This is a genomic window from Prauserella sediminis, assembly GCF_014195435.1.
Classification (GTDB): domain Bacteria; phylum Actinomycetota; class Actinomycetes; order Mycobacteriales; family Pseudonocardiaceae; genus Prauserella; species Prauserella salsuginis.
Genome location: NZ_JACIBS010000001.1, coordinates 3,877,506 through 3,934,473, shown reverse-complemented (window position 1 = coordinate 3,934,473; position 56,968 = coordinate 3,877,506). Strand labels below are relative to the sequence as shown.

Sequence of the window (56,968 nt, the reverse complement as noted above, 5' to 3'; positions counted from 1 at the left end):
GCGCATCCCACGGTGTCGCCGAGCCGAGCATGCCCCACAACAGCTGACGGGCGACCGCGACGGAGACCGCCGAGGTGTTGTCGGCGATCTCCGAGGCGAGTTCGGTCGCGGACTCGAGCAGCCGGTCACCGGGGACCACGCGGGAGACGAGTCCGCCCTCGCGGGCTTCTGCCGCGTCGAACACCCGCCCCGTGGCGACCCATTCCATGGCCTGCGAAATGCCGACGATGCGGGGCAGGAACCACGTGGAAGCAGCCTCCGGGACGATGCCCCTGCGGGCGAACACGAACCCGAAACGGGCTTCCTCGGCGGCGATCCGGATGTCCATCGGCAGCGTCATCGTCACGCCGACGCCGACCGCGGGCCCGTTGATGGCACCGATCACGGGTTTACGGCACGCGGCGATGCGCAATGACACCGTGCCGCCGCCATCCCGCGGTACGCCGTCGATCTCGCCGTGTGCGGAACGCCGGTCGGCCCCGTCGCCCGCATCGAAGGTGTCGGCACCGCCGCCGAGGTCGGCGCCGGCACAGAACCCGCGCCCTTCGCCGGTCACGACCACCACGCGTACGTCGTCGTCGGCGTCGGCCCGGTCGAACGCGTCGACGAGCTCGTGAGCCATCGTGGTGGTGAATGCGTTCAACCGTTCCGGACGGTGCAGGGTCACCGTGGCGATCGGTCCTGACACTTCGTAGCGGATCTCGGCGTACTCGCCCATTCCCGTGCCACCGTCCCCTTCGACAGGCTGCAGCGATCGTTGATCATCCGCCAAGCTAGCAGCGCGATTCGGCCCGCCCAAGCCTGCTGCCCACACCGCTGCCGCGCCACAGCTCCCGACGCGCCGGGCGGCAGGGGCCCCGGGTTAGATTCGATGCGATGGATTTCGACAGCGACGCCGAGGCGCCGTCGTGGTTTCGCACCGCGCTGGCCGAGCGGCCCGAACACCGTGACACGACCGTCGACGACGGCAAGGTCCACCTGCGCTGCTGGGGTGCCGAGCACCATCCCGGGGTGGTGCTCGTGCACGGAGGTTCGGCCCATTCCGGCTGGTGGGACCACATCGCGCCGCTGCTCGCCCAGCATCGGCGGGTCGTGGCCGTCGACCTGTCCGGTCACGGTGACAGCGCCGCCAGGGAGTCCTACGACATCACGCTCTGGGCGCGTGAGGTCGTCGCCGCGGCGGACGCCGGAGGGGTCGACAGGCCGTTCCACGTGATCGGGCACAGCATGGGCGGTTGGGTGACCGCGCAAACCGGCGCCGATTTCGCGGACCGGCTCACCGGGCTGACGATCATCGATTCGCCGTTGAACGACCGGCCTCCGGAGAACAGGCGGGCCAGGCCCGTCCGCGTGTATCCGGACCGGGAGACCATTCTCGGCCGGTTCCGGACGCTGCCTCCCCAGGACGTCCTGCTGCCCTACATCCGCAGGCACATCGCCGAGGAATCCGTGCGGGCGGTGGACGAGGGCTGGACGTGGAAGTTCGACCCGACGCTGAAGGCCCCGTACACGCCGTTACGCGGCATCCTCCCCCGGATCGACCGGCCGACGTCGTTCATCCGCACCGAGCACGGTCTCGTCTCGCCGGAGATGGCGCGGGAGATCCGGTCCCTGCTGCGTTGCCGCACCGTGCTCGTCGACCTGCCGGACGCGGGTCATCATCCGATGCTGGACCGGCCGTTGGCCCTCGTCACGGCGCTGCGCACGATCCTGGCGGCGGCCGGCGACTGACCACCGCCGTCCCGCCGCCCACGACGAGGTCGCCGAGCACATCTCGCTGGACCAGTTGACCACGCTGCCGTGGATCGTCACTCACCACGCGCCGACGGCCTTCACCCCGGCCGTCCGCCGGTTGTCGATGATCGGCATCGAGCCCGAGGTGCACGTGGTGACCGAAACGTTTCTGCCTGTCCCGTTCCTGGTCGCAGGAACGCGCCGGATCGCGCTTCTGCGTACCCCGGCGGCGCTCCGGCTCGCCGACGCCGCCGGGGTACGCAGGCTGCCCTGCCAGTGGGACGTCGTGCCCGCTCAAGGAGGCGTTCTGGTGGCATCCGGCCCACCACACCGATCCCGCACACCGCTGGCTCAGAGACCTGCTTCTGGACATCGCACGCGCCGTCGACTGACCGCCCCGAGCCCGGTGACGTCCCTAACCGGTCGACTCGGCGAGCGCTGCCGTTACCACCGGCCATGCCGCGCTGAGAGGGTCGATCACCTCGAAGTGGGCGGCCCCGGGAACCACGACCAGGTTCGCAGCCGGGTTGGTGTCCACATACGACTCGCTGACCGAGACCGGCAGGCGGTCCTCGGCCCCGTGCACGATCGTCACGGGGCTCTCCGGCGCCGGCATCCGCACCGGGTCGAGGTCGGGGCGTTCGTCCGGCGGAGCGCCCAGGAACGCCTCGACCGCACCATCGCCCAGCCCGAGCCGGTGCGCGAGCCCGAGATCCGCCACCGGTGCGAGCGGCACCGTGCCGAGCAGGCCCGCGGGTGGACACGCCGACGCCGCCCACAACGCCAGGTGCCCGCCCGCCGAATGACCCGCCAGGACCGTCTCGCGGACGTCGAGCTGCGCAGGCAGTTCGGCCAGCGCGGAACGGACGTCGGCGACGAGGTCGTCCGGTTTCCCGGGCACGCGGCGGTACTCGACGGACACCACCGGCCAGCCTTCGTCGCGGAGTGCCGCGGCGAGCGGACGCGTGTGTACCCGGTCGTACGTCGGCCTCCAGTACCCGCCGTGAACGAACAACAGCAGCGGATACCGCCGCGTCGCGGGAAACCAGGCGTCCGCGACGTGCTCGGGAGCGTCGCCGTAGCGCAGCGTCCGGTCGGGTTCGGGCGCCGGTCGGGTCAGCACGGCACGGTCCATCACAGTCTCCTCCTGGATACGGTCACGTCGGCACCACCTCCGTCATCGGCCCACCGGCGACCGATCGAGCGCAGGCAGCACCTTGCTGCCGATCAGTTCGATTCCCTGCAACGTATCGAGGCCCTGCGGGGTGCCGAACTCGACACGGCCGACACCGGCCTCGATGAGCCGTTGTGCCTGGGCGGCCACCTGCTCGGGCGTTCCGGAGAAGGCGAACAGGTCGAGCAGCTCGTCCGGAATCAGCGCACCGGCACCGTCGTGGTCGCCGAGAGCCACCCTGGCCTTGATGTCCGCCAATAGTTCCGGCGGCACCTCGATGGTCGGGTCGAACTCGCCGACGACCCCGAGGTACATCGCGACCTCCTTGCGGGCGCGCCGTCGCGCCGCGGCCCCGTCGAGGTCGACGACGGTGACGGCACCGACGACGATGCGCACCGCGCCGGGTTCGCGACCGGCACCCCGCTCGCCCGGTTCGAGCCGCTCGCGCATCACCGGGATCATCGCGGGATTCGCCGTACCCCCGATCTTGACCTCCCGGGCGACCGTGCCCGCCATCGCGACGGTGCGCGGCCCCCAAGCCCCGATCAGCAACGGTGGATCCGGCCGGTGGGTCTCGTATCTCGGTGCGACGCCGGGTTCCAGCCGGAATACCTCCCCCTGGAAACCCGCCCCTTCGCCGGCGAGCAACCGGTACACGAACTCGACGGCCTCGCGCAGATGCGCCAGCGGCCGTGGCTGCGTGACTCCGATGTCGCCGAGCCACGTCCCCCGCGCCAGTCCCAGGTATGCGCGCCCGCCGGAGGCCGAGTCGAGTGCCGCGAGCTGGCCCGCGATCTCGTACGGGTGCATCGTGTACGGGTTCCAACAGGCGGCGCCGAGCCGCGCCCGTTCGGTCACCCGCGCCATCTCCAGCAGCGCGGGCAACGGCGGTTGGAACAACAGGTCGGCGAACACGCTGAGCACGTCGATGCCGTGGGCCTCGGCGGCCGCCGCCAGTCTTGCGTATTCCGGCAGCGACAGGTTGCTCTGCAACCCGAGCCCGATCTCCACGTCGCTCATGTGAGGTCGCCGGAGTTCAGCTCGCACCGGCGCGTCCGGTCGACCCGCATCACGAGGCGTTCCTCCGGATCCGGGCAGGCGACGTGGCAGTCCTGTTCGAGCCAGTCGCCTGCGGGCAGGTCACGCTGCTTCGCAGGCAACAACGGCAGCGCAGCCTGGAGCGCGTACATGCAGAAGTGCTTGCCGTCGGGAACCCGCAGTTCCGCACTGTTGGTCAGCTCGAAGTAGTCGCCCACTTCCATCCCGCACACCGAACGGCCTTCGATCCGTTCGACCGTCACCCGCAGGTCCCACAGGCTCATGTCCGGTTCCGTCATGCCACCCTCTCCGTATCCTCGCTGTCCAACCAGCAGGCGACCGCGTGATCGTCGCCCGTGAGTTCCGGCTCGTCTCCGCAGGCGGCGAACGCCTCCGTGCATCTGGCCCGGAACCGGCATCCGCCGTGCCCCGCACCAGGTCCGTTGATGTCGCCGTTCAGCACGCGGGGCAGTCCGGCGTCCGGGTCCGCGCTGGGAATCGCGTCGATCAGCGCTCGCGTGTACGGGTGTTTCGGCCGCCGCCACACCCGCTCGGTCGGCCCGGTCTCCACCAGCCGGCCGAGGTACATCACCGCGGTCGTATCGGCGAGCCTGCGCACGAGCGCGAGATCGTGGGAGATGAACAACATCCCCACCTCCAACTGCTCGACCAGCTCTGCGAGTACCTCCACCACCTGCGCCTGCGACGACACGTCGAGTGCGGTCACGGGTTCGTCGGCCACCAGCACCCGCGGACGGGCCGCCAGCGCCCTGGCGATCGCGATGCGCTGCAACTGACCGCCCGAGAACTGGTGCGGATAGCGCTCGGCGGCCGCCTCGTCGAGTCCGACCCGGGTGAGCCGGTCGAGCGCATCCCGCCTGCGCTCGGCTCGCGATCCGACCTCCGCCGGAACTCCGTCGAGCAGCTGGCTCAGCACCGTCCGCCGCGGGTTGAGCGACGAGTACGGGTTCTGGAACACCATCTGCAGGCCGATCTCGGCGCGCCGACGTCGTCGCCGTCCCAGCGGGCTCACCGCCTCGCCGTGCAGCCGTACGCCACCACCCGTCGGTGCGGCGAGCCCGGCGGCGACCCGCGCCAACGACGACTTGCCGCACCCCGACTCGCCCACCAGGCCGACGATCTCGCCCGGTCTCACCTCGAGCGACACGCCGTCCACGGCGCGGACGCGGTCGCGGCCTGGCGCGCGGTACTCCACGGCGATGTCGGTCAGCTCCAACAGGCTCATCACGGCACCTCCGCCGGATCGGTGCGCGCGGCCAGCAGCGCGCGGGTGTACGGGTGCTCGGGTGCGCGCAACAGGTCGGCCGTCGGAGCCGACTCGACGACCCGGCCCTGCTGGAACACACACGTGTGCGTGGCGAGCGCCGCGAGCACCCCGAGGTCGTGCGTGATGAACAGGACGCTCAGGTCGAGCTCGGACCGCAGCGAGTCCAGGAGGCCGAGGATCCCCGCCTGCACGGTCACGTCCAACGCCGTGGTCGGCTCGTCGGCGATCAGCAGCTTCGGCCGGGCGGCCAGCGCAGAAGCGATGGCGATGCGCTGTAGCTGACCGCCCGAGAACTGGTGCGGGTACGACCGCAGCGCGCCGCCGGGATCGGGCAGGCGCACCTGCTCCAGCAGTTCGACGGCCCGTGCCTTCGCCTGCTTCCGGGTGAGTCCCAAGTGGACACTCATGTGCTCGGTCAGCTGCCTGCCGATGCTCAGCATCGGGTGCATCGCGGCCGTGGGGTCCTGGAACACCATTGCGATGCCGTGCCCGCGCACGGCGTGCATCGCTTTCCGATCGCGGTGGTCGAGCTCGGCACCGTCGAACCGCAACCGTCCGGACACCTCGGCCCCGGCGGGCAACAGGTCGAGCAACGTCCGCGCGGTCATGCTCTTGCCGGAGCCGCTCTCCCCGGCGATCCCCACGATCTCGCCGCGGCGAACGCTCAGGGAGACGTCTTCGAGGACGGTGACCGGCCCGTCGGGGCCGGGCAGCCGCACCGCGAGGTTCTCCACGGCGAGCAGTTCGTCGGTGGCCGAATCCACGCTCATGTCAGCGTCCTCCCACGAGATTGGGGTCGAACCGGTCGCGGGCGGCGTCGCCCAGAATGTTGCATGCGAGCACCACGGTCAGGATCGCGAGGCCCGGGAACACGCTGACCCACCACATGCTGATGTCGTTGGCACCGAGCGCGACCATCGCGCCCCATTCCGGGGCGGGTGGCCGCGGCCCGAGGCCGAGGAACGACAGGCCGGCGAGTAGCAGCACCGCGTTGCCGAGCTCGAGTGTGGCGAGCACGATCGCCGGGCCCACACTGTTCGGGATCACGTCGCGACGGAGCACCGTCACCGGGCCGACACCGAGCATGCGCGCTGCTGACAGGTAGTTCTCCCCACGGATGCTCAGCACCGCTCCACGGATGACCCGCGCGTACACCGGCCACGACACGATGATGAGCGCCAGCACGGCGTTTCCCGCACTCGGCCCGAACGTGGCCGTGACCGCCATCGCCAGGATGATCTGCGGGAATGCGAACACGAGGTCGGTCAACCGCATGATCACTTCGTCGGCGAGCTTGCCGAGGTACCCGGCGATCAGGCCGAGGACACCGCCCACGGCCAACGCGCCCGCGACGATCGCCAGCGCCAGCGGGATCGACAGTCTCGCCCCGTGCAACACCCGGCTGAGGACGTCACGGCCGAGCTCGTCGGTTCCGAACGGGTGCACCGCGGACGGCGCCGCGTAGATGTCGGCGCTCTGGGCGAGGGGGTCGTAGGGGCTCAACAGCCCCGCCGAAGCGGCCACCGCCAGCCACGCAACGAGCACGACGAGCGCGGTGACGACGACGGGCTGGCGCCAAACGCGGTGCCGCCGCGCGCGGACCCCGGTCCGGGGCAGGGCGGTCGCTGTCATGAGAGACGGATCCTCGGGTCGGCAAGGCCGTAGAGCAGGTCCACGACCAGATTGATCAGGATGTAGGCGGCGGCGACGAACACGGTCACGCCGAGAATCGCGGGCCGGTCGAGCGCACTGGCGCTGGCGTAGGCGTAGTTGCCGACCCCTGGCCAGGCGAAGACGCTCTCGATCAGGACCGTGCCCGCGAGCATCGAGGCGAACGTCAGTCCGGCCATCGTCATGATCTGGACGAGACCGGCGCGCAGCAGGTGCCGGTGGCGCACCGTGCGTGCCGGCAGGCCCTTGGCGTACGCGGCGGTGATGTAGTCCTTCCGCAGCACCTCGAGCAGTGCCGAACGGACGAACCGCACCAGCGTCGCGGTCGTGACGAGCGTCAGCACGAGTACCGGCAGCGCCGCGTGCTGCACCGCGTCCCAAGCCACCATCGGCTCACCGGCGAGGAGCGCGTCGACCGGATACAGACCGGTGACCGTGGGCGGCGGGGAGAACTCCGGGCTCAGCCGTCCCCCTCCCGGCGACAGTCCGAGTACGAAGAAGAACAGGTACAGCACCAGCAGCGACATCCAGAACGGCGGCGTCGACAGGCCGAGCAGCGAGCCGACCCGCACGGCCTGGTCGGCGGCCTTGCCGTGACGCAACGCGGCGAACATGCCGATGGTGATTCCCAACAGCACCGACAGGACGAACGCGGGCACCGCGATCTCGAGGGTCGCGGGCACGTGGTCCAGCAGATCCTCGAGCACCGGCCGTCCGGTGTGCTGCGACATGCCGAAGTCGCCCTGCACCAGATTGCCGAGGTAGGTCAGGTACTGCACGGGGAGTGGCTCGTCCAGGCCCCATCGCTGTTCGAAGGCTGCCACGGCCTCCGGATCGCCCAGCGCCTCGTCGGACAGGTTCGCGGCGACGGGATCTCCCGGTACCGCCTGCACGAGCAGGAAACCGACCAGGGTCGAACCCAGCAACAGGCCGAGGGCGATGACGAGTCGGCGGGCGAGGTAGCGAACGAACGACGGCACCCGCGGTCGCCGCGGTGCACCGGTATCCACAGTGGTCACGGGTTCTCCTCCCGGTTCGGCACGCTCAGCCGGCACGCCGGACCGCGGCCAGGTCGACGATCCAGCCCGCGGGCGTGTAGTCGGCTCCTGCCACCTCGGGGGTGCTGACGACCGTGCCCGAGTTGTTGCCCAGCAGGACGTACGGCGAGTCACGGTGCATCGCGTGCTGCCAGGCCTCGACCGCGGTCACGCGTTCCTCGTCGGTGGTCGCGGCGAGGAAATCCGCCGTCGTCGACCGCACGGCCGCCGAGGCCGTGTCGTCGGTCCAGTTCATGCGCTCGGCGTTGACGCCGCCCGGTGACATCACGCGGACCATCGAGTCCGCCCGCGGGTAGGTCAGCGCCTGCGGTGTCATGCCCATCTGAGCATCGCCTCCCCGGTACTGTTCGAGGAACGCGTTCAGCGGCAGCGGCCGGAGGTTGATGGTGATCCCCGCCTTCGCCGCGTCACCCTGCACCTTGGTAGCGATCGTGCCGAGGTCCACGCCGCGATAGGTGATGGCCGGATAGATGAACTCGATCGCGGGGTCGGTCAGGCCGGCGTCGGCGAGCAGCTGTTTCGCCCGCGGCAGATCCTGTTCGAGCGTGTCCTCCTCGGGCAGCGCTCCCGGGTAGGCGGGGGCGATCAGTCCCCTGGCCGGTCCGCTGCGGCTGCCCAGCAGGTCCGCGAGTCCCCGGTAGTCGAGCGCCGCTCGCACGGCCCGGACGAACGCGGGCCGCGACCCGACCGGCGACACCTCCGGATCCGTGTTGACGAACGAGAAGTACGCCGTGTCGGGTTTCTGCGACACCGACAGCGAGGGCGGCAACCCGTCGAGCAGGGTTCCGGCGATGTCGAGCGCGATCTCCGGGCTCGACGAGCGGGTGAGGGTAAGTTTCTGGTTCTGCGCCTCCATGTTGCGCACGACGACGCGCGGATAGGCGGGCGCGTCGCCCCAGTAGTTGTCGTTGGCCGTCAGCACCAGCTGCTCGCCGGGTTCGTTCCGCTCGAGCACGTAGGGGCCACTGCCCGCGGTCGTCCTGTCCAGATAGGACTGGGCGCGATCCTCACTCGCCGCGTCGCGCCCCGAGGTGCCGCCGTGGTCGGTGACGACGTCCGCGTTGAGGATCGACGCCGCGGGCATCGCCAGCAGCACGGGAACGTTGGGATTCGGCTCGTCCGCGGTGACGACGACCGTGTTCCGGTCCGGGGCCGCCACGTCGAGTCCTTCGAAGTAGGCGGCCGTGCTGCCCTTGAGGTTCACGAGCCGCTCGAGCGAGAACTCGACGTCGTCGGCCGTGACCGACGAGCCGTCGGAGAACGTCGCCTCGTCGCGCAGGGTGAACGTGAAACGCGTGGCATCGGAGGAGACCTCGTAGGACTCAGCCAGACCGGGTTTCGGCTCGGTCACGTCGCCGCCCTCGAAAGTCAGCAGCGACTCGTAGAGCGCGTGCACGGCCAGATACCCGGTCTGTTCGTACACCCTGCCCGGGTCGAGTGTCTTGTACACAAAGGACGTGTCCACGACCAGCGTGTTGTCCCTCGCCGCCGAGCCGGCTCTGCCTGCCGTGCACGCGCTGAGCACGCACGCGAGAACCGACACGAGGGAGACGGCCACGACCGAGCGGCGGTGGGCGGGGACTCGGAACCGACGGGGCATGTTTTCCTCCGTGACGTTCGCCGAGGAGACACCGGAGTCAAACCCGCACACCCAGGTATAGTCAAGACATACGAGTGTTTAGCTTAAGTAAACCGCAGGGGAAACGGCTTCGGTCCGATCCGTATCCGGCATCATGCGGACCACGCACCGGCGAAAGGACGATCGACACGTGCTCGGCAATCGGATTCGGGATCTGCGCAAGGAGAACGACCTGACATTGCGCCAACTGGCGGCACGCATCGAGGTCTCCCCCGGGCTGCTGAGCCAGATCGAGAACGGCACCACCGATCCGAGCCTGACCACGATCCGCAAGCTCGCCGCCGCGTTCGGCACGTCGCTCGCGGAGATGTTCTCCGACGACGCGCCGCCCGTGCACATCACACGGCCGGGCGACCGGCCGCAGCTGCGCCGTTCCGGAGGACACCTGCTCTACGACCGGCTCACGCCCGGACGCGGCGACCTCGAAGTCCTGATCGGCCGGCTCGCGCCCGGCGAGGCGACGTCCGACGAGCCGTGGAGCCACGCGTCCACCGAATGCACGCTCGTCACCGACGGAACCCTCACCGTCGAGCTCGGGGACGACACCTACACACTGGACACCGGCGAGAGCGTCACGTTCGACTCCCGAACGCCCCACCGCTACGTCAACGCCGGGGACCGGTCCGCCGAGTTCGTCGTGTCGGTCACGCCGCCCAACCCGTGACACCAACCCCGCGACGGCCCGGCCGGCGCTGCGCGCTCCGGTCCGTGAGCCGGGGCGACCCGAAGCGCCACCCGGGCCGCCACCGTCAGGCCATCGGCCGCGGCGACGCAACCGACCGGGTCCGGTCGTCCCGGACGACCTCACCGCCCTTCAACACCAGGGACAGGGAACGGAACGCCGCGGTGTCGGCGAGCGGATCCTCGTCGAGCACGAGCAGATCGGCGTATTTTCCGGCGGTGATCGAGCCGAGATCGTCGTCGACTCCGAGCCAGCGAGCGGGGCCGATCGTGGCCGATCGCAAGGCCTCCCGCGCGCCGAGCCCGCCCGTGGCCATGTACTCCAGCTCCCGTACCGCCGCGCTCGTGCCCTCGAACCGCCAGAACGGTGGCATGTCACTGCCCAGCAGCACGTCGACCCCGGCCTCCAGCGCCCACTCGTAGCTCTGCATGTGCCGCTCGCCCGCTCCCAGCGAACGCTGCTGCATCCACTCCGGGACACCGAGCTCGTCGAAGAACTCCTTGCACCGCGTCACGACCAGCGTCGGCACGTAGGAGCAGCCCTTCTCCGCCATCAGCCCGGCCAGTTCCCGCGTCAGCTCGTAGCCGTGTTCGACGCAGTCCAGCCCGAGCTCCACCGCCTCGGTGATCACCGGCCAGGGACCGGCGTGGGCCGTCACCTTCCGCCCCCACTCGTGCGCGGTGGTGATGACGGCGGCCAGTTCGTCGGTGGTCACCTGGCGCGTATCGATCTTCTCGTGCCTGCCCGAGATCCCGCCGGAGATCATCACCTTGATCAGGTCCGCACCAGCCTTCACCTGCGACCGCACACCCCGGCGGAACTCGGTCGCGCCGTCGCATTCCAACGCACCCGACGACCCGTGACCGTGGCCTCCCGTGCACGTGACGGCCCGTCCCGCGGTGAAGATCCGCGGCCCCGGGACGAATCCGGAGTCGACGGCGGTCCGCAGGGCGAAGTCGGCGTGGTCCTTCTCCCCCACGCACCGCACCGACGTCACTCCGCTGTGCAGCGTGCGCCGTGCTCCGTCGGCCATGTACAGCGCGAGATCGTGCGGTCCCATCCGATTGACGCGTGCCCCGAGTTCGCCCGGCAGCGACAGCGAGAAATGCGTGTGCATGTTGATCAGGCCTGGCGTGACGTACGAACCCGCCAGCTCCACCTCGACGCAGCCCGCGGCGCGCGCCCGCGAAACCAGGTCGGGGTCCGTGCCGACCTCCCGGATCCGCTCCCCTTCGATCCACACGGCGGCGTCGGTGAGCGGTCCGTCGGCCAGCGGGTCCACGACTGTGCAGTCACGTAGCAGGTATCCGGTCTCGGTGGCGGCCATGGGCGACTCCTTGTCGGTTCGGTCGGTGCGATCGGCACGATTCGGTGGGCATGGTCGGGACTGTCGGTACGGACGGGACACGCGGCGCCGTGAGCGTCAGTCGCCTCTCCACACGGGACGTCCGTCGACCGCGACGAGGGTGGGCCGGAGCGACGGCCACTCCGTCGCGTCACGGGCGAGGGGATTCTCGGGCCACACGGCGAAGTCGGCGACGGCGCCCGGCCTGAGCGTCCCGACGTCCGAACGTCCGATGTAGTGCCCGGCCTCCCGGGTGTAGAGCGACAGGGCCTGCCACGGCGTGAGGGCCTCGTCGGCGCCGAGATCGGAGCCGTCCCATGCGCGGCGGGTGACGGCGATCGCGGCGCCCGTGAGCGGATCGCACGGGTGTGTGTCGGATCCGCCCGCGAAGCGTGCGCCGCGGCGCGCCATCGCACCGAACGGCACGGCCCGGTCGGCCAGCTCGCCCCACACGGCGCGCATCTCCCTGGCGTAGGTGTAGGCCAGTGGGGGCTGGACGGACAGGCCGATGCCGAGTTCGGAGCAGTCGTCGACCTCGGCGTCGTCGATGAGAAACGCATGCGCGATCGACACCTGCCCGGGAGCCAAGGACGCCCCGGCGGCACGCAGCTCGCGGACGGTCCGCGTGACGGCGGCGATCGCTCCCCCGCCCATCGCGTGCACACAGGCCGGCCAGCCCCGGTCCGCGGCGAGCCGCAGCACCGTCCGGAGCTGCTCCGGTGTGTACCGAGCGTTGCTGTCGCTGCCCGGCTCCTCGGCGGCCGTAGCCACGCCCCCGTGAACTCCCCGTCGAGGACGAGTTTGAGCGCCCAGGCCCGGAGCCGGTCGTCGCCGTCGCCCGGCGCCGTCGCGCCCTGCCGCACCCGGTCGAGTTCGGCGGAGAACTCCCGCCGCCAGTCGAAGCGGTTCATCAGCAGGACTCGCTGAACGAGGACGCCTGCTCCCACCGCGGCGCGGTAGAGGTGCCACGCGGCCTCGAACCCTGCGGGCAGCCCGGGATCCACAACCGTCGTCACACCCATCGCGAGCAGCCGCTTCGATGCGGCGGACAGCAGATCGAGCTGGTCCTCGCGCTCGTGCACGCCCGGCCGATACAACGCGTCGTTGACCAAGCGCACGAGCGGCCCGTGGAGGTGGCCGGTGCGCGGATCGAACGCCTCGGTGGCGGCGCCGGACAGCAAGTCGGCCACCTTCGCCACGGCGGCCGTGTTCAGCGCGCCGTGGTCGGGCCTTCGGTACAGGAACACGGGGTGGTCGCCCGCCGCCGCGTCCAGCTCGTCGCGGGTCGGAAGCCTGCCCTCGGCGAGGTTCCGTTCGTGCCATCCGCCCGCGTCGCCCAGACAGCGGATCCAGGCGCCCGGACGATCGGAGGCCGCGCGCTCCCGTACCCGCGCACACACCTCCGTGACGTCGCGCGCCTGGCCCAGCGCGAGCATGGCGAACTCGTGGGACACCTTCTCGAGGTGCATGTGCGTGTCGATGAAACCGGGCAGTACCGCCGCGCCGTCGAGCTGCGTGCGCCGGGTCCGGGGCCCCGCGAGTCGCTCCAGTTCGTCGTCGGAGCCGGTGGCGACGATGCGCCTGTTCCCGACGGCCAGCGCGGAGGACCGGGAAGCCCCCGACTCGAAGGATACGACCTCGCCGCCGGTGAGCAACCAGTCGACCGACACGCCGGAACCCTCCATTTCGGACCCGTGGCGAGCGGTGAGCTCGCGATCGGCCCATTAGAGCGAGTAGGCCACGTATAGTCAAGATGTATGATTTTTAGTTCAGGTAAACTCCGTTGATGGACTCCCCGACCGGGCGTCGCGCTCCGGGAGCGCGACGCCCTGGGCACGCGCCCGCTACCGCCCTTCGGTGCTGACCACCCGGGTGTGCTCCACCGGCGTCGACAGCACCATCGTGCTCGACGGACGGCCGTAGACCGCAAGCCGGTCGATCAGGTCCTCGAAGGCGACCATGGATTCGGCCGCGACCTTCAGCACACTGCACATATCACCGGTGACCCGGTGAATCTCACGCACCTCGGGCCATTCGGCGACCTCGGGGTCGCGCAGCACGCACCGCGGACCGTGACAGCTCATGTGGATGAAGGCGGCGACCGTCCAACCTGCGCTGCCGAGGTCGACGTGCGCGTGGTAGCCGGTGATCACGCCGGCCTCCTCGAGCCTGCGCACGCGTTCGGTGACCGCGGGCGGAGACAGGTGCACCCGCCGCGACAACTCGCTGAACGACAGCCGTGCATTGTCCTGCAGCTCCCGCAGGATCTCCCAGTCCATGCTGTCCACCTGGCGATCCTCTCGTTCGTTAAGTGACCGCGAGGATATGCCGGGAAATCGACGGCAGGAACCCCGCAAGGCCGTCGAGACGGTATTCCGCACACGGACCGTCCCGGACCAGGATCATGCACCATGGATTCCACGACCGGGGTGGCATACGACAGGGTTCCCTACGACAGATACGTCCACGCCGGAACTCTGCACCGTCTACAACAGACGAACACCGACGATCCGGGCGAGATGTCGTTCCTCATGATCTCGCAGATCATGGAGCTCTACTTCAACCTCATCGACTTCGAACTCCGTGAGGCACAGCGCGCACTGCGAACCGACGAGGTCTGGGAATCGCTCGCCCCGCTGCGGAGAGCCGCGCTGCACCTGGACGGCCTGAACGCGAGCTGGCAGGGACTGCGCTGGATGTCTCCCGCCGATTTCAACCGCTTCCGCGCCAACCTCGGCGACGCATCCGGCATGCAGTCGGCGATGTACCGCCACTTGGAGTTCCGCCTCGGCCTCAAGACGGCGTCGCTGACGCGGCCGCACCGCGTCGACCCCGAACAACACGACGCACTGCAGCGGACCCTCGCCGAACCGAGCGTGTGGGACGACGCCATCGCCGCGCTCGCCCGCCGCGGCTACGACATCCCGGCCACGCTCCTCGAACGCGACCACACTGTCGAGCACGAACCGGACCCGGCCGTCGAGGCCGCATGGGCCGACGTGCTCGCCGACACGGCTCCCGACAACCACCTGCGGCTGCTGGCCGACGCGCTCACGGAGGTGGCCGAGCAGTTCTCCGAGTGGCGCTACCGGCACCTCGGCGCGGTGCGCCGTGCGATGGGGGCCAAGTCCGGCACCGGTGGCACGAACGGCATCGGCTGGTTGGAGCAGAGCATGAACCGGGTTGTGTTCCCGGAGCTCTGGTCGGCCCGCACTCACGTGTGAGGTACGAGCGATGACCGACTCGATGACCGAGGCACGCGCACACGACCTCGACAGGTCCGACCCGGGCTGGCGAGAGCTCTTCCTGGTCCCGCCTGCCGACGGCGGGGATCACACCGAATCGGCCTACCTCGCGGGCAACTCGCTCGGACTCCAGCCCCGCGCCACGCGCGGGCAGCTGTGCGAGGACCTCGACGACTGGGCCAGGTTCGGTGTCGAGGGACACCACGACGCGAAACGACCCTGGTACCCGTACCACGAACTGCTCACCGAGCCGGCCGCACGGCTGGTGGGAGCGCTGCCCGCGGAAACCGTCGTGATGAATTCACTGACGGTGAACCTCCACCTGCTGATGGTGTCGTTCTACCGGCCGCGTGGCAACCGCGTGCGCATCCTGATCGAGGACTCCGCCTTCCCGTCCGACAGCTACGCGGTCCGCAGCCAAGCACGGTTCCACGGGTTGGACCCCGACGACACCGTCGTGCGCCTGCGGTCGGAGCGGGAGGTGCTCGACCACCTGCGGACCGACGGGGACACCGTCGCACTCGTCCTGCTCGGCGGCGTCAACTACCTCACCGGTGAGCTGATGGACATCCCGGCGGTCACCGCGGCGGCACGGGCCGCGGGCTCAGTGGTCGGCTGGGACCTCGCCCACGCCGCGGGCAACGTGCCGCTGCGGCTGCACGAGTGGGGCGCCGATTTCGCGGCGTGGTGCTCGTACAAGTACCTCAACGCCGGGCCCGGCGCGCTGGCGGGGGTGTTCGTCCACGAACGCCACCTCGACGACCCGTCGCTGCCGCGGTTCGAGGGATGGTGGAGCACCGACGCCGCCACCCGCTTCGAGATGTCGCCCGTCTCACGTCCGCCCGCGAGCGCCGACGCCTGGCAGGTCTCCAACCCACCGATCTTCGCGATGGGACCGGTCCGCACCTCGCTGGAACTCTTCGACCGGATCGGCATGCCGGCCCTGCGGGAACGCAGCCTGCGGCTCACCGCCTACCTCGAAGGGCTGCTGGACGAGGTGCTGCCGGGTAGGCCGGTGGAGCTGCTCACGCCGCGGGATCCCGCCCGCCGCGGAGCGCAGCTGTCCCTGCGCGTCGAGCCCCCGCACGACGCGGGCGGGCTCGCGCGGCGGCTGCGCCACGAGTACGGCGTCATCACCGACGCCCGCGAGCCGGACGTGCTGCGGCTCGCCCCGGCCCCGCTGTACTCGACCCACCACGACTGCTGGCGCGCCGCCGACGCGCTGGCGCGGGAGGTGTCATGACCGACGACGTCGCCGTGGTCGGCGCCGGGCTCACCGGCTGTTTGCTGGCGTACTACCTGGCCCGCCGCGGGCACCGGGTCGACCTCTACGAGCGCAGACCCGACCCCCGGACGGCGGACGCCGAACGTGGCCGCTCCATCAACCTCGCGATCTCCGAACGGGGCCTGGACGCACTCCGCAGAGTCGGCCTCGAGCACCGTGTGATGGCCGACGCACTGCCGATGCGGGGGCGCATGGTCCACCCGCCAACCGGCACGCCCGTCCTTCAGCCCTACAGCGCGGACGGCACCCGTGCCATCAATTCGATCAGCCGGGGAGCACTCAACAACACCCTGCTCGACGCGGCCACGTCCGAAGCCGGCGTGACCGTCCATTTCGAACACAGACTCACCGAGCTGGACACCGGGAAGGGTGCGCTGACCTTCGCCACCCCGCACGACGAGGTGCATGCCGAAGCGCGGGTCGTGTTCGGCGCCGACGGCGCGGGCTCGGCCGTGCGCGGCCACATGCTTGCCCAGGAGGAGCTCGACGAGAGCCTCGATTTCCTCGACTACGGATACAAGGAGCTCACCGTTCCGCCTGTCGACGGGGAGTTCGCACTCGATCCGGGCGCGCTGCACATCTGGCCGCGTGGCAGCGCGATGATGATCGCGTTGCCGAACCCGGACCGATCGTTCACCTGCACCCTGTTCTGGCCGACCGGCGGGACGGCGAGCTTCGCCTCACTGAGCAGCCCGGCCGCGATCGAACGGCATTTCCGCACCCACTACCCGGATCTGTTCCCGCTGGCTCCGACGCTCGTCGATGATTACCTCGCCAACCCCGTCGGGTTGCTGGGAACGGTGCGCTGCACGCCGTGGCAGGCCGGCGGTTCGGTGTGCCTGATCGGCGACGCGGCCCACGCCATCGTCCCGTTCTACGGACAGGGCGCCAATTGTGGCTTCGAGGACGTCGTGGTGCTCGATCGCTGTCTCGACGAGGCCGACTCGTGGCAGGGGGCCCTCGAGCTGTTCGACGCCCGGCGCAAGGTTCACGCCGACACGATCGCCGACATGGCGCTGGACAACTTCGTGGAGATGCGTGACAAGGTCGCCTCCCCGATGTTCCGCGCGACCAAGGCGGTCGAACACACTCTGGAACGGCTTCTCCCCGGTCGCTATGTGTCGCGCTACGAGCTCGTGTCGTTCTCGACCGTGCCGTACGCCGATGTCCGGCGCCGGGTCGCCGCCCAGCAACGTGCGCTGGGCGGCGCGTTCGCGCTACTCACGGGAGGCATCGCGGCGGCGACCGCCCGGCTGAGCAGGAGGAACCGGCTATGACGACTACGGAAACACCCACGGTGCTGCGCAACCTCGTGGCGGGCGAATCGGTCGACGGGGCCGGCTGGTTCGACAAGCGCAGTCCCGTCACCGGACGCACCATCGCCACCGTCGCGGAGGCGGATCAGGCCACAGTCGACGCAGCCGTGGTGGCAGCCCGCGCCGCGCTGCGCGGCCCGTGGGGTCGGACCGACGAGCGGGAACGCGCCGCGGCGCTGCGGCGGGTGGCCGACGAACTGGACCGCCGGTTCGACGACCTCGTCGCCGCCGAACTCGCGGACACCGGAAAGCCGATCGACCAGGCCACGACGCTGGACGTGCCGAGAGCCGCGGCGAACTTCCGCGCGTTCGCCGACCTCGTCACGAGCACTCCGACACCGTCGTTCACCACCGCCACCGCGGGTGGACGTGCCCTCAACTACGCGGTGCGCAAGCCCGCGGGGGTCGTGGCGATCATCGTGCCGTGGAATCTTCCACTGCTCCTGTTGACCTGGAAACTCGCCCCGGCATTGGCGTGCGGTAACGCCGTCGTGGTGAAGCCGTCCGAGGAGACCCCGTCCTCGGCGACGCTCCTCGGTGAGATCCTCGCCGAGGCCGGCGTCCCTGACGGCGTGTTCAACCTCGTGCACGGATTCGGACCCGGGTCGGCGGGCGAACTGTTGACCCGGCATCCCGGCGTCGATGCCGTCACGTTCACCGGCGCCTCGGCCACCGGCCGGTCCATCGCCGCAGCGGCCGCCGACGGCGTCAAGGCCGTGTCGTTCGAACTGGGCGGCAAGAACGCGGGTCTGGTGTTCGCGGACACCGACCTGGACGCGGCGGTGGAGGGTGCCGTCCGGTCGTCGTTCACCAACGGCGGTCAAGTGTGCCTCTGCACCGAGCGGCTCTACGTGGAGCGTCCGATCTTCGACGAGTTCACGACGAGGCTCGCGCAACGCGCCGGCGAACAGGTTTTCGGCAAGCCCACCGAACCGGGCACGACCGCGATGCCACTGATCTCCGAACAGCACCGCCGGAAGGTGCTCGGCTATGTCGACCTGGCCAGAACCGAAGGCGCCACGGTGCTCGCCGGTGGCGACATCCCGCGGTTCGGTGACGACCGGGACGGCGGTTGGTACGTGCGGCCCACCGTCCTGACCGGACTCGGGCCCGAAGCCCGCACCAACCGGGAGGAGATCTTCGGTCCGGTGTGTCACGTCGCTCCCTTCGACTCCGAGGACGAGGCGTTCGAACTGGCCAACGACGGTGACTACGGGCTCGCCGCCACGGTGTGGACTCGTGACGTCGGCAGGGCGCATCGGGCAGGGGCGGCGCTCGACGTCGGCCTGATGTGGGTCAACACCTGGTTCCTGCGCGACCTGCGTACGCCGTTCGGCGGTATGAAGGCGTCCGGCGTGGGCCGCGAAGGCGGCACCCACTCGCTGGATTTCTACAGCGAGTACACCAACGTGTGTGTGGAGGTTTCATGACCGACGATCACCGGGCCACCGGCGGCGGCGCAACGCTGGACCAGGCGGAGATCGACCGCTTGGCGGCGGCGCTCGACGACGCCGCCCTCAATGCCGCCGCGCTCAGCCGACAGTCGGCATTGGATGGTGCACCCGTAGCGGACGCGTATGCGGTGCAACGGTCGGTGGTGCGACGCCGACTGGATCGGGGCGAGCAGCTCACCGGTCTCAAAATGGGTCTGACGAGCGCGGCGAAGATGGCACAGATGGGTGTCGATTCACCGATCTGGGGACGGCTCACCGACACGATGGCCGTCGGCGACGGCACCCTGTCGCTCACCGGCCGTATCCATCCGCGTATCGAGCCCGAGGTCGCGTTCCGTATCGGCAGGGACGCCGCTCCGGGGGACGCATTCGGCGACGTGGTCGACGCGGTCGCCCCCGCACTGGAGCTCATCGACTCCCGCTACGAAGGGTTCCGGTTCACGCTGCCCGACGTGATCGCCGACAACACGTCCGCGGCCCGGTACGCGATCGGCCCGTGGCAACCGGTTCCCGCGCAGCTCACGGACCTCGCCGTCACGTTGGACGTCGACGGCACGGCGGTGCAGACCGGTAGTACGGCGGCCATCCTCGGCGACCCTCGCCGGGCATTCGACGAGGCCGTTCGACTCGCCGACGAGGACGGCCTGCGCCTACGGGCGGGCTGGGTGCTGCTCGCCGGTGCCGCGACCGCGGCCGAACCGGTGCAGGCGGGCACGCGAGTGCGCGCGACGGTCGACGGGCTCGGTGCCGTCTCGGTGGAGGTGCGATCGTGACGGGCGCGCGGGTCGTCACAGGCAAAGCCACGCCGCGCGGACGGTTCCCGCACGTCAAACTCGCGGGTGGGTTCGCGTTCGTGTCGGGAACGAGCAGTCGGCGCCCTGACAACACGATAGCCGGGGCCGAGGCCGACGCCCTGGGCACAACGACCCTCGACATCCGCGTCCAGACCCGCGCCGTCCTGAAGAACATCGGAGACCTGCTCCGCGAGGTCGGCGCGGACCTCGGCGACATCGTCTCGGCCACGACTTACCTGGTCAACATGAACGATTTCGGCGGCTACAACGAGGTGTACGCCGAGTTCTTCGACGAATCCGGCCCTGCCCGCACCACGGTGGCCGTTCACCAGCTCCCCCATCCGCACCTGCTCATCGAGATGCAGGTGGTCGCGCTGCTGCCCGACACGACAGAGGAAGGACCTGTGACATGAGCGAGACCCTCCCGACCGCGATCACCGACCCCGTGCACTTCCCGCACTGGCTCGCCGAGAACCAGTCGCTGCTCAAGCCACCGGTGGCCAACAAGCAGCTGTTCGCCGAGAGTTCCGACTTCATCGTGATGGTGGTCGGTGGTCCGAACCGGCGCACCGACTTCCACGTGGACCCCTACGAGGAGTTCTTCTACCAGATCAAGGGCGACATGCACGTCGACATCGTCACCGAGGACGGCCCGCGCACCGTGCACATCCGTGAGGGTGAGATGTGGCTGCTGCCCGGATCCGTGCCGCACTCGCCCCAACGGCCCGAACCGGGCTCGATCGGGCTGGTCTTCGAACGGGTGCGCGCCGAAGGCACGCTGGAGAAGTTCCAGTGGTACTGCCAGCAGTGCAACGGGCTCGTGCACGAGGTCGAACTGCAGGTGCGCAACATCGTCGCCGACCTGCCGCCGGTGTTCGAGGCCTTCTACGAGGACGCCGAAGCACGGACCTGCGGCGACTGCGGCGCACTGCACCCGGGCAAGGCATGACGAGCGCGCAGGCCGCACCCGTCATCGACGTCCACACCCACGTCGTGCCGCACGGCTGGCCGGACCTGGCAGCCGAGTGCGGCGGTTCCGGGTGGCCGTGGCTGCGGATCGACTCCGAGCGGGACGCGATGATCATGGTCGGAGACACACAGTTCCGCCCCGTCGGAGCGGCGTGCTGGGATCGCGAGGTCCGTGCGGCCGACATGGCCGAGGATCGCGTCGACATCCAAGTGGTCTCCCCGACCCCGGTGTTCTTCAACTACGAACGGCCCACGGCACAGGCGGCGGCGGTGGCGCGGATCTTCAACGACCTCACGTTGACCGTCACCGCGGACGACCCCCGGTTCGTACCGTTCTGCCAGGTGCCGCTGCAGGACGCCGACGCGGCGTGTACCGAGCTGGACCGCAGCCTGGCCGCCGGTCACTGCGGGGTCGAGATCGGCAATCACATCGGCGACCGGGACCTCGACGACGAGGGTGTGGTGACGTTCCTCCAGCACTGCGCCGAGGTGGGAGCACCGGTGTTCGTCCATCCGTGGGACATGTCGGAGGGACCTCGGCTGGACCGATGGATGGCCCGCTGGCTCATGGGCATGCCCGCGGAGACGCATCTGTCGATCCTGGCGATGATCCTCGGCGGGGTCTTCGACCGCGTACCCGACACACTGCGGATGTGCTTCGCCCACGGTGGCGGCAGTTTTCCCTTCTGGCTAGGGCGCGCCGACAACGCCTGGCACCGCCGGAGCGACCTCGTCCGCGGACGCTCGGAGCATCCGCCGAGTCACTACACCGACCGGTTCCTCGTCGACACGGTCGTCTTCGAACCGGCGGCGCTGCGCCTGCTCGTCGACACCGTCGGCGAGGACCATGTACTGCTGGGCAGCGACTATCCCTACCCGCTCGGCGAACGGCCGGTGGGCAGGGTCGTGCGCGACAGCCCGTTCCTGGACGAGCGCGTACGCGGCAAGCTGTTGTCGGGCAACGCACTACGGTTTCTCGGCCGGTGATCGACGCGGGTCAGCTGTGCACCTGCTCGGGCAGCAGCCTGACCGCCTGCAGGGCCAGGTACAGCCGTGTCACGTCGACCGGGCTCCGCGGATCACGACCACTGAGCTGGGCGAGTTTGTTGAGCCGGTAGCGGACGGTGTTCTGGTGGCAGTGGATCAGGTTCCCGGCGTCGGCGGCCGAGCCCTGCGCCTCGAACCACGCCTCCAAGGTGTCGAACAGCACGCCCCGCTCCTCAGCCGGCAGGTCGAACACCTTCTCGAAGGTGCGCCGGGCGAGTCCCGCGCTCAGCTCGGGCGCGGCCGTGACGAGTGCCGCCACGCGGGCCTCGTCGAAGCGGGTCACGACGTTGCTCCCGGGAGTCGCAGCGTCGCGGGCCATGAGCGCCTGGGGCACCGCCTGCGGCGTCGCGACGATCGACTCGAACACGTCGCTGACGCCCACTCGGCCCGTCGTGATGGAGGCCAGGTACCGGTTGAGGCGATCGGTCCGGTAGGTCTTGGTCAGCGCGACGAGCCCGAGTTCGCTGTCCGCCTCGGAGCGCCACACGGACCGGACCCCGAGTGAGCTCAGCGCCCGTTCGGCGGACACCGGCGGCCGGCTGCGCTCCATCGACTCGGGATCGGAGGCCACGACGACGAACCGCCCGACCTTCGGCAGCCGCAGTGCGGCCGCGACGTCGGCGAGCCCTCGTCCCGTGGTCGTGATGCCGCTGAACAGCGCGGCCAGAGCCGCCTCCCGGAACCGGGAGTCGCGAAAGAGCTGTTCGGTCTCCACATCCCGGTATGCGGTGGTGAGCGCCTGCGAGGACAGGTCGAGGGAGTTCCAGAGGATCGACGCCGAGCCGAGCAGCGCCTGGCTCGCCTCGGGGTCGTCCCGGCACTGCCGCACGAGCTCGTGCCAGAGATGGCGCGTACCGATCCGGTAGGCATGCAGGACCGTGTCGAGCGGGACACCGTCCTCGGCTCGTTCCCTGCCGGTACGGCGCGCGACGGTCGGCCGGTTGGCCTCGTTCCGGATCACGTTCTCCAGCGCCGAGATGATGTTGGGGCGGACGGCGTCGGCGAGTTGCTGCTGGGTCATGTAGTCGACGTAGTAGGGCTCGTCCTGGCGGATCAGCCGTGCGATCTCCAGCGTCAGCGCATCCAGGTCGTCGAGGAGCCGTTCGCAGGCGGTCACGACACCCGCGCCCGCCGTGGCTATGCCGGTCATGGAACCTCCGTTGTCGCCGAACACAAACATCGGGGCCGTACGTGAGTCCGGTCACTATGGCTGAACTGGGCGAGCTGGACAAACCTTGGTGCTCGCGACATTCCCGCACGGCGAGGACCGGAGTTGGCATGAACCTGGCCGAGAACCTGGAGCGATCCTCCAGATTCCATGCGCGCGCCGCGGCCCTGTCCCTCGGCGACCAGGTGGTCAGCTACCGGGAGCTCGAACACCAGAGCAGGCGCGTGGCCGGGTTCCTCGCGACGAAGGGGTTGCGGGCCGGCGAACGCGTGGCGCTCATGCTTCCCAACGTCCTGGAGTTCGCGCCGCTGTACTACGGGATCCTCCGGGTCGGCGCGATCGTGGTGCCGCTGAGCACCCACCTCACCGACAGTGAGGTGGCCTTCCGGCTCCGTGACTCCGGTGCGCGGTTGCTCTTCGCCTGGGAATCCGTCGCCGCGGCGTGCCGGCCGATCGCCGGCGACGTCGACCTCGTCCTCATGACGCCGGGCGGGCTCACCTCACTGCCCGGCGACCCGTCCGCGGTCGGCCGCGTCGCACCGCGCGATCCCGGCGACACGGCCGCCATTCTCTACACGGCCGGAACGACGGGCAGTCCCAAGGGCGCCGAGCTCACCCACGGCAACCTCGTGCAGAACGTCGAGATCGTCGCCCAGGAACTCACGGAACTGGCTCCCACCGACGTCGTGTTCGGCGCACTGCCGCTGTTCCACTCGTTCGGCCAGACGGCCGTGCTCAACGCGGCGGTCCGGGCCGGCGCCTGCCTGGCCCTACTGCCCCGCTTCGACGTCGCGGAGGCGTTCGCGACGCTGCAGCGGAGCGGCGTCACGGTCATGCCCGCGTTCCCGACGATGTACGTCGGCCTGCTCAACCACCCGGCACGCGCCGAGTTCGACACGAGCCGGCTCCGGCTGTGCACCTCGGGCGGCTCCGCTCTGCCGATCGAGGTCCTGCTCGCCTTCGAACGGGCCTTCGGCTGCGTGGTCCTCGAAGGATACGGCCTGTCCGAGACGTCGCCGGTGGCCGCGTGCAACAGCCCGGACCACAGGCGCGTCGGCTCCATCGGGTTCCCGGTCCGGGACGTCGAACTGCGGATCGTCGACGACGACGGCCGCACCGTGACCGACGGTGAGATCGGTGAGATCGCCGTCCGCGGTCACAACGTGATGAAGGGCTACTGGCAGCAACCGGAGGCGACGGCGGCGGCCGTGCCGGACGGCTGGCTGCGCACCGGCGACCTCGGCCGCCGGGACGAGGACGGGTTCTTCTACGTCGTCGACCGCAAGCACGAATTGATCACACGCGGTGGCTGCACCGTGTACCCGCGCGAAATCGAAGAAGTGCTGTACGAACACCCGGCCGTTCTCGAGGCGGCAGTCATCGGCACCCCGGACACGAAGATGGGAGAGGAAATTGTCGCGCTGGTGACCCTGCGTCCCGGCGAGTCCGTCAGCGGCGACGAGCTCCGCACGTACGTCAGGGGAAAGGTCGCGACGGACAACCATCCGCGGCACGTCGAAATCGTGCCCGAACTGCCCAAGACCCCGACCGGAAAGATCCGCAAACGCGACATCAGGTTCGAGCACGCGACCTGACGTCCGGCGCACTCCGGTGTCGTCGCCGAGTGCGCGCCCCACCACCTGCACACCCCAGCCGGTCACCCGGCACCGGAAACGGTCGGTCAGACCGGTCCCCCACATCCCCACCAGATCGAGCCCGCCTCATTTCAAAGGAGAAATGCCATGGCACCGATGCGAATTCGACCCGGCGCGACCGTCACCGCGGCCGCCTGCGCGGGTGCACTGCTGGCCACCAGCGCCTGTGGCGGTGGTACCGGATCCGGATCCGACACGATCGTCATCGGATACTCCGGTCCGCTGAGCGGAGGCGCGGCCGTCTACGGGAAGAACATCCAGGACGGCCTGCAACTCGCGATCGACGACCTGAACGAACGCGGCGTCACCGTCGACGGCGAGGAATACCGGGTGGAGCTGCAGTCGCTGGACGACCAGTACGCCCCCGACGCAGCCGCGACCAACGCTCAGCGTCTCGCAGAGCAGGACGACGCGGCCGTCGTCTTCATTCCGCACGCCGGCGGTATTCAGGCCGCGCAGGAACTCAACTCCAGCCGCACCGAATTCCTGCTGGGCGCCTACAGCTCCGATCCGAAGATCGTCGAGCAGGGCAACGAACTGACGATGATGATCCCGCCGAGCTTCACGAGCTACGCCGAGCCGTTCGTCGACAAACTCACGGAGAACGGTGAGAGCAAACTCGGGCTGCTGGGCACGTCCAGCGAGTACGGCCAGGAGTGGACCAAACTCGTGACCGAGGAATGGAAGAGCCGCGGCGGGCAGGTGCTCAGCGACAACAGCATCGACTACGCCACCGTGTCCGACTTCGCGGGCCCCGTCTCACGGACCCTTGCCGATAACCCCGACGTGATCTTCCTCGGCGGACCGTCACAGCCGACCGCGGTGATCATCGAGGAGGCACGCCGGCAGGGCTACGAGGGTTCGTTCCTCGTCATGGACCAGGCGAAGTTCGAGGAGATGGAGGAGTTCACCGAGCCGGAGAACCTCAACAACGCCATCGGGGTCAAACCGGTGCGGGATTACGACGACCCGGGTACCGACGACCTGCTCGATGCCTACGCCGAGAAGGTCACCAAGAAGCAGCCGGTGACGAGCGAGGTCGCGCTCAACTACCAGAGCGCCGCCATCGTCGTCACGGCCATGCAGCAGGCGGGAAGCATCGACGACTCGGCGGCGATTCGCGAGGCCATCCCGGACGCGATAGGCGAGGTCGACGAGCACTTCCACGTCTCGGGATTCCCCACCGAGATCACCGACGCCGGGCACCTGCGCAACAAGGATCTGGAAGCCGCCTACCGCACGCCGGAGGGCGAGTACGAGTACCTGCCGATCGAACAGCCCGACGAGTGATCGGCCCGACCGTGCCCACGGACTGCCGACGACCCTCCAAGGACGGCACATGACCCTGTTCATCCAACAGCTGTTCGACGGCCTCGCACTCGGCGGCGTGTACTGCCTGGCCGCGATCGGGCTGACCCTCATCTTCGGTGTACTCCGGATCCCGAACCTGGCCCACGGCACGCTGTACATGCTGGGCGCCTACGTCACGTATTTCTTCCTCGTGACGGTCGGCGTTCCCTACGTCGCCGCGATCGGCCTCGCCGCGGTCGTCCTGGCCGTCATCGGCGTGCTGCTGGAACGAATCGTGTTCCATCCGCTCCGCAACGCGCCGCACACCCATCACATGATCGCCGCGGTCGGTGCAATGTTCTTCTTCCAGGCGGTCGCACAGGCCATCTGGGGAGCCGACTTCCGGCGCATGGAATCGCCGATCAGCGGGAGCGTGACGATCCTGGGCGCGCAGATCTCGTGGCAACGGATCGTCATCGTCGTCACGGCGGTGATCGTGCTGGGACTGCTGACCTGGTTCATCAAACGGTCGATCCACGGCCAGACCATCGAGGCCATCGAGCAGGACCGCACCGGCTCCTCGCTCGTGGGGATCAGTCCCAGCCGGGTCTCCATGCTCACGTTCGGGCTCGCGGCGGCGCTGGCCACCGTCGCCGCGGGGCTCGTGGCCCCCATCAACCTGCTGGCACCCACGATGGGCGACGCGCTCAGCCTCAAGGTGTTCGCGATCATCATCCTGGGCGGTCTCGGCTCGCTGCCCGGCGCCATCGTGGGAGGTTTCACCCTGGCACTCGCCGAGGTGATGACCTCGACCTACGTCTCCGCGGCCGCCGGTGAGGGCATCGCGTTCGTGGTCATCGTGCTCGTGCTGGCTATCCGGCCCACCGGGCTCTTCGCAAGGGCGGTGCAACGATGACGACCACCACTTTCTCACCTCAACGGCTCGGCACGCTGCTCGTGGCGCTGGCTCTGCTGCTGGCACCGTTGACGCTCGGCGGCGAGGAATACGTGCTGCGCGTGCTGACCGTCGGAGCGACCTATGCCATCGCCGTCTACGGCATGAACCTGATTCTGGGCCTGACCGGCCAGCTGTCCCTGGCACACGGTGGATTCTTCGGCATCGGGGTGTACATCGTGGGGCTGTTGACCACCGACTACGACTGGGCGTTCTGGCCGTCGTTCCTGGTGGCCGTGCTCGTCACGGGCCTCGGCGGTTTCGTGGCGGGCATCGTGGCGCTGCGCACCCGCGAGGAGTACTTCGCCATCTTCACCATGGCGATGGGCTTCATCATCTTCCTCGTGATCAGCCGCTGGGAGTCGGTCACGCACGCCCATTCCGGGGTCAGCGGGGTGAAGTTCCCCGAAGGTTTCGGACTGTTCGACTTCTCCGAACCCGTCGTCATGTACTACCTGGTGCTGCTGTTCCTCCTCGGCGCGGGCTACGTCACCCATGCCGTTCGACGTTCGGGTATCGGCCGCACGCTCGTGGCGATCCGCACCTCGGAGGATCTGGCGCGCTCCATCGGCGTCAATGTCGGGCTGAACAAGCAGCTCGCCTTCGCGGCATCAACCACCTTCGCCGGTGTGGCCGGCGGACTGTTCGCCGCGGTCCAGGGTTTCGTCGGGCCGAGCGCCGCCAGTCTCGATCTCACCTTCGAGATGCTCATGTTCATTCTCGTCGGAGGGCTCGGCACGGTGCTGGGGCCGGTGGTCGGCACCTTCCTCGTGCTGTTCCTGTTCGAGTTCTTCCAGGATTTCGAGGCCTACCGCTTCCTCGTACTCGGACCGATCATCGTGGTGCTGGTGATCTTCGCCCCGCGCGGCATCGTGGGCTATCTGAACGCGTTCGTCGGAAAACTCCGTTCCCGCGCGGCCGGCGCCGGCAACGGCTCCGGCGGCCCGCCGGAACACCGGTCGTCCGACACCGCCACCGACGTGAAGGAGACGTTGTGACGCTGCTCGAAGTGCGCGGCCTCGGCAAACATTTCTCCGGGCTGCACGCGGTCGACGACGTCGATCTCGACGTCGCCGCCGGCCGGATCACGGCCATCATCGGACCCAACGGCGCGGGAAAGTCCACATTGTTCAACCTGCTGGCCGGGTTCTACCGGCCGACGTCGGGCAGTGTGCGGTTCAAGGACCGGGACATCACGGGCATGAGCCCGCACCGCACGGTGGCGCACGGCATCGCCCGCACCTTCCAGACCACGAACCTCTTCGAGGACGCGACGGTGCTGGACAACGTGCTCTCGGGCAGGATCGTGCGGTCGCACTCCACCGTCTTCGACGCGGTGCTGCGCACTCCACGGCACCGCAAGGAGGAGCGGCACAACCTCGACAAGGCGATGGCCGCGCTGGAGTTCACCGGGATCGCCGAGTACCGCGACGAGATCGCCTCTAGCGTGCCGCAGGAGGTGCAGAAGCGCGTGTCCATCGCGTTGGCGTTGGCCACCGAACCCGAGCTGTTGCTGCTGGACGAGCCGGCGGCCGGCCTCACCGAGGAGGAGACGGTCGGTTTCGCACAGCTGATCCGCAACATCGTCGCCGACGGCGTCACCGTGGGTCTGGTCGAGCACCGCATGTCGATGGTGATGAGCTTGGCCGATCACATCCTGGTGCTCGACCACGGCAAGGAGATCGCCTCCGGTACGCCGGAGACGGTCCGGACCGATCCACAGGTGATCGAGGCCTATCTCGGCGCCGATCACCAGGATCAGGAAGGTGCTGGCTGATGTTGACCGTGCGCGGATTGTCCGCCGGATACGACGCCGTCGACGTGCTGCACGCGGTCGACATCACGGCGCGAGCCGGCGAACTCACCGTCGTGCTCGGTGCCAACGGTTCGGGCAAGACGACGATGTTCCGCACCATCAGCGGGATCGTGCGGCCCAGTGCCGGCAGCATCGACTTCGACGGCAGGCAGCTTCCCGACTTGTCCGCCGACAGCATCGTCAAGGCGGGCCTGGCGCACTGCCCAGAGGGGCGGCACCTGTTCGCCAAGATGCCGGTGGAGAAGAACCTCATGCTCGGCGGATACGTCCGCAGGCGCAACCGCGGGCGGGTGCGGGAACTGCTCGAACACGTCTACGAGCTGTTCCCGATCCTGCACGACAAACGCCACCAGCCGGCGGGCACGCTGTCCGGCGGCCAGCAACAGATGGCCGCCATCGGCAGATCACTGATGTCGGATCCGAGCCTGCTGATCCTCGACGAACCGTCGATGGGGCTGGCGCCGCTGGTCACCGCGCAGGTGCTGGACGCAGTCGCGCAGATCAATCGCGACGGCATCGGCGTGCTGCTCGCCGAGCAGAACGCCCAGGCCGCGTTGCGCATCGGTCACCACGGGTTCGTTCTGGCCGAGGGGCGCGTGGTGCTGTCGGGCACGGCGTCCGAGCTGCTCGACCATCCCGACGTACGCGAGGCGTATCTCGGCGTGTGAGACCGCAGCAACGATGAGGCTCCGGGTGCGGGGGCGCCGACGACGTCCTCGCACCCGGAGCCGATCACGGCAGGTAGAGGTCGCACGGCCCGGCGTCGACGGCTTCGATCTCGCCGGCGGAGCGCTCCGCGAGCCAGTCCTCGAACGGGGCCACGTCGGTGACGGCCACCGTGAAGGTGACATCGGCACCGTAGTCGATGTCACGCAGCACGTACGGCGAGTTGCGCAGGTCGTTCTCGACCCGCCCTGCGCGGTCGTGGGGCACGGACAGCATCAGCTCGCGATGCCGCACCCGCCTCAGCCGGCCGACCAGGTCCAACGTCTCGGCCAGCACACCCGAATAGGCGCGGATCAGCCCGCCCGCACCGAGTTTCGTGCCGCCGAACCAGCGGGACACGACGGCCACGACGTCGGTCACGTCGCGGCGGGTCAGCACCTCCAGCATCGGCGCGCCCGCGGTGCCACCGGGTTCACCGTCGTCATTGCTTCGCGCGATCAGCCTGCCGGTCTCCGGGTCGCCGATCCGCATGGCCGTGCAGTGGTGGTTGGCGTCCGGCCCTTCCTTGCGGACACGGGCGATCAGCGCCGTCGCCTCGTCGACGTCGTCGATCCGCGCAACGACACACCGGAACCGGGACCGCTGGATCTCGACCTCGTGTTCACCGTCGCGCGCAATCACACCCACACCGGTGAGTCTAGGCGACCCGCGCAGGGACACATCAGCGGTGAGGATTCCGCGGCACCGGAGCCGGATCGACCGACACCGACCGGTCACGTGTCCACTGTGGCTGGTCCGACACCGGCGAGCCCGCCGTCGATCAGTTCGACGGCACTCCGTAGCCACCGCCGCCTCCGGATTCGCAGCGCAACGTGTCACCGCGCCGCACCCGCAGACTGTTCACCTTGAGCAGCTGCCGCTCGTCCGGCCTGCCGGGGTTCAGCACGACCCGCGGCGGCGCTCCGGCTTCGCCACCGAACGCGCCCCACGCCGGCGTGACGGAACGTTCCCACCACAGCGACAGATCCTGATCGGCTTCCATCACGTACTCGCGCACCACCCCGTCGCCACCGCGCCAGCGGCCGGCGCCACCGGAGCCGTGGCGGATGCCGTAGCGGATCACCCGCACCGGATACAGCGTTTCGACCACTTCGATCGGCAGGTCGCGCAGCGATCCGTTCACGTTGTTGATCAGGGCCGTCTCCCCGTCACTGCCGTGCCAGGCACCCCAACCGCCGACGGTGGCCTCCAAGGTCACGAACGGCTGGCCGGTGCGCGGGTTCAGCTCCCCTGCGAACTGCACGATCATCGAGTCCCCGTAGCTGGCCGCGGCGACCTGTTCCGGCATCGCCGGCGCGAGTGCCCTGACCACGAGGTCGATGAGCATGCCGAGGCTGGAGTAGTAGTACTGGCAGGCGGCGGGCTCGCGCGCGCCGAGCATCGAGCCGTCCCGTACCTGCACGTCCAGTGGGACGAACGAACCGCCGTTGAGGCTGACCGACGGTGAGATCAGCAGTTTGTAGCCGACGCGCGCGGCCGAGACCGCCTGCGACCGCCCGCAGTTCACCGGCCCGGTGGCCTGGTCCGCACAGTCGGTCAGATCGACCGTCATGTGCTCGCCCACGACGGTGACCCGGACCGTGACGTGCAACGGGGTGTCGAGGTCGATACCGTCGTTGTCCAGCCAGCCCGTGGCTTCGTACTCACCGTCCGGGATCGCGGCGATACGTTCCCGTTCGAGCCGCTCGGTCTGCGCGAAGATCTCTCCGCGTGCCGCGTCGACCGTCTCGGCTCCGTAGCGTGCGAACAACTCCCCGAGCCGGCGAACCCCCATGCGCGCACAGGCGACCTGCGCACGCATGTCCCCGAGGGTCACGTACGGGAAGCGCACGTTCGTCTCGATCATGCGGAGGACGTCCGGGTTCTCCTCGCCCGCGACGACGATCCTCGTGGGGCCCATCCGCAGACCCTCCTGGTAGATCGTGGTCGAATCCATCGAGCCACCGGGGTCCTTCGAGCCCATGTCGATCCAGTGCGCTCGGGACGCCGCGAAACCGACGAGTTCGCCCGACACGAAGATCGGCGCGTACACGGTGCAGTCGTTGAGGTGAGTGCCGCCGACGTAGGAGTCGTTGAGGACCCACACGTCCCCCGGCTCCCAGATGTCCGGTCCGAATCGCTCCTCGGTGTGGCGCGTGCACTCCTCCAGATTGCCCAGAAAGATCGGCAGCCCGGAGGACTGGCCGAGGACCCGATGCTGCCGGTCGAGCAGTGCGACCGCGCAGTCCTTGCCCTCGTAGATCGTCGGGGTGTACGCCGAGCGGATCAGCGTCATGTTCATGTCCTCGGCAGCCTGGATGAGGGCCGAGCGGATGATCTCCGTGGTCACCGGGCTGAGCGTCATGCGTGCGCCTCCAGTTCCGGCCGGGCGGCCAGCGTCATGATCAGGAACTCGTTGTCGTCGACCCGCAACCGTGCTCCCGGAGGTACGACCGTCGTCGAGGTTTCCTCGTGCACGATCGCCGGGCCGGACAGCTCGGCACCGACCGGCAGTGCGGCGCGGGGCACGATCGTCGTCGGCCACGGGGCTCCGTCGAAAACGACGTCGCGGACGACGGGCTCGGATGTCTCGGCCGCCGCGGCGCCGTACTGCGCGTCGACCCGTTCGACGAGACCGTGGCCGGTGGTGCGCAGAGCGACGAACTGGACGGGAGCGCCGGGAGTGGCATGCCCGTAGCGCTTCTCGTGTTCCTCGGCGAACCGCTGCTCGATGTCGGCGAGAAAACCGGGCGCCGTGACGTCATCGGCCTCGCTGAGCGGGACGGTGAGGGTGTAGTCCTGGCTCTCGTAGCGCATGTCGATGCCGTGCCCGACCTGCCTGCGCTCCGCTTCGATACCCTGTTCGGCGAGCGCGTTCGAGGCCTGGTCGTGCAGCGTGCGCAACGCTGTGTCGAGAGCCGCCGTGTCCAGGTCGGCGCCCGTGGCGAAGAACTGCATCGAGAAGTCCCGCCGCACGTCGGCCTCGAGCATCCCCCATGCCGAGAAGGCGCCGGGGAACCGCGGCACGACCACCTCGGTCACCCCGATCTCCTGTGCGATGAACGCGGCGTGCATGGGTCCCGCTCCGCCGAAGGCGAGCAGGGCGAACTGCCCCGGTTCGCGGCCGTGTTCGACGGTCAGCGTGCGGATCGCCTGCGCCATCTTGGCGTTGCCCACGTCGCAGATACCCGATGCCAGTTCCACGGCGTCCATGCCGAGGTGGTCCGCCAGGGTCGCGACCGCGTCCCTGGCGGCCGCGACGTCCAACCTCATGCCACCGGCGAACGATTCCGGATCCACCCTGCCGAGCACGCAGTTCGCGTCCGTCACGGTCGGCCGGGTGCCACCGCGCCCATAGCACGCGGGTCCGGGTACCGCGCCCGCCGACTCCGGGCCCACCCGCAGCGCCCCGCCTTCGGCGTAGGCGAGCGATCCCCCGCCCGCGCCGACGGTGTGCAGGTTGACCAGCGGCATGAGGAGCGGAAATCCTTCGACCTCGCCGTCCGGGGAGACGTCGGGCCGGTGATCGAGCACCAGCGACACGTCGAACGACGTGCCTCCCATGTCGATGCAGATGACGTTCGGCCGGTCGAGCAGCCTGCTCACCGCGACTCCGCCCATCGTGCCGCCGACCGGTCCGGACAACAGCGTCTGCAGCGGATGCCGCCGTGCGAAGTCGGCGTTGACCAGACCGCCGGAGGACTGCATCACGTGCACCGGCACGTCCATCCCCTTCTCGGAGAACCGGTCCTCGATCTCGTCGAGATAGCGATGCACGGACGGGCCCGTGTACGCCTCCAACACGGTCGTCGACGTGCGCTCGTACTCCCGCCATTCCGGTGCCACCTCGTGCGAGAGCACCACGAGCGCCTCGTCGCCGAGCTCCTCGCGAAGGATGCGGCCTGCACGCTCCTCGTGGGAACCGTCCAGGAAGGAGAACAACAGGCACACCGCAACGGCATCGAAGCCCTCTTCCCTGACCCGTTTCGCCACGAGCCGGACAGCGTCCTCGTCCAGGGGTTCCAGCTCGGCGCCGCTCGCATCGAACCGGCCGCCGACCTCGACGATGTCGTCGCGTGGCACCAACGGAGTCTGCTTGCGATAGTGCAGATCGAACAGTCGGCTGCGGTTCCCGCGGGCGATCCGGTACACATCCCCGATGCCTTCGCTGGTCATGATCAGCACATCGGCGCCGCGCCGCTCCAGCAGTGCGTTCAGCCCCTGTGTCGTGCCGTGCACGAAGAATCCGACCTCGCTCAACGGCAACCGGAGCCGCTCGAGCGCGTCGAACACTCCTCGCGCCAGATCGTCGGGCGTGGTCAGCACCTTGCCCGCCTGCATCTGCCCCGACGTTTCGTCGCAACTGACCACGTCGGTGAAGGTGCCGCCGATGTCCATGGCTACCCGGTATGTCATCACAATCTCCTTGAAGTGCGCTCGGCCGAGCTGAAGTGCGCTCAGTCGAGCGCTCGCCCTTCGGTTTCCGGAAGTGGGAACACGGCCAACAGCGCGACGATCAGGAACGCCATGATCGATGCGATGGTCACGCCGGCGGTGACACCGTTGTCCATCATCGCGCCGATGACCGGGACGGAGACGGAGTGCGCCAGCAGGATGGCCGAGGTGGTGAACGAGTAGCCGCGGCCCCGCAGACTCGTCGGCAGGATCTCGCCGGACCAGGTGTTCCAGATTCCCCATGCGCCGAGCGAGAAGAACGCGAGAATCAGGTTTCCGGTGTACATCTGGCCCGGACCGGTGGCCAACCCGAACAGCACGCCGCCGACCACGGCGCCGCACACGAAGCCCACGAAGACCTTCTTGCGGCCGTACCGACCGGTCAGCCACGCCGCAAGCAGGTAGCCCGGCACCGAGACGAGTTGGCTCACCGCGACGAACCACAGGGCGCCGGACACGCTCATACCGCGGTCCTCGAGCAGCACCGGCAGCCAGGTCTGCAGTCCCCAATAGCCCCAGCTGAACGTGAACGCCACGAGCACCAACAGGGCGAACCGCCGCCGGATCGCCGGCGCGAACAGGCCGCGGACCACACCGCCGGCGCCCTGCTCGTCAACCCGGAAGAGCGTGTCTTCCGGGACTGCCGCGCCGAATCCGCGTAGCACCCGGGCGGCCTCGCGGTGCCGGTTCTGTTTGGCCAGCCAGTACGGCGACTCCGGTACCCACCGGATCACCGCAAAGGCCCACAGCCCGGCCAGTGCGGCCACGATCGCGACCACGCGCCAGCTGATCGGCCCGAGCGCCTGGCTGACGAGGATGCACAACAGCGTTCCGACGGGGAACCCGATGGACAACGCCACCGCACCGCGGCCCCGCCACGCCGTCGGCAGCAGTTCCATGAAGTACGGGAACGTGGTCGCGTACACGCCCCCGAAGGCGACACCGGACAACAGCCGCAGTATCAGGAACATCCAGAACTCGGGCGAGATGCCGGCCAGCAGCGCCAGCGCCGCGTAGAGCAGCAGGCTGTAGACCGTGACGCGACGCCTGCCGAGCCTGTCGATGAACACACCCCACAGCAATGCACCCGGCACCATGCCGAAGGCGACCGCGGACAGCGCCCACCCCAGTTCGGTGTTGCTGATCCCGAAATCGGCCGCGATCCCACCGGAGACGTAGACCAGCCCGACCTGTTCCCACGCCTCGATGACGAACGTGATGAACAGGACCGCCGCAGCGACGACGTGCCTGCGGCTCACGACCATCGTGTCGCAGACGTCGCCGACGGACGGGCCGGTGGCAGGAGTGCCTGCGGTGCCGACACCGTCCCCGGATGCAGCAGGGCTGTCGTGAGTGTTCATCGCACGCTCCAGACACAACGTTGTGAGTCAAAACGTTTTGATGGACGTATCGAACGCCTCCGGTCCCGCCGTTGTCAAGACCACATCCGCCGTCGAACCGCCGACCGTGCGCACAGGTCGGCGCCACGCGGGCCCGCCCTGTACGTGCCCTCCGGGCCGGTGGGGGATACTTCGCCGGAGACATGGCAGACCGGCGGCAAGGAGGGCGGGTGTCGGGGCGACGGGTCACCATCCGCGACGTGGCCGAGCGTGCCGACGTGTCGATCAGCACCGTCTCCCACGCGTTCTCCGGAAGCAGGCCGATCTCCGCGGAGACCAGGGAACGCATCACCCGCGCGGCCAACGAGCTCGGCTACGAGCCCAACCCGAGTGCCCGGTCACTGCGCACCGGTCGTTCCGGCATCGTCGGGTTGATCCTGCGGCCGCGGTTCGCACTGGTCGGAACCTCCGACCGCGCGGAGACATTCAACCGGCTGGTCGGGTCGGTCGCCACGGAGGCGCTGCGCCGCAAGACAGGCCTCATCCACGTGCCGGACATCGACGACCCACGCGCCGCCAAGGTGCCAATGGACGGCTGCATCGTGGCGCACCCGTACTCCGGGGACCGCGTCCTCACCGAGGTACTGCGCCGTCACATTCCCGTCGTGACCGTGGAGGAGGATCCGGAGCGACCGGAACTACCGTGGGCCGTACGGCTCGACTACCCACCCGTCGTGGACCGGCTGCTCGATCACCTGAAAAGCCAGCACGCCTCGGACATCATGCTGCTCACCGGCACGGAGAGCAACGCGTGGAACGTCCGCACCAGGGAAAGCTATCGGGCGTGGTGCCGGACAAACGGCGTTCCGGCGCGGATCGACGAGCTCAGCGAAGGCCTGACCCACGAGGAAGCCGCGCAGCTGATCGGGCCGCTGCTCGCGGCACCCGACCGCCCCGACGCGATCGTCGTGGCCACGAGCGATTTCGCCGCACTCATCGCCAGGATCGCGGCGGCACAAGGCGTCCGAGTTCCCGACGAACTCATGATCGCGTCCTTCACCGACAGCGAGCACTCCCGCACCGCCGACCCGGCGATCACCGCCATGGACCTCAACCACGAGAACCTCGCCAAAGAGGCGGTCGAACTGATGCTGGCCCGCATCGCCGGCGCGGAGGCCCCGGAGAAACCGGTGGTGATCTCACCGGTGTTGCACCTACGAGCCTCCACTCTGCGCTCGCCGCACTGACGCGCCGCCAGTGCCGCGGTCAGGCGTTCCCGTCCCGGTGAGCCGGTGGAACGGGAGCCTGCAGGCCGAAGTGGACACCCAGCATGCGGATGACGAAGCACACCCCGACCGCGGCCAACGCCGCCCACACCCCATATATGCCCGCACGGATCGTCACCACCGTGACCGCGGCTCCGATCAATGCCGGAATGGCGTACAGATCACTCTGCAGCACTGACGGCACTCTCCGGACCAGCGTGTCGCGAATGGTTCCACCGCCCACCGCGGTGACGCCACCCAGCAGGATCGCCGGCGTGACGTCGAGGCCCGCTTCGAGCGCCGTACTCGCTCCGATCACCGCGAACGTGCTCAACCCGACGGCGTCCAGCACGTTGATGGGGGTTTCCAGCCGGTCGAGCCACTGACTCAGCGCGAAAGCCACCAGCCCGCCGCCACCTGCCAGCGCGAGGTACGGCCACTGCTGGAACGCGGTGGGCGGCACGGCACCGATCAGCACGTCACGCATGATCCCGCCGCCCAACGCCGTGATCATGCCCAGGGTGACGACTCCGACGATGTCGAGCCGCGCCGCCCGCACCGCCGTCAACGCGCCGTTGAGCGCGAACGCGAACGTTCCTGTGAAGTCCAGCGCCAACAACAACGGTGGTGCGGTCGACATGCGTGGGGTCCTTCGTCCTGGCGATCACGGACCAGCGGTACAGCCGGCTCACCGTGCACGGTAAGCCATGGGCCGCCGCACCGGCCGCGGCCACGCCCGCTCAGACCCGCAACCCGAACACCGGACCATCTCGGCACACGAGCGGAGCCTCGACCAGGCTTCTCAGCGCCGTCACCCGTGTTTTCCGGCTGAAAGGGAAGGGTGCTCCGTCCCGACGAGATCGCCGTATTGCGGCAGGCCTACGCAGGCACCGCTCGGCGCTGGTTGATCGTGGCACTGGTGTCGTTGATGGCCGCCGTCATTCGACGATCGTCGCCCTCTCGACCGACACGCCCCGGAATATCTACTCGGCCGAACCGACGCCGTGACGGCCACAGTGGATTCGGTTCACACCACCGGCGCTGCGGCCGCAACCGCAAGACGGAATACCGAGTGCCCATCCACTGGGACGTGCTCGGAGAGCGTGACCACGGCGACTACCGGCTGTGTGGCCACGCACCGCGCAAGGCGAGACCGTCGGAGTGTGGATCGCTGCCAGCAGCCGGGTGCACTCCGAATCAACCACTGAGTCCAGGGTCCTGGCCGTGCTCTCGCTGACCCTGACGGCGATCTGTTGGCGTTCGGCAGCTACGTCATCGTCATGCCACGTCGCCAGTGGCGGCGTTTGCTGGACCCTGGCAGCCACCCGCTCACTCCACCGGTGCCCGTCCGCGTGACAGTGGGCAAGAAGGTCCGGCTGCGGACCGACGCCCCCAGTCCCTCGCTCCCGACATCCCGCCGGGTCACGGTGCACCCGTGCTCCACTCGCGCTACGACTCACCACCGTCCACGCAGGTCAGGAGTGGGGTCGCGGGATCGTGGTGGCTGCACCTGACCCCCGACGCCGGTTCGCGACGTCGACCCGGTCTGTTGGTACGCGGGCACAAACGCTGTTGGAGCGACCTTGACCGCGACTTTCGGCCCGTGAAGCCGTTGCGGCCACACCACCCGGCCCGACCAGCGCCCCGCGACACCGCATCTCCCCGCCCACCACCTCAGGCAGGCTGCGGCCGAGAACGGACCGGCGCGAACACCGTGTCTCGACGAGTCTCCTCAGCGGCGCAACGTCGCCGACGGGCTGACGCCGAACTCCCGCCGGTAGGCCGCCGCGAACCGGCCCAGATGCATGAAACCCCACCGGGTGGCCCCATCCGCAACGGTCTCCACCCGGTCGTGCAGCAGGTCCTCGTGCACTCGTCGTAGCCGGATCCGGCGCAGCGCCTCCGTCGGCGTTTCACCCCGATAGCGTTGGAAGCTCTGCTGCACCCGGCGGATGCCCACCCCGGCGCACCGCGCGATGTCGGCCGAACCCCACGCCCGCGCCGGATCCGCCTCCATCGCGTCGACCACCCGCGCGACGATCCGCGGGCAGACGTCCCCGGTCTCCGGTTCGGCCGGGAAACAGGCGGTGACGAACGCCGCCGTGAGCGTGGCGCCCAACCGCTCCCGCACCGCGCGGCGCGCCAGCAGGTCCGGCGAACGGAGGCTCTGCGCTCCGATCGAGGTGAGCAGCGCCAGCCACGCTTGCGCCGCTTCGGTGCGCAGGTCCAGCTGAGCGGGCATGTCCTGGGCGGTGAGCCCGACGAGCGCGACGAGTTCGTCGGCGAGATACTCCGCGTCGACCCGCATTCCGAGGATGGAACAGTCGGCCGACCAGCGGCTCATCAACGTATGCGTGTCGGGAGGGCACACGGTCGCCTGCCCTTCCAGCGACAACACGGAACGTCCGCTGACCCGGGCATCGAGCAGTCCACTGCGCGGCACGTTCACCGCCCAGCCGCCGGGATGGTCCGAGCGCACGCTCACCTCGGCGCCCCATCCGATCCGGGTCAGCCGCACGGGCCCCAGATCGACCTTGCGCAGCTCCGCGGGCCCGACACCGTCGCGGAGCACGGTGAGTTCGTGGGGGAAGTAGGCATCGGCCACAGCCGCGGAGAAGTCCGGCAGCTCCTCCGCGGACGTCGCGACGCGAGCAGTGGGCATGGACACCTCCCGGTAATGCACGTGATCCACGACACGATACATCGCACTTCGGGAAGCGGACAGCGGCTGCGCTGAGCGGATCGCCGCAGCGCACGGACGCGCCTACGGTCAGCGGCACCCGTCAGACGAGGGCGAGACACGCCCCACCCACCGCTGGAGGAACCATGGATCCGAAGACGCTGCGAACGGCGTTCGGCCGGTTCGCCACCGGCGTCACCGTGATCACCTGCCGGTCGAGCGACGGCGAACCGCACGGGGCGACGGTGACGGCGTTCATGCCGGTCTCGCTCGACCCGCCGCTCATCACCGTCGCCCTGACCCGCACATCACGAGCCTGCAGCTACCTCGACGGCGCCCCGTTCGCGGTCAACGTGCTCGCCGCCGACCAGGTCGACGTCGCGATGAACTTCGCTGGTCGGCCGTCGGCCGACCCGATCCGGTGGGCGCCCGGCCCCACGGCACCGGTGCTGGCCGGCACGGCCGCCACCCTCTCCTGCACACCGCAACGCACCGACGACGGCGGCGACCACCTCCTGTTCCTCGGTGAGGTCGCCGCCGTGGAGACCACCGCGCGTCCCCCGCTGCTGTTCTCCGACAGCACGTTCGCCGAGGTCGGGGCGCCTGCATCCGAATCCGTCTGGACGGGTTCGTTCGACGACCCGCACTCCGGCTGGTTCGACGCCGCCTGTGACTTCACCCCGATTTCCGCCCGTCCGGCCTCGACCGTCGCCGGAACCACACCGCACGGGCGCCCGTAGTCGGCCCCGTCGCTTCTCAAAGGAGAGAACCATGACCGACACCGCGATCCCGCAGCAGTCCCTCGCCACCGATCCGCCCACGGTCAACCCGGCCGCGGACTCGGAGGCCAACACCCGCGCCAACTTCGCCGCCGCGCCGATGACCGGCGACGAGTACATCAACAGCCTCCGCGACGGCCGGGAGATCTACCTCCACGGCGAGCGGATCGACGACGTCACCACCCACCCGGCCTTCCGCAACCCGGTGCGGATGACGGCCCGGCTCTACGACGCGCTCCACACCGGTCCCCACGTCGACGAGCTGACCGCGCCGACCGACACCGGCAACGGCGGTGTGACCATGCCGTTCTTCAAGACACCGACCTCGTCCGCGGACCTGCTCAAGGAACGTGACGCGATCGCGCGCTGGGCCCGGCTGAGCTACGGGTGGATGGGCCGCTCCCCCGATTACAAGGCCAGCTTCCTCGGCACGCTGCACGCGAACCAGGAGCTGTACGCACCGTTCCAGGCCAACGCCGAACGCTGGTACCGCGAGTCCCAGGAGAAGGTCCTGTACTGGAACCACGCGATCATCAACCCGCCGGTCGACCGCAACCTGCCGCCCGACGAAGTAGGCGACGTCTACATGAAGGTGGAGAAGGAGACCGACGCGGGACTGATCGTCTCCGGAGCCAAGGTCGTCGCCACCGGCTCGGCCATCACCAACTACAACTTCATCGCCCACTACGGCCTGCCGATCAAGAAGAAGCAGTTCGCCCTGATCTGCACGGTGCCGATGGATGCGCCCGGGATCAAGCTGATCTGCCGGCCGTCGTACACCGAACAGGCCGCCAGGAACGGCACACCGTTCGACTATCCCCTGTCGAGCCGGATGGACGAGAACGACACCATCTTCGTCTTCGACCGGGTGCTCGTGCCGTGGGAGAACGTGTTCATGTACGGCGACGTCGATCGCATCAACGCGTTCTTCCCCCAGTCCGGATTCCTGCCGCGCTTCACGTTCCAGGGCGTCACCCGGCTGGCGGTCAAGCTCGACTTCATCGCAGGCCTGCTGCTCAAGGCGCTCGACGCCACCGGTTCCGGAGGATTCCGCGGCGTGCAGACCCGGGTCGGTGAGGTCATCGGCTGGCGCAACCTCTTCTGGTCGCTGAGCGAATCGATGGCCCGCGACCCCGAACCGTGGATCGGCGACGCGGTCATCCCGAAGCTCGAGTACGGGCTCACCTACCGGATGTTCATGATGCAGGGCTACCCGCGGGTCAAGGAGATCATCGAACAGGACGTGGCGTCCGGACTGATCTACCTGCCCTCCGGTGCGGCCGACTTCAAGAGCGACGCGGTGCGTCCGTACCTGGACAAGTACGTCCGCGGGTCCAACGGCATCACCGCCGTCGACCGGGTCAAGGTGATGAAGGCGCTCTGGGACTCGATCGGCAGCGAGTTCGGCGGCAGGCACGAGCTGTACGAGCGCAACTACTCCGGCAACCACGAGAACGTGAAGGCCGAGCTGCTGTTCGCCGCGCAGAACCGCGGCGGCGTCGCCCAGATGCGGGGGCTCGCCGAGGAGTTCCTCGACGAGTACGACCTCGACGGCTGGACGGTACCGGACCTGTTCTGACCGGCCGGCTCACCGCTCCGGCCCGGACGTGACCGGCCGGCGACCGCGCTGCGGCTGCGGCGGACACCCACGACGAGTGCCCGCCGCAGCCGCCCGCGCCCGGGGCGCGGTCACCGAACCGGTGGCCCGCATCCCGGGCGCGACCCGCGGGGCCGGTGCCGGGAATACGACGTCGCGTTCCCGACGCCGTATTCCCGGCACCGCGTTCACGAGTTCACTCGTCCGCCCCGGTTGATGGCCTCCCACACGCGGAACGGCGTGGTGGGCATGTCGATGTGATCCACGCCGAACGGTTGCAACGCATCGATGACCGCGTTCACGACCGCGGGGGTAGAGGCGATGGAACCCGACTCCCCCGCGCCCTTCACGCCGAGTGCGTTCGTCGGCGACGGCGTCACCGTGTGATCGAGCGTGAACCCGGGGAGCTCGGGGGCGGCCGCGACGAGATAGTCGGCGAGCGAGGCGCTCATGAGGTTCCCGTCGTCGTCGTAGACGGCGTCCTCGTAGAGAGCCTGGCCGATCCCCTGCGCGATACCGCCGTGCATCTGCCCGTCCACAATGGCCGGGTTGATCACGTTGCCGCAGTCGTCGACGCCGAAGTACTCGGGAATGGTGACCTTGCCGGTGTCGGTGTCGACCTCCACGACACACACGTGCGTGCCGAACGGGTAGGTGAAGTTCGGCGGGTCGAAGAACTGTTCCTCGGACAGGCCGGGCTCCATCCCCTCCGGCAGGTCCGCGGCCAGGTAGGCCGCACCGGCGACCTCCTGGATCGTCACGCTGCTGCCGGAGACCCCCGCGACCGAGAACGCGCCGTCGGAGAATTCGAGGTCCTGCTCAGCGGCCTCGAGCATGTGGGCGGCGAGCGTGCGCGCCTTGGCCAGCACCTTCTCACAGGCCAGGTGCACCGCGGTGCCACCGACCGCGGCACTGCGCGAGCCGTAGGTGTCCAGACCGTACGGTGACGACTGCGTGTCACCGTGGACGACCTCGACACTGTCCATGGGTACGCCGAGACGGTCGGCCACGATCTGAGCCCACGTCGTCTCGTGCCCTTGGCCGTGCGGCGACGTGCCCGTCACCACCTGGACCGCCCCGGTGGAGAGCATGCGCACGCTGGCCATCTCCCACCCCGGCGCTCCGAGCCGCAGGGCCGCGGTCATCTTCGAAGGGGACAGACCGCCGTTCTCGGTATAGCTGCACAGCCCGATCCCGAGCTGGACCGCCGCACCGGCCTCCCGCCTGCGACGCTGTTCGGCGCGCAACCGGTCGTAGCCGGCCAGTTCGAGGGCCTTGTCGAGCGCGACCTCGTAGTTGCCGGAGTCCATCTCCAGTCCTGCGGGAGTGGTGGCGCCGTTGTCGAAGGCGGGGTGGTAGTTCCGCCTGCGCACCTCGGCCGGGTCCATGCCAAGCCTGCGTGCCAGCGCGTCCATCGCGCGTTCCACACCGTAGATGCCCTCGGTCCTGCCCGCACCGCGGTACGAATCGGTCGGCGTCTTGTTCGTGAACACGCCCTTGCACTCGATCGAGAACGAACCGAAGGAGTACACGCCGGGGAAGATGAAGGCGCTCAACAGCGGGATCCCGGGCGTGAGGAGCTGCAGGTAGGCACCCATGTCGGCGAGGATCCGCACGCGCATGCCCAACAGGGTGCCGTCCTCGCGCGCGGCGAGTTCGACGTACTGCACCTGTCCCCGTCCGTGGGTCATGGTCTGACTGTCCTCCGAGCGCGTCGCCACCCACTTGACCGGCACGGACAGCCGCCGGGCCAGGACGATGCCGATGCATTCCTCGGGATAGACGTTCAGCTTGCCGCCGAATCCGCCCCCGACGTCGGGGGCGACCACGCGCAGGTTCTGCTCGGGCACCGAACACACGCCCGCCAGGACGCTGCGCAGGATGTGCGGGATCTGCGTCGAGGAGTACAGGGTGAAACCCGACCCCGTCGGTTCCGGCGTGACCACGACGGCGCGATCTTCCATCGGTGTGGGCTGCAGGCGTTGCTGGAGATACCGTTCCGACACGGTGACGTCCGCCGCGGCGAACGCCTGGTCCACGTCGCCGGTCGCCAGCGACCACGTGTAGCTCTCGTTGCTGTCGAACCGATCGTGCACCAGTGGCCCGCCCGCGAGGCTGTCCTCCACGTCGAGAGCCGGGTCGCCGGGCTCATAGTCGACGTCGATGTACTGGAGGGCGTCCTGTGCCGCGGCGGCGTCGGCCGCGGCGACCACCGCGACCGCCTCACCAGCGAATCGCACCTGGTCCACGGCGACGGGCAAGTGATCGGGGATCCGGATGTCCTCGGTCACGGGCCAGGCGCAGGGAATGCCCGCCCACTCGTTCGAGAGGTCCGCACCGGTGAACACGCCGACCACGCCGGGGCGCTGCGCCGCCTCCGAGACGTCAATCGACTGGATGCGGGCACGGGCGAACGGACTGCGCAGCACCGCGATGTGCACGGTGCCGGACGGCGCGATGTTACCGGTCCATCTGCCCTTGCCCGCCAGCAGCTGGGGATCCTCCTTGCGGGGGACCGCGGTCCCCACACTGGGGCGGAGCGTCTCGGTCATGGTTCACCCTCCTGCTACAGCGACGATCGGCGGTTCGGACGGGGACCGGGCATCCGACACGACGGCGGCGGTCCACAACGGACACGCCGGCGCCGGTGTCGCTACGTCGAGTCCGGCAACAGTTCCTCCAGCCACTTCGTGTGCACCGCCCCCGCACGGAGGTCGGGCTCGTCGAGGAGCCGCCGGTGCATCGACACCGTCGTGGGGACACCCTCCACCCGCAGTTCGGCGAGCGCCTGGCGGCCGCGCGCAAGGGCGGTGTCCCGGTCAGGACCGGAACAGATCAGCTTGGCGATCATCGAGTCGTAGAACGGGCTGATCCGATCGCCTGCGACGAAACCGGTGTCCACCCGAACCCCGGGCCCTCCCGGCAGATCCAACCTGGACAGATCGCCCGGCGTGGGCTGGAACCGGTTGTCCGGATCCTCGGCGTTGATGCGCAGCTCCACCGCGGCACCGCGGATCTGCACCTCGTCCTGGGAGAAGGAGACCGGCTCCCCCGCCGCGATGCGCAGCTGCTCGCTCACCAGATCGACCCCGGTGATGGCCTCGCTGATGGGATGTTCCACCTGGATGCGGGTGTTCATTTCGATGAAGAAGAACTCCCCAGACGGTGTCAGCAGGAACTCGACGGTTCCCGCACCCACGTAGCCGACCTGGCGCGCCAGCCGCACCGCCGCGTCGTTGATGCTCGCGCGCGTTTCGGCCGCCAGCCCGGGGGCCGGGGCTTCCTCGATGAGCTTCTGCCGGCGCCGCTGCACCGAACAGTCCCGTTCGAACGTGTGCACCACGTTGCCCGCGTGGTCGGCGAGGATCTGGACCTCGATGTGGCGGGCGCCGTCGATGGCCCGTTCCAGGTAGACGGTGTCGTCGCTGAACGCCGACCGGGCCTCGGCCTGCGCGGCGGGCAGCACTTCGGCCAGCTCGTCGCGAGACGCCACGGGCCGGATGCCCCGGCCTCCGCCACCGGCTGCCGCCTTGACGAGCACCGGATAACCGACGTCCTCGGCCGCCGCGAGCGCCTCGTCGACATCGCCGACCGCGCCGCTGCCGGGCACGACCGGCACCCCGGCCCGCTTGGCCGCGTCCCGTGCCGCAGCCTTGTCGCCCATCATCTCGATCGTCGACACCGCGGGACCGACGAACGTCAGACCTGCATCGGCGAACTCCTTGGCGGCACCCGGACGTTCGGACAGGAACCCGTACCCGGGGTGCACCGCGTCCGCACCGGTCGACACGGCCGCCTCGACGAGGGCCGCCGAGTTCAGATACGACTTCGCCGCGGCCGATTTGCCGATGTGCACGGCGGTGTCGGCCAACTGCACCCACCGGCCCTGCGCATCCGCATCGGAGTAGACGGCGACGGTCTCCAGACCGGCGGCGTGCGCGGCCCGGATGATGCGGACCGCGATCTCACCCCGGTTGGCCACCAGGACGCGCCTCATACCTCACCCAGCCGCACGATGTCCTGCCCCACGTCGACCTCGTCGCCGTCCTCCACGAGGAACTCGGCCACCGTTCCCGATTCGTCGGCCTTGACCTCGTTGAACGTCTTCATCACCTCGATCAGGGCGATGGTCTGTCCCTGGCTGATCTCCTCGCCGTCGTCGACGTAGGCGGGCTTCTCCGGCGCGGGCCGCCGGTAGAACACGCCCGGCATCTGAGCTTTGATCGTCGTCATCGTGTCGCTGCCTCCCTAGCGTGCGATCTCGCGGCGGACCCGTTCGATCCGCTCGCGGCGGTCCCGCCTGGCCGCCAACGCCGTGTCCAGGTCCACCGAGGTGAACTGCACGACGTCACCGGTCTTCGTCTGCGCGATGCGGTCCCGGTCGACCGAGATCACCGTCCCGATGGTCGCGTAGCCGCCGCCGGTCACGGCGTCGTTCAGCAGGACGATCGGCTCGTCACCGCCCGGTACCTGGATCGAACCGACCGGGTAGCCGAGGTCGACGACGTTGGCCGGGTCGCTGCCCGCACCGAACGGCTGCTCGCGGTCGGTGAAGTCGAGCTTGCCGCCCCGCAACCGGTACCCCACACGGTCGGCGTCCTTGGTGACCTTCCAGTCGGTACCGAGGAACGAGGCCAGCGCGTCCTCGGTCAACCGGTAGGAGCACAGCCCGATGACCGTGCGCAGTTCCGCCGGGCCGGCCAGCTCGGGACGGAGCTCCTCGGGCACGACTGCGCCGGGGCGGGCCGATCCGTCGCCCGATCCCAGCGGCAGCGTCTCGTCGTCGACGAGCTTGCGGCCCTGGTGCCCGCCGATCCCGGTCAACGTGTACGTCGACCGCGAACCCAGGTACACCGGCACGTCGATGCCTCCACTCACGGCGACGTACACTCGGCAGCCCGCGCGGATCATGGCGAACCCCAGCACGTCACCGGGTCCGACGCGGATCGCCGTCCACGGCTCGACGGGTTCGTCGTTGACCGTCACCGGCACGTCGGCACCGGTCACGGCCACCACTCGGTCGTCGGTGAACTCCAGCGTCGGGCCCACGTAGGTGCCTTCCAGCACCCCGGCACCGTCCGGGTTGCCCACCAGCATGTTGGCCACGACCGCCGAGTAGACGTCCATCGCACCGGAGGGCGGCATCCCCATGTGGTAATAGCCGAACCTGCCCGTGTCCTGCACCGTCGTGTACAGGCCACCGGCTCGCACCAGCAGCTCGCTCATCGGTACAGCACCTCCAGCAGCTCGCGATTGACCGCGTCGGGGTCGGCCAGCAGCGAGGCCGGCTCGAACTCGACCTCACGAATGCGGTAGCGGAACGTGCCGCTCTCCACCTCGGAACGGGTCGACTCGAACTCGGCCATGTCGATCGCCCGGTAGCGCAGCACGTCGTTCGCGTTGGGGAAGCTGATGTCGTCGGCGAAGTCGGGAAGGCTCTGCGACAGGTCGAACACCGGAGCGGGCGCCATGCCGAACATCTGGTAGCCGCCTGCGCCACGCACCGGGTAGACCACCGCGAAGGCACCGCCGAACCCGAACGTGCGTTCCGGGGTGTCGGTGCGGGGCCGGACGTATTTCGGTACCTGGATCTGCCGGTCCCTCGGCACCAGCTGGTAGCAGAACGGCAGTCCCGGCACGAAGCCCAGCATCGTGACGATCCACGGCGCACTCGTCATCGCGTCGATCACGCCCTGCACGCTGTCGAAGCCGTTGATGCGCGCCGCGTATTCCAGGTCGGTGGCCTCGGGGTCCTGGTGCCGGTCCCGGAACCGCATGAGCGTCTCGTGTGTCCACGGGTCGTTGAACAGGACCGGGACGTCCACCACCCGGGTCTTGAGCACGTAGTCGTCGGGCAGCGTCCCGACCGTGGACTCGAGCCGGCGCAACTCCTCGACCAGTTCACGCGGGTCGAGGCGGTCGGGGTCGACCTGAACCATGTAGGAGGCATTCGACGGGCAGATGTCGACAACCCCTTCGATGGCCTCCTCGCGCAGCGCATTGGTCACGGCCATCCCCGCGAAGTTCGCCTCCAGGCTCATCGCCTGGTCCAGCTCGACGAACACGAACTCGTCCCCGCCGTACTCGTAACGCGCAGGTGGCAGTTGGATCTTCTCGGTCATCACCACGCCTCCCAATGTGTCGGCGATCACAACACTGTGCCCGCTGTGGCCACCCTCCGCCAGTGAAACTCTGTACAAAACGGCTCCGCGGCACTGGACAGAATGTGTAAAACTGCTGGTTATGCCCACGGCGAGCGATCTGACCGGCAATCCACAGCTCGGACTCACGCTCCGCGCGGGCAGCGCCGGTGCGGACCGCCCCATCTCGTGGGTCCACGCCAGCGAGCTCACCGATCCCACCCAGTTCCTTTCCGGCAGCGAACTGCTGCTGACCACCGGCATCGCACTGCCGGAGACCGAGGACGGGCAGGCCGCCTACGTCGGCAGGCTCGCCGCGGCCGGGCTGTCGGGGCTCGGTTTCGGGATCCAACTCGGACACGACGAGATCCCGAAACCGCTGCTGGCGGCGGCCGAGGCGGCCCACCTGCCGGTACTCGAGGTCCCGCACCGCACGCCGTTCATCGAGATCAGCAAAGCCGTCTCGCAAGCGCTGGCGGACACCCGCAGCGCCGAGGCGCGGCGCTTCGAGACGGCTCGCAACGCGCTCACGACCGCGGCCGTGCACGGCGAGGACCTGGGCGGGCTGATCGGCAGGCTGGCCACCGAACTCGCCTGCTGGGCGGTGCTCCTGAGCCCCGACGGAACCGTGACGCAGGCGGAGCCCGCGGCTGCCGCCGAGCACGTACCGGCCCTGGCCCCCGACCTCGACCGGCTGCGCGCCGCACGCCTGCCCTCCAGCATCGGGTTGTCCGCCGACGGCGGACACGTCGCCGCTCATTCCCTGGGCGGCGGGCACAAGCTGGCGGGTTTCCTCGTCGTCGGCAGGGAACACGCCTTCGGCTCGACCGATCACCACATCACGCACGCAGCCGCCTCGTTGCTGTCCATCGCCTTGATCCGGACCCGGACCACTGCCGATACACGCTTGCGCACCACGGCGTTGAAACTGCTGCTCACGGGACACCGCACAGCCTTCGACGAACTCGCCGACCCGCTCGGCATGAGACTGCCCGACGAACCCGTCGTGGTTCTCGCCGGATCGGGTCACTCCCCCACCCTGGTGGACGGCGGCGCCTCATCGGACCTGCTGGCCGGGGAGCTCGACGGCGAGCTGATCGCCGTGGCGTCCGCGTCGCAACAGTTGCCGTCCGCACGCCACCTGGGCGTGTCGCCGCCGACCGGGTTGGACGGGCTGCCGGCCGCCTACCGGCAGGCCAGGCAGGCCCTCTCCGAGGCCACCCGCCGCGGCACGGCGGTGGTCCGGTTCGACGACCTCGGCGTCGGGCTGCTGCGTGACGTCGCCGACCAGGGCGTCGTCACCCGGGCCGAGGCGATGCTGCGCCCGTTGTACGACCACGACGCCGGGCAGCGCGGTGAGCTGGTGCGGTCGCTGCGCAGCTGGCTCGCCCACCACGGCCACTGGGACCCCGCTGCGGCGGAACTCGGCGTGCACCGCCACACGCTCCGGCACCGGATGAGCAAGGTGGCCGCACTGCTGGACTGCAATGTGGACTCACCCGACGTCCGCGCACAGCTCTGGCTGGCCATCCGGCTCGTGGCCTAGCGGCGGGGCGGTCCGGTGCCGCGTCGGCGGCGGCGAAGTAGCCCGGAACGGTGGCGCGGCCTCCGCACCTGCGCGCCGGTGCGGAGGCCGCCGCGACCTGCCGGTTCCGCGGGCGGTGCTGCATCTCGCGCCGCGCATTGTCGCGTCAGCACAGCGACAATTGGCCAGAACGTCCATTCCCACACCGGCCGCGGAAGACCTACCGTTGCCCGTTCCCGACGTGAAAGGACAGGCCATGAAGACAGTCATCGACCTCAACGCGGACGCAGGCGAGAGCTTCGGCCGATGGAAACTCGGGAACGACGCCGCGCTGCTTCCCCAGGTCAGTTCCGTCAACGTCGCCTGCGGCTGGCACGCGGGCGATCCGGGGACCATGCGCCGGTCGGTGGAACTGGCCGTGTCCAACGGTGTCGCACTCGGTGCGCACCCCGGCTTCCCCGACCTCGCCGGATTCGGCCGCCGTGCCATGGCGCTGAGCCCCGCCGAAGCCGCCGACGCCTGCCTGTACCAGTACGGTGCGCTGCGCGCCTTCGCCGACGAAGCAGGCGTCCCCATCGCCCACGTCAAACCGCACGGCGCGCTCTACGGGCTGACATTGCGTGACCCGGACGTGGCCGCCGCCGTAGCCGAATCCGTCACGAAGGCCGATCCGAACGTCCTGCTCGTCCTGCTGGCCGGGCCCACCGCACAGCGGGTGCTCGCCGACGGCTATCCGGTCGCCCGCGAGGCCTTCGCCGACCTCGACTACGACGACAACGGGCACATCATCATCGAACCCGTTCCGGAGGCCAAGGACCCCGACGTCTGCGCCCAGCAGGCCATCGACGTCCTGCGCGGCGGTGTCACCTCGGTCAACGGCAAGGCGATCGACGTCGACGCCGACACGATCTGCCTGCACGGCGATCGTCCGAACTCCCCCGACATCGCCAGGGCGATCCGTGCACGGTTCGAGCAGCACGGGGTGGCCACGGCGACGATGCACGACGTCGTCGCCGGTCGGAAGGGGTGACACGGGTCCGCGATCGGCGTCGGACCGGCGGTTCGCAACGTCGGCCGGTCCCGGCGCATCGCGCGGGCAGCGTCTCCTTGCGCAACGGGCGTATCATCGACCGACAGGGGTTCACCGACCGGGGAGCCGCCATGTGGATCGAGATCCTGAGCGCGATAGGAATCGTCGGCGCCGTCGGACTCGCGGCGAGCGTCCGGATCGTACGGCAGTACGAGCGTGGGCTCGTCTTCCGCTTCGGCAGGGTGCTCCGCGCACCCACCGAGCCCGGTATCAGGCTGCTCGTACCCGGCGTCGATCGTATGACCAAGGTCAACATGCAGATCGTGACGCTGCCCGTACCGGGTCAGGACGGCATCACCCGCGACAACGTGACCGTGCGCGTCGATGCCGTCGTCTACTTCAAGGTGGTCGATCCGGTACAGGCGATCGTCGGCGTCGAGAATTACCGGTTCGCGATGCTGCAGGTCGCGCAGGCGAGCCTGCGCAGGATCATCGGGGAGAGCAGTCTCGACGACCTGTTGTCCAACCGGCAACGGCTCAACGAAGGGCTCGAGCTGATGATCGACAGCCCGGCTCTGGGCTGGGGCATCCACATCGATCGCGTGGAGATCAAGGACGTCGCACTGCCCGAGACGATGAAACGCGCCATGTCACGGCAGGCGGAGGCCGAGCGCGAACGCCGGGGCCGAGTGATCGCCGCCGAAGGCGAGCTGCAGGCCTCGGAGAAGTTGGCCGAGGCGGCCGAACGGATGGCCGACACTCCCGCGGCCCTGCAACTGCGCCTGCTGGAGACCGTGGTGGAGGTCGCGGCGGAGAAGAACTCCACGCTCGTGTTGCCCTTCCCCGTCGAACTGCTGCAGTTCCTCGACAGCAAGTCCACGGGCAACCGCGGGCACGGCGCGGACGTCCCGCAGCAGGCACGCACCGAACGCGACGCGAGCGGCCGGAACGACGGAGCCGACGGCGAGCTCGACAGGACGGACAACCGTTCTCCCGAACGCACGACGTGAACCCCTGACATCTGTCACGGGGCATCGATGACGCCGGCCCTAGGACCACCGCCGTGGCACCGGCAAGACTGCGGAGCATGGTTCAGGAATCCGTCATCTCCGCCCGGAACGTGCACATGTCGTTCCCCGACGGCACCGGCGGCCACATCCGCGCCGTCGACGGGGTCGACCTCGAGGTAGCGCGCGGAGAAGTACTCGCCCTGCTGGGCCCCAACGGAGCAGGCAAGACGACGCTGCTCGACATCCTGCTGGGACTCACCACCGCCCGATCCGGCGACGTCAGCGTCGGTGGCCAGCCGCCGCGGGCCGCCGTGCAGACCGGCAGGCTCTCCGCGCTGCTCCAGACCGGAGGGCTGCTGCCCGATCTGACCGCAGCCGAAACGGTGCGGATGATCGCCGCGCTGCACGCCGCTCCGGCCGACGTCGACGAGGTCATCGACATCGCGGGCGTACGGCCGTTCGCCTCACGGCAGGTCGGCAAGTGCTCGGGCGGCCAGCAGCAGCGACTGCGCTTCGCGCTCGCGCTGCTTCCCCGCCCGGAAATCATCGTGCTCGATGAGCCCACGGCGGGAATGGACGTCTCCGCGCGGCACGAGTTCTGGGACCGGATGCGAGCACAGGCGGACGAGGGCATCACGGTCATCTTCGCCACCCACTACCTGGAGGAGGCAGAACAGTTCGCACGCCGGACGGTGCTGATGAACAGCGGCCGTGTGCTCGCCGATGGACCCACCGACGAGGTGCGGGCCCGAGCAGGTGCCGCGTACGTGACGGTGACCTGGGATCCGGCGGCCGACGAGCTCGAGCAGCTGCCGTTCGTGATCCGAACGACCCGGGAGGGGGCCCGGATCACCTTCCGCACCGAACGGCCCGATGAACTCGCCCGGCATCTGCTCACGAGCACGGACGCACACGGTCTCACCGTGCGGCCGGCCAGTCTCGAGGAGGCGTTCCGCCTGCTCACCGAGGAATCCACCGACACGGGCGCCCCCGAGCGCCCGGCGACCGCCGCCCCCGAGGAGGTCTCGGCATGACGACCGCGACGAGCCCGCACAACCACGTCCGGGGCGGCTACAGCCTGGGCAGGTACATCGCCATGGACTTCTGGCGGAACCTGCGCAACATCGGCAACAGCTTCTTCGTGATCGTCCTGCCCACCGCGCTGTTCCTGTTCTTCGGCGCTTCGATGGACTGGTCCGGCGAACCGGTGGGCGTGGGCAACGTCAGCGCCTGGACCATGATCGCCATCGCCTCGTACGGCGCGGCCATGGCCACGACGTCGATGGCCGGATCGGCGGCGCTCGAGATCCAGCAGGGCTGGGGCAGGCAGCTCGCGCTGACGGCCATGCCGCACGGGGCTTTCATCGTCGCCAAGGCCGCAATCGCCGTGGCGACCGCGGCGCTGCCGGTGCTGGTCCTCAACCTGGCCGGGATCTTCACGGTGGCCGACATGCCACCGGGCGTCTGGCTGGCCACCGTCGGGCTGACGATCGCCGGATCGCTCCCGTTCGCCTTCTACGGCCTGGCGGTCGGGTTGAGCTTCCGGTCCGACGCCGCCGTCGGAGCGGCGACCGGGTTGCTGGTGATCTTCAGTTTTCTGGGCAACGCGTTCACACCACTGGACGGGGTGCTGCTCGACATCGGCCGATTCACCCCGATGTACGGGATCGTCGCACTGGCCCGCTATCCGCTCACCGGGGGCGACCTCGTCTCCATGGGCGGAACGTCCGGCAGCGATCCACTGTGGATGGTTCTGACGAACGTCGCCGCGTGGACCGTCGTGTTCGCCGTCGCGTGCCTGTTGCTGCAGCGCCGGCGAACCACCCGGCACTGATACCGGACGCGACGGGCATCGGGCAGGATCGGGGCCATGGGGATGCGCATCTTCCGGTTGTTGTACGCAGGGGTATGGCTGGTGTTCCTCGCCATCCCCGTGACCTCCATCGCCACGTCGGAGGCCACGGGGGGCCTGCGGCTGCTCGCGCTCGCCGCCACGGCGTGCTTCGTCGTGGTCTATCTGGGGGTGTTCTGGCACGACGCCGAGGACGGCAACGCCGCGCAGGTGCGACGCCGGATCATCGTCCGAATCGTCGTACTGGCGATCCTGGCCGCCGCAACCGTGCCCGCAGCCGGGTACACGGCGGTCACGTTCGCCACCTTCCTCACCGCGGCGTTGGTGTTCAGCCTCCCGCTGCGGTCCGGGCTGGTCAGCGGCGTCGCGGTGTGGGCGGCCGCCTGCGTGATCGCGCTGCCGTTCGCCGACACGTGGTGGCCCACCTTCGGCACGGGGCTCGGTGTGGTGTTCATCGTGGTCATCCGCCTGGCGGACCACCACGAACACCGGCAGCTCGACACCGAGGAGGAGTTGCGCCATGCCGCTCAGCGCGACGCCATCGCCCGTGACGTCCACGACGTGCTCGGACATTCGCTGACCGTGCTGTCCATCCGCGCGCAGCTGGCAAGGAGGATGATCGACATCGACCCGGAGCGGGCACGGGAGGAGATCGACCGCATCGACTCGCTGGCCCGCGAATCGCTCGGGCAGGTGCGCTCGACCGTGGCGCGGCTGCGCACGCCGTTGCTGGCCTCGGAGGCGGAGACGGCGCGGGAGGTACTGGCGGCCGCCGGGATCACGGCCGACGTCGACGTGCACGCCGTCGAGGGGGCGGACGCGGAGCTCTTCGCCTGGGCACTGCGGGAAGCGGTGACCAACGTGGTCCGTCATTCGCAGGCCTCGACCTGCCGCGTCAGCGTCCGGCCGGGACGGTTGCGGGTCGAGGACGACGGCGTCGGCACCGGCGACGAAACCCGCGGCGGCGGCTCGGGGCTGCGCGGACTGCGGGAACGGGCGTCGACGGCCGGGGCGTGGCTGACCCTGTCGTCGCGCTGTGACGATGACGAGCGCCCCGGAACGGTGTTGGAGGTGGGCCGCGCGTGATTCGACTGCTTCTCGCCGACGACCAGGATCTGGTCCGCGGCGGGCTGGCCGCTCTGCTGTCGTTGGAGCGCGACCTCGACGTCGTCGCGGAGGTCGGGCGCGGCGACCAGGTGCTGCGCGCGGTGACCGAGCACGAACCCGATGTCGCGCTGATCGACATCGAGATGGCGGGCGGCGACGGGATCGATGCGACCGCGGCGGTGACCGCGTCGGGATCGCGCTGCCGGTGCCTGATCGTGACCACCTTCGGCAGGCCGGGATACCTGCGCAGGGCCATGGAGGCCGGGGCAGCCGGGTTCGTCGTCAAGGACACCCCCGCGGACCAGCTCGCGCAGGTCGTGCGCCGCGTGGCCGGCGGGGAGCGAGTGGTCGATCCCGCGCTGGCGGCCGATTCCCTCGCGGGAGGCATCGACCCCCTCACCGACCGCGAACGGGAGGTGCTGCGTGCAGCCGCCGACGGTGCGTCGGTGCGCACCGTCGCCGCGCAGCTGCACCTGTCCCCCGGTACGGTGCGCAACCACCTCTCCTCGGCCATCGGTAAGACCGAGGCGGAGAACCGCTACGCCGCGGCGCGGCTTGCCCGCGATCGGGGGTGGATCTGACGTGACCGTGCGAACGGCCGGGCAGGGGGCGGCCGTTCGCGCGGTCACGTCGCGCGCAGTGCGTACAACGCGATTCCTGCCGCAACACTCACGTTGAGCGAGCTCTTCTGCCCGTACATGGGGATCTGCAGCAGCAGGTCGCACCGGGACCGGAGGTCCGGGTCGATGCCGCGCACCTCGTCCCCCAGCACCAGGGCGACCTTCGCCCCGGGCGAGTAGTCGCCCAGGATCACGGCGTTCGGGTCGATCTCCAGGCCGGCGATCGTGTAACCCTCACCGCGCAGCGAGTCGAGCAGGGTGTGGACGTCGTCGTGCCGCTGCAGCGGCATGGTCCGTTCCGCGCCCGCGGCGGCCTTGGCGAGCCTGCGCGTCTGCCGTGCCGCCACCACGGGGTCTCGTTCGTCGCCCGGATGCTGCGGGTACGGGGTGAACCCGGTGATGTGCACCGTGTCCACGGCGAAGACCTCCCCGGTCCGCAGCAACGAACCGACGTTGTGCGCCGAGCGCAGGTTGTGCGCGACCACGACGATGCGGCGTTCATGGTGTTCACCGGAGGTGCCGCACGGGTCCGCGGCGCCGACCCCGCCACGGGAGTCATGCTGGGTGGACGTGTCGGGCGCCTCCGCCGGGGTGCCGAGCCGTGCAGGAGCGCTGGGATGATCGTGCGTGTCGGGCTGTCCGGGAGTACTCACGGCACAGGAACGCTAGCAGGCCGCTGCCCCGGACTCTCCGGCGTCGTCGACACCCTTGGGCTGCAGGGGCTCGCTCCGGAGTTGCGGACCCCGGACGAGCGCCATCGGCAGACGGTCGCCGCAGCCGGCCGGCGATGGTCGCCGGCCGGCTGCGGTGTCCCGACCGGAGCGACATGTCGCCGGCCCATGAGCGAACGGTTCCCTCACGGGCCGGCGAGACGCGGTCTGTCGGCTCGGTCTACACCGCTTCCGCGACGGACTCGCCGGCCTTCGCCTCACTGGGCGACTGACGGACGAGCAGACTGCCGACCACGCAGATCGCCAGGTTGAGCACCAGGCCGATGAGTCCACCGTGCACCCCGTAGAGCGTTTCCACTCCGGTGAGCGTCATCGTGCTCGCGAGGACGGCGCCGGCTGCCATCCCCCAGAACACCGGGCCGGAGGCGAGCCGTCGCCAGTACAGCCCCAGAACGAAAGCCGGAGCCAGCTGCACGAGCAGCTCGATCTTGAGCACGAAGATCTCGACGAGGGTGGCGGGCGGGTTCCAGGCGAGCAGGAGGAGAGCGAACACCACCACGACCCCGACACCCTTGCCGATGATCACCTGCCGATGCTCACCGATCTCTCGTTTGGCATACCGGGCGTAGAGGTCCTTGGACACGAGGGACGAGAAGCTCAGCAACGCCGAATCCGATGTCGACACGATGGCCGCGACAATGCCACCGACGAACAGCAGCATCACGACGTAGAACACCGGGTTGATACCGGCCACCGCATTGGTGAGCCTGCCGACGAGTTGCTCCGACTCGTCGTCGGACAGCCCGGGGAAGATCTGCGTGGACAGCAGTCCGACGCAGAAGACCGCACCGGCGGTGATCAGCGGCATCCAGACCATCCGCTTCAACGAACGTTTGAGGGTCCGTTCGCTGCGCGCCGAGTAGATCCGCTGGATCGCGTGCGGATACATCGCGATACCGATGCCCACGAGCAGAATCATCGAGAACCAGTTCACCGACTCTTCCAGTGGCGGAACGGCGACCGCATCCGGACGCTGCTCCACCAGATACTGCGTGGTCTCGGACCAGGATCCGCCCGCGAGCACGAAGCCGCCGATCAGCAGGGCGACGATACCGACCAGCAGTGCGATCCCCTGCATCACGTCGGTCAGCGCCACCGCCCGCATTCCGCCCATCCACGAGTAGATCAGCATCACGAAGACGAACACCAGTACACCGACCTGGTACGGCACGGTGTCACCGGTCAGGCCCGAGATCGCCTGACCCATGGCGATGAGCTGTTCGAGCAGGTAGCTGGCCAGTCCCCACAGCATGAGCACGGTGGCGAGCAACGCGACCGCGGGGGACGAGAACCGGTGCCGAACCCAATCGGTCGGCGTGATGAAGGAGTGCTTCTTCGCCACCGCGTACAGGCGCGGCGCGAACAACAGGTATCCGGCCATCACCACGGTGAAGAACGTGACCGACTGCCACCAGGGGAATCCCACTCGGTAGGCCTGAGGGGCGTAGCCGATGACCGTGTTCCCGCTGTACTGCGTGGCGTAGAGCGTGAAGAACAACACCAGGACGC

The 56,968-nt window shown here is 69.3% G+C and carries 52 protein-coding genes and 1 pseudogene (2 of these 53 only partly in view); 26 read left to right on the top strand and 27 right to left on the bottom strand.

Features of this window, described 5'->3' with window-relative positions; all coding sequences use genetic code 11:
• On the bottom strand, positions 1-718 hold the 5' portion of the coding sequence (locus FB384_RS17850) for an enoyl-CoA hydratase-related protein (RefSeq protein ID WP_183784556.1). The gene continues 191 nt to the left of window position 1, outside the view; 718 of the gene's 909 nt are visible here — the first part of the coding sequence; its start codon is at positions 716-718; its stop codon lies off the left edge, out of view.
• A gap of 158 nt (positions 719-876) precedes the next feature.
• On the opposite strand from FB384_RS17850, the gene FB384_RS17845 reads away from it, so the two are divergent.
• Positions 877-1,731, top strand: coding sequence for an alpha/beta fold hydrolase (locus FB384_RS17845; RefSeq protein WP_183784554.1), 855 nt, complete (start codon positions 877-879; stop codon positions 1,729-1,731).
• A 418-nt stretch (positions 1,732-2,149) separates the two neighbouring features.
• Here FB384_RS17845 and FB384_RS17840 read toward each other — a convergent pair whose 3' ends face one another.
• Genes FB384_RS17840 through FB384_RS17805 form a run of 8 tightly spaced genes read right to left on the bottom strand, consistent with a single transcriptional unit; the run spans position 2,150 to position 9,563 of the window.
• Complete coding sequence (locus FB384_RS17840) at positions 2,150-2,869, bottom strand: alpha/beta hydrolase (RefSeq protein ID WP_183784552.1); 720 nt, start codon at positions 2,867-2,869, stop codon at positions 2,150-2,152.
• Between the two features lie 42 nt (positions 2,870-2,911).
• On the bottom strand, positions 2,912-3,928 hold the full coding sequence (locus FB384_RS17835; protein ID WP_183784550.1) for an LLM class flavin-dependent oxidoreductase: 1,017 nt from the start codon (positions 3,926-3,928) through the stop codon (positions 2,912-2,914).
• Entirely contained in the window at positions 3,925-4,245 is a 321-nt protein-coding gene (locus FB384_RS17830) for a TIGR04076 family protein (protein ID WP_183784548.1), read from the bottom strand. Before FB384_RS17830 ends, FB384_RS17835 begins: the two co-directional genes overlap by 4 nt.
• The gene (locus tag FB384_RS17825; protein ID WP_183784546.1) at positions 4,242-5,192 is read right to left on the bottom strand and encodes an ABC transporter ATP-binding protein; all 951 of its coding nucleotides are present in this window, start codon (positions 5,190-5,192) and stop codon (positions 4,242-4,244) included. Before FB384_RS17825 ends, FB384_RS17830 begins: the two co-directional genes overlap by 4 nt.
• Positions 5,192-6,004 carry an ABC transporter ATP-binding protein gene (locus FB384_RS17820; RefSeq protein WP_183784544.1) on the bottom strand — a complete coding sequence of 271 codons (813 nt, stop codon included), beginning with the start codon at positions 6,002-6,004 and terminating at the stop codon, positions 5,192-5,194. The genes FB384_RS17825 and FB384_RS17820 overlap by 1 nt, the downstream gene beginning before the upstream one ends.
• 1 nt (position 6,005) lies before the next feature.
• A complete protein-coding gene (locus tag FB384_RS17815) occupies positions 6,006-6,866 on the bottom strand; it encodes an ABC transporter permease (protein ID WP_183784542.1) in 861 nt (286 codons plus the stop codon).
• Entirely contained in the window at positions 6,863-7,924 is a 1,062-nt protein-coding gene (locus tag FB384_RS27340; protein WP_183784540.1) for an ABC transporter permease, read from the bottom strand. Before FB384_RS27340 ends, FB384_RS17815 begins: the two co-directional genes overlap by 4 nt.
• A 25-nt stretch (positions 7,925-7,949) precedes the next feature.
• Entirely contained in the window at positions 7,950-9,563 is a 1,614-nt protein-coding gene (locus tag FB384_RS17805) for an ABC transporter substrate-binding protein (RefSeq protein WP_183784538.1), read from the bottom strand.
• 169 nt (positions 9,564-9,732) lie between these two features.
• On the opposite strand from FB384_RS17805, the gene FB384_RS17800 reads away from it, so the two are divergent.
• Positions 9,733-10,266 carry a helix-turn-helix domain-containing protein gene (locus tag FB384_RS17800; RefSeq protein ID WP_183784536.1) on the top strand — a complete coding sequence of 178 codons (534 nt, stop codon included), beginning with the start codon at positions 9,733-9,735 and terminating at the stop codon, positions 10,264-10,266.
• 85 nt (positions 10,267-10,351) lie between these two features.
• Here the strand turns inward: FB384_RS17800 and FB384_RS17795 are convergent, their stop codons facing one another.
• From FB384_RS17795 to FB384_RS17780, 4 genes and pseudogenes are all read right to left on the bottom strand, one after another.
• The gene (locus FB384_RS17795; protein ID WP_183784534.1) at positions 10,352-11,611 is read right to left on the bottom strand and encodes an amidohydrolase family protein; all 1,260 of its coding nucleotides are present in this window, start codon (positions 11,609-11,611) and stop codon (positions 10,352-10,354) included.
• A gap of 96 nt (positions 11,612-11,707) precedes the next feature.
• Entirely contained in the window at positions 11,708-12,400 is a 693-nt protein-coding gene (locus FB384_RS27335) for an amidohydrolase family protein (protein ID WP_183784532.1), read from the bottom strand.
• Between the two features lie 14 nt (positions 12,401-12,414).
• Positions 12,415-13,314 (bottom strand): annotated as a pseudogene (locus tag FB384_RS27535) (amidohydrolase family protein); the annotation flags it as partial.
• Between the two features lie 159 nt (positions 13,315-13,473).
• A complete protein-coding gene (locus FB384_RS17780; RefSeq protein WP_221213368.1) occupies positions 13,474-13,908 on the bottom strand; it encodes an Lrp/AsnC family transcriptional regulator in 435 nt (144 codons plus the stop codon).
• Positions 13,909-14,040: 132 nt separating this feature from the next.
• On the opposite strand from FB384_RS17780, the gene FB384_RS17775 reads away from it, so the two are divergent.
• The 8 genes from FB384_RS17775 to FB384_RS17740 are packed head-to-tail and all read left to right on the top strand — an operon-like array spanning position 14,041 to position 21,679.
• The gene (locus tag FB384_RS17775) at positions 14,041-14,853 is read left to right on the top strand and encodes a tryptophan 2,3-dioxygenase (protein WP_183784528.1); all 813 of its coding nucleotides are present in this window, start codon (positions 14,041-14,043) and stop codon (positions 14,851-14,853) included.
• A 10-nt stretch (positions 14,854-14,863) separates the two neighbouring features.
• Positions 14,864-16,117, top strand: a complete 1,254-nt coding sequence (gene kynU / locus FB384_RS17770; RefSeq protein ID WP_221212780.1) for a kynureninase — start codon at positions 14,864-14,866, stop codon at positions 16,115-16,117.
• Positions 16,114-17,436 carry an FAD-dependent oxidoreductase gene (locus FB384_RS17765; RefSeq protein WP_183784526.1) on the top strand — a complete coding sequence of 441 codons (1,323 nt, stop codon included), beginning with the start codon at positions 16,114-16,116 and terminating at the stop codon, positions 17,434-17,436. Before kynU ends, FB384_RS17765 begins: the two co-directional genes overlap by 4 nt.
• Positions 17,433-18,905 carry a 2-hydroxymuconic semialdehyde dehydrogenase gene (locus FB384_RS17760; RefSeq protein WP_183784524.1) on the top strand — a complete coding sequence of 491 codons (1,473 nt, stop codon included), beginning with the start codon at positions 17,433-17,435 and terminating at the stop codon, positions 18,903-18,905. The genes FB384_RS17765 and FB384_RS17760 overlap by 4 nt, the downstream gene beginning before the upstream one ends.
• Entirely contained in the window at positions 18,902-19,702 is an 801-nt protein-coding gene (locus FB384_RS17755; RefSeq protein WP_183784522.1) for a 2-keto-4-pentenoate hydratase, read from the top strand. The genes FB384_RS17760 and FB384_RS17755 overlap by 4 nt, the downstream gene beginning before the upstream one ends.
• Positions 19,699-20,136: a RidA family protein gene (locus FB384_RS17750; protein WP_183784520.1), complete on the top strand. Its 438-nt coding sequence runs from the start codon at positions 19,699-19,701 to the stop codon at positions 20,134-20,136. Before FB384_RS17755 ends, FB384_RS17750 begins: the two co-directional genes overlap by 4 nt.
• Complete coding sequence (locus FB384_RS17745) at positions 20,133-20,672, top strand: 3-hydroxyanthranilate 3,4-dioxygenase (RefSeq protein ID WP_183784518.1); 540 nt, start codon at positions 20,133-20,135, stop codon at positions 20,670-20,672. Before FB384_RS17750 ends, FB384_RS17745 begins: the two co-directional genes overlap by 4 nt.
• Complete coding sequence (locus FB384_RS17740) at positions 20,669-21,679, top strand: amidohydrolase family protein (protein ID WP_183784516.1); 1,011 nt, start codon at positions 20,669-20,671, stop codon at positions 21,677-21,679. The genes FB384_RS17745 and FB384_RS17740 overlap by 4 nt, the downstream gene beginning before the upstream one ends.
• 10 nt (positions 21,680-21,689) lie before the next feature.
• Here the strand turns inward: FB384_RS17740 and FB384_RS17735 are convergent, their stop codons facing one another.
• Positions 21,690-22,889, bottom strand: coding sequence for a PucR family transcriptional regulator (locus FB384_RS17735; RefSeq protein ID WP_183784514.1), 1,200 nt, complete (start codon positions 22,887-22,889; stop codon positions 21,690-21,692).
• 128 nt (positions 22,890-23,017) lie between these two features.
• On the opposite strand from FB384_RS17735, the gene FB384_RS17730 reads away from it, so the two are divergent.
• The 6 genes from FB384_RS17730 (at position 23,018) to FB384_RS17705 (ending at position 29,291) form a co-directional block, all read left to right on the top strand.
• Positions 23,018-24,502, top strand: coding sequence for a long-chain-fatty-acid--CoA ligase (locus FB384_RS17730; RefSeq protein ID WP_183784512.1), 1,485 nt, complete (start codon positions 23,018-23,020; stop codon positions 24,500-24,502).
• 147 nt (positions 24,503-24,649) lie between these two features.
• A complete protein-coding gene (locus FB384_RS17725; RefSeq protein ID WP_183784510.1) occupies positions 24,650-25,852 on the top strand; it encodes an ABC transporter substrate-binding protein in 1,203 nt (400 codons plus the stop codon).
• A gap of 49 nt (positions 25,853-25,901) precedes the next feature.
• Positions 25,902-26,768, top strand: coding sequence for a branched-chain amino acid ABC transporter permease (locus tag FB384_RS17720; protein ID WP_183784508.1), 867 nt, complete (start codon positions 25,902-25,904; stop codon positions 26,766-26,768).
• Positions 26,765-27,805, top strand: a complete 1,041-nt coding sequence (locus FB384_RS17715) for a branched-chain amino acid ABC transporter permease (RefSeq protein ID WP_183784506.1) — start codon at positions 26,765-26,767, stop codon at positions 27,803-27,805. Before FB384_RS17720 ends, FB384_RS17715 begins: the two co-directional genes overlap by 4 nt.
• The gene (locus FB384_RS17710) at positions 27,802-28,584 is read left to right on the top strand and encodes an ABC transporter ATP-binding protein (RefSeq protein ID WP_183784504.1); all 783 of its coding nucleotides are present in this window, start codon (positions 27,802-27,804) and stop codon (positions 28,582-28,584) included. The genes FB384_RS17715 and FB384_RS17710 overlap by 4 nt, the downstream gene beginning before the upstream one ends.
• Positions 28,584-29,291, top strand: coding sequence for an ABC transporter ATP-binding protein (locus FB384_RS17705; RefSeq protein ID WP_183784502.1), 708 nt, complete (start codon positions 28,584-28,586; stop codon positions 29,289-29,291). The genes FB384_RS17710 and FB384_RS17705 overlap by 1 nt, the downstream gene beginning before the upstream one ends.
• A gap of 64 nt (positions 29,292-29,355) precedes the next feature.
• On the opposite strand, the gene FB384_RS17700 is transcribed toward FB384_RS17705, so the two are convergent.
• From FB384_RS17700 to FB384_RS17685, 4 genes are all read right to left on the bottom strand, one after another.
• Positions 29,356-29,976, bottom strand: a complete 621-nt coding sequence (locus tag FB384_RS17700) for an IMPACT family protein (RefSeq protein WP_183784500.1) — start codon at positions 29,974-29,976, stop codon at positions 29,356-29,358.
• 133 nt (positions 29,977-30,109) lie between these two features.
• A complete protein-coding gene (locus FB384_RS17695) occupies positions 30,110-31,693 on the bottom strand; it encodes a hydantoinase B/oxoprolinase family protein (RefSeq protein WP_183784498.1) in 1,584 nt (527 codons plus the stop codon).
• Complete coding sequence (locus FB384_RS17690; RefSeq protein WP_183784496.1) at positions 31,690-33,744, bottom strand: hydantoinase/oxoprolinase family protein; 2,055 nt, start codon at positions 33,742-33,744, stop codon at positions 31,690-31,692. The genes FB384_RS17695 and FB384_RS17690 overlap by 4 nt, the downstream gene beginning before the upstream one ends.
• Before the next feature lie 41 nt (positions 33,745-33,785).
• Positions 33,786-35,144 (bottom strand): MFS transporter, encoded by a 1,359-nt coding sequence (locus FB384_RS17685; RefSeq protein WP_221212779.1) that lies wholly within the window; start codon positions 35,142-35,144, stop codon positions 33,786-33,788.
• Between the two features lie 209 nt (positions 35,145-35,353).
• Here FB384_RS17685 and FB384_RS17680 point away from each other — a divergent pair, with 209 nt between their 5' ends.
• Positions 35,354-36,370, top strand: a complete 1,017-nt coding sequence (locus FB384_RS17680; RefSeq protein WP_323985267.1) for a LacI family DNA-binding transcriptional regulator — start codon at positions 35,354-35,356, stop codon at positions 36,368-36,370.
• Positions 36,371-36,389: 19 nt separating this feature from the next.
• Here FB384_RS17680 and FB384_RS17675 read toward each other — a convergent pair whose 3' ends face one another.
• Together FB384_RS17675 and FB384_RS17670 are read right to left on the bottom strand one after the other, a co-directional pair.
• Positions 36,390-37,028: a trimeric intracellular cation channel family protein gene (locus FB384_RS17675; RefSeq protein ID WP_183784492.1), complete on the bottom strand. Its 639-nt coding sequence runs from the start codon at positions 37,026-37,028 to the stop codon at positions 36,390-36,392.
• Positions 37,029-38,120: 1,092 nt separating this feature from the next.
• On the bottom strand, positions 38,121-39,050 hold the full coding sequence (locus tag FB384_RS17670) for an AraC family transcriptional regulator (protein ID WP_183784490.1): 930 nt from the start codon (positions 39,048-39,050) through the stop codon (positions 38,121-38,123).
• Between the two features lie 164 nt (positions 39,051-39,214).
• Here FB384_RS17670 and FB384_RS17665 point away from each other — a divergent pair, with 164 nt between their 5' ends.
• Together FB384_RS17665 and FB384_RS17660 are read left to right on the top strand one after the other, a co-directional pair.
• Positions 39,215-39,808 (top strand): flavin reductase family protein, encoded by a 594-nt coding sequence (locus FB384_RS17665; RefSeq protein WP_183784488.1) that lies wholly within the window; start codon positions 39,215-39,217, stop codon positions 39,806-39,808.
• Positions 39,809-39,947: 139 nt separating this feature from the next.
• Positions 39,948-41,426: a 4-hydroxyphenylacetate 3-hydroxylase family protein gene (locus FB384_RS17660; RefSeq protein WP_228726466.1), complete on the top strand. Its 1,479-nt coding sequence runs from the start codon at positions 39,948-39,950 to the stop codon at positions 41,424-41,426.
• A gap of 206 nt (positions 41,427-41,632) precedes the next feature.
• On the opposite strand, the gene FB384_RS17655 is transcribed toward FB384_RS17660, so the two are convergent.
• The 5 genes from FB384_RS17655 to FB384_RS17635 all read right to left on the bottom strand — a co-directional run bounded on the left by FB384_RS17655 (position 41,633) and on the right by FB384_RS17635 (position 47,566).
• The gene (locus FB384_RS17655) at positions 41,633-43,996 is read right to left on the bottom strand and encodes a xanthine dehydrogenase family protein molybdopterin-binding subunit (RefSeq protein WP_183784484.1); all 2,364 of its coding nucleotides are present in this window, start codon (positions 43,994-43,996) and stop codon (positions 41,633-41,635) included.
• Between the two features lie 101 nt (positions 43,997-44,097).
• Positions 44,098-45,441 (bottom strand): acetyl-CoA carboxylase biotin carboxylase subunit, encoded by a 1,344-nt coding sequence (locus FB384_RS17650; RefSeq protein WP_183784483.1) that lies wholly within the window; start codon positions 45,439-45,441, stop codon positions 44,098-44,100.
• The gene (locus FB384_RS17645; RefSeq protein ID WP_183784481.1) at positions 45,438-45,677 is read right to left on the bottom strand and encodes an acetyl-CoA carboxylase; all 240 of its coding nucleotides are present in this window, start codon (positions 45,675-45,677) and stop codon (positions 45,438-45,440) included. The genes FB384_RS17650 and FB384_RS17645 overlap by 4 nt, the downstream gene beginning before the upstream one ends.
• Positions 45,678-45,692: 15 nt before the next feature.
• Positions 45,693-46,670, bottom strand: coding sequence for a 5-oxoprolinase subunit C family protein (locus FB384_RS17640; RefSeq protein WP_183784479.1), 978 nt, complete (start codon positions 46,668-46,670; stop codon positions 45,693-45,695).
• Positions 46,667-47,566 (bottom strand): 5-oxoprolinase subunit B family protein, encoded by a 900-nt coding sequence (locus tag FB384_RS17635; RefSeq protein ID WP_183784477.1) that lies wholly within the window; start codon positions 47,564-47,566, stop codon positions 46,667-46,669. Before FB384_RS17635 ends, FB384_RS17640 begins: the two co-directional genes overlap by 4 nt.
• 121 nt (positions 47,567-47,687) lie before the next feature.
• Between FB384_RS17635 and FB384_RS17630 the strand changes: the two genes are divergently transcribed.
• The 7 genes from FB384_RS17630 (at position 47,688) to FB384_RS17600 (ending at position 54,689) form a co-directional block, all read left to right on the top strand.
• Positions 47,688-49,130 (top strand): PucR family transcriptional regulator, encoded by a 1,443-nt coding sequence (locus tag FB384_RS17630; protein ID WP_183784475.1) that lies wholly within the window; start codon positions 47,688-47,690, stop codon positions 49,128-49,130.
• Between the two features lie 235 nt (positions 49,131-49,365).
• Positions 49,366-50,139 carry a LamB/YcsF family protein gene (locus FB384_RS17625; protein WP_183784473.1) on the top strand — a complete coding sequence of 258 codons (774 nt, stop codon included), beginning with the start codon at positions 49,366-49,368 and terminating at the stop codon, positions 50,137-50,139.
• Between the two features lie 131 nt (positions 50,140-50,270).
• Positions 50,271-51,149, top strand: coding sequence for a slipin family protein (locus FB384_RS17620; protein ID WP_183784470.1), 879 nt, complete (start codon positions 50,271-50,273; stop codon positions 51,147-51,149).
• A gap of 77 nt (positions 51,150-51,226) precedes the next feature.
• Positions 51,227-52,183 carry an ABC transporter ATP-binding protein gene (locus tag FB384_RS17615; protein ID WP_183784468.1) on the top strand — a complete coding sequence of 319 codons (957 nt, stop codon included), beginning with the start codon at positions 51,227-51,229 and terminating at the stop codon, positions 52,181-52,183.
• The gene (locus FB384_RS17610; RefSeq protein WP_221212778.1) at positions 52,180-52,983 is read left to right on the top strand and encodes an ABC transporter permease; all 804 of its coding nucleotides are present in this window, start codon (positions 52,180-52,182) and stop codon (positions 52,981-52,983) included. Before FB384_RS17615 ends, FB384_RS17610 begins: the two co-directional genes overlap by 4 nt.
• A gap of 36 nt (positions 52,984-53,019) precedes the next feature.
• Positions 53,020-54,087: a sensor histidine kinase gene (locus FB384_RS17605; protein WP_183784466.1), complete on the top strand. Its 1,068-nt coding sequence runs from the start codon at positions 53,020-53,022 to the stop codon at positions 54,085-54,087.
• Positions 54,084-54,689 carry a response regulator gene (locus FB384_RS17600; RefSeq protein WP_183784464.1) on the top strand — a complete coding sequence of 202 codons (606 nt, stop codon included), beginning with the start codon at positions 54,084-54,086 and terminating at the stop codon, positions 54,687-54,689. The genes FB384_RS17605 and FB384_RS17600 overlap by 4 nt, the downstream gene beginning before the upstream one ends.
• A gap of 44 nt (positions 54,690-54,733) precedes the next feature.
• Here FB384_RS17600 and FB384_RS17595 read toward each other — a convergent pair whose 3' ends face one another.
• Positions 54,734-55,381, bottom strand: coding sequence for a TrmH family RNA methyltransferase (locus tag FB384_RS17595; protein ID WP_258937674.1), 648 nt, complete (start codon positions 55,379-55,381; stop codon positions 54,734-54,736).
• 238 nt (positions 55,382-55,619) lie between these two features.
• Positions 55,620-56,968, bottom strand: the 3' portion of a protein-coding gene (locus FB384_RS17590) for a sodium:solute symporter family protein (RefSeq protein ID WP_183784462.1). It continues 151 nt past the right edge of the window; the window shows 1,349 of its 1,500 coding nt (coding positions 152-1,500); its start codon lies off the right edge, out of view — the gene reads right to left on this strand; its stop codon occupies positions 55,620-55,622.

What these genes read in the sequence shown, in the direction of transcription:
- FB384_RS17805 (WP_183784538.1), bottom strand. Translation starts at nt 9,563, where the DNA reads ATGCCCCGTCGGTTCCGAGTCCCCGCCCACCGCCGCTCGGTCGTGGCC.
- FB384_RS17775 (WP_183784528.1), top strand. Translation starts at nt 14,041, where the DNA reads ATGGATTCCACGACCGGGGTGGCATACGACAGGGTTCCCTACGACAGA.
- FB384_RS17640 (WP_183784479.1), bottom strand. Translation starts at nt 46,670, where the DNA reads ATGAGCGAGCTGCTGGTGCGAGCCGGTGGCCTGTACACGACGGTGCAG.
- FB384_RS17650 (WP_183784483.1), bottom strand. Translation starts at nt 45,441, where the DNA reads ATGAGGCGCGTCCTGGTGGCCAACCGGGGTGAGATCGCGGTCCGCATC.
- FB384_RS17655 (WP_183784484.1), bottom strand. Translation starts at nt 43,996, where the DNA reads ATGACCGAGACGCTCCGCCCCAGTGTGGGGACCGCGGTCCCCCGCAAG.
- FB384_RS17735 (WP_183784514.1), bottom strand. Translation starts at nt 22,889, where the DNA reads ATGACCGGCATAGCCACGGCGGGCGCGGGTGTCGTGACCGCCTGCGAA.
- FB384_RS17725 (WP_183784510.1), top strand. Translation starts at nt 24,650, where the DNA reads ATGGCACCGATGCGAATTCGACCCGGCGCGACCGTCACCGCGGCCGCC.
- FB384_RS17830 (WP_183784548.1), bottom strand. Translation starts at nt 4,245, where the DNA reads ATGACGGAACCGGACATGAGCCTGTGGGACCTGCGGGTGACGGTCGAA.
- FB384_RS17665 (WP_183784488.1), top strand. Translation starts at nt 39,215, where the DNA reads ATGGATCCGAAGACGCTGCGAACGGCGTTCGGCCGGTTCGCCACCGGC.
- kynU (WP_221212780.1), top strand. Translation starts at nt 14,864, where the DNA reads ATGACCGACTCGATGACCGAGGCACGCGCACACGACCTCGACAGGTCC.
- FB384_RS17795 (WP_183784534.1), bottom strand. Translation starts at nt 11,611, where the DNA reads ATGGCCGCCACCGAGACCGGATACCTGCTACGTGACTGCACAGTCGTG.
- FB384_RS17715 (WP_183784506.1), top strand. Translation starts at nt 26,765, where the DNA reads ATGACGACCACCACTTTCTCACCTCAACGGCTCGGCACGCTGCTCGTG.
- FB384_RS17605 (WP_183784466.1), top strand. Translation starts at nt 53,020, where the DNA reads ATGGGGATGCGCATCTTCCGGTTGTTGTACGCAGGGGTATGGCTGGTG.
- FB384_RS17635 (WP_183784477.1), bottom strand. Translation starts at nt 47,566, where the DNA reads ATGACCGAGAAGATCCAACTGCCACCTGCGCGTTACGAGTACGGCGGG.
- FB384_RS17845 (WP_183784554.1), top strand. Translation starts at nt 877, where the DNA reads ATGGATTTCGACAGCGACGCCGAGGCGCCGTCGTGGTTTCGCACCGCG.
- FB384_RS17615 (WP_183784468.1), top strand. Translation starts at nt 51,227, where the DNA reads ATGGTTCAGGAATCCGTCATCTCCGCCCGGAACGTGCACATGTCGTTC.
- FB384_RS17740 (WP_183784516.1), top strand. Translation starts at nt 20,669, where the DNA reads ATGACGAGCGCGCAGGCCGCACCCGTCATCGACGTCCACACCCACGTC.
- FB384_RS17820 (WP_183784544.1), bottom strand. Translation starts at nt 6,004, where the DNA reads ATGAGCGTGGATTCGGCCACCGACGAACTGCTCGCCGTGGAGAACCTC.
- FB384_RS17670 (WP_183784490.1), bottom strand. Translation starts at nt 39,050, where the DNA reads ATGCCCACTGCTCGCGTCGCGACGTCCGCGGAGGAGCTGCCGGACTTC.
- FB384_RS17745 (WP_183784518.1), top strand. Translation starts at nt 20,133, where the DNA reads ATGAGCGAGACCCTCCCGACCGCGATCACCGACCCCGTGCACTTCCCG.
- FB384_RS17610 (WP_221212778.1), top strand. Translation starts at nt 52,180, where the DNA reads ATGACGACCGCGACGAGCCCGCACAACCACGTCCGGGGCGGCTACAGC.
- FB384_RS17625 (WP_183784473.1), top strand. Translation starts at nt 49,366, where the DNA reads ATGAAGACAGTCATCGACCTCAACGCGGACGCAGGCGAGAGCTTCGGC.
- FB384_RS17765 (WP_183784526.1), top strand. Translation starts at nt 16,114, where the DNA reads ATGACCGACGACGTCGCCGTGGTCGGCGCCGGGCTCACCGGCTGTTTG.
- FB384_RS17645 (WP_183784481.1), bottom strand. Translation starts at nt 45,677, where the DNA reads ATGACGACGATCAAAGCTCAGATGCCGGGCGTGTTCTACCGGCGGCCC.
- FB384_RS17630 (WP_183784475.1), top strand. Translation starts at nt 47,688, where the DNA reads ATGCCCACGGCGAGCGATCTGACCGGCAATCCACAGCTCGGACTCACG.
- FB384_RS17675 (WP_183784492.1), bottom strand. Translation starts at nt 37,028, where the DNA reads ATGTCGACCGCACCACCGTTGTTGTTGGCGCTGGACTTCACAGGAACG.
- FB384_RS17815 (WP_183784542.1), bottom strand. Translation starts at nt 6,866, where the DNA reads ATGACAGCGACCGCCCTGCCCCGGACCGGGGTCCGCGCGCGGCGGCAC.
- FB384_RS17840 (WP_183784552.1), bottom strand. Translation starts at nt 2,869, where the DNA reads ATGGACCGTGCCGTGCTGACCCGACCGGCGCCCGAACCCGACCGGACG.
- FB384_RS17720 (WP_183784508.1), top strand. Translation starts at nt 25,902, where the DNA reads ATGACCCTGTTCATCCAACAGCTGTTCGACGGCCTCGCACTCGGCGGC.
- FB384_RS17620 (WP_183784470.1), top strand. Translation starts at nt 50,271, where the DNA reads ATGTGGATCGAGATCCTGAGCGCGATAGGAATCGTCGGCGCCGTCGGA.
- FB384_RS17705 (WP_183784502.1), top strand. Translation starts at nt 28,584, where the DNA reads ATGTTGACCGTGCGCGGATTGTCCGCCGGATACGACGCCGTCGACGTG.
- FB384_RS17835 (WP_183784550.1), bottom strand. Translation starts at nt 3,928, where the DNA reads ATGAGCGACGTGGAGATCGGGCTCGGGTTGCAGAGCAACCTGTCGCTG.
- FB384_RS17755 (WP_183784522.1), top strand. Translation starts at nt 18,902, where the DNA reads ATGACCGACGATCACCGGGCCACCGGCGGCGGCGCAACGCTGGACCAG.
- FB384_RS17760 (WP_183784524.1), top strand. Translation starts at nt 17,433, where the DNA reads ATGACGACTACGGAAACACCCACGGTGCTGCGCAACCTCGTGGCGGGC.
- FB384_RS17825 (WP_183784546.1), bottom strand. Translation starts at nt 5,192, where the DNA reads ATGAGCCTGTTGGAGCTGACCGACATCGCCGTGGAGTACCGCGCGCCA.
- FB384_RS17730 (WP_183784512.1), top strand. Translation starts at nt 23,018, where the DNA reads ATGAACCTGGCCGAGAACCTGGAGCGATCCTCCAGATTCCATGCGCGC.
- FB384_RS17780 (WP_221213368.1), bottom strand. Translation starts at nt 13,908, where the DNA reads ATGGACTGGGAGATCCTGCGGGAGCTGCAGGACAATGCACGGCTGTCG.
- FB384_RS17695 (WP_183784498.1), bottom strand. Translation starts at nt 31,693, where the DNA reads ATGACGCTCAGCCCGGTGACCACGGAGATCATCCGCTCGGCCCTCATC.
- FB384_RS17660 (WP_228726466.1), top strand. Translation starts at nt 39,948, where the DNA reads ATGACCGGCGACGAGTACATCAACAGCCTCCGCGACGGCCGGGAGATC.
- FB384_RS17690 (WP_183784496.1), bottom strand. Translation starts at nt 33,744, where the DNA reads ATGACATACCGGGTAGCCATGGACATCGGCGGCACCTTCACCGACGTG.
- FB384_RS17685 (WP_221212779.1), bottom strand. Translation starts at nt 35,144, where the DNA reads ATGAACACTCACGACAGCCCTGCTGCATCCGGGGACGGTGTCGGCACC.